Annotated in this window: 51 protein-coding genes (2 of these 51 cut by a window edge); 30 read left to right on the plus strand and 21 right to left on the minus strand. The window is 58.6% G+C overall.

Annotated elements, in window-relative coordinates; translation table 11 throughout:
• Positions 1–872: the 5' portion of a histidine--tRNA ligase gene (gene hisS, locus GS611_RS15240; protein ID WP_171637054.1), read on the minus strand. The gene continues 616 nt to the left of window position 1, outside the view; the window shows 872 of its 1,488 coding nt (coding positions 1–872); its start codon is at positions 870–872; its stop codon lies off the left edge, out of view.
• 129 nt (positions 873–1,001) lie between these two features.
• Here hisS and GS611_RS15245 point away from each other — a divergent pair, with 129 nt between their 5' ends.
• A complete protein-coding gene (locus GS611_RS15245) occupies positions 1,002–1,196 on the plus strand; it encodes a SlyX family protein (RefSeq protein ID WP_152460143.1) in 195 nt (64 codons plus the stop codon).
• Between the two features lie 293 nt (positions 1,197–1,489).
• Here GS611_RS15245 and GS611_RS15250 read toward each other — a convergent pair whose 3' ends face one another.
• The gene (locus GS611_RS15250) at positions 1,490–1,858 is read right to left on the minus strand and encodes a DoxX family protein (RefSeq protein ID WP_171637055.1); all 369 of its coding nucleotides are present in this window, start codon (positions 1,856–1,858) and stop codon (positions 1,490–1,492) included.
• Positions 1,855–2,886 carry an AraC family transcriptional regulator gene (locus GS611_RS15255; protein WP_171637056.1) on the minus strand — a complete coding sequence of 344 codons (1,032 nt, stop codon included), beginning with the start codon at positions 2,884–2,886 and terminating at the stop codon, positions 1,855–1,857. Before GS611_RS15255 ends, GS611_RS15250 begins: the two co-directional genes overlap by 4 nt.
• A 191-nt stretch (positions 2,887–3,077) precedes the next feature.
• Between GS611_RS15255 and GS611_RS15260 the strand changes: the two genes are divergently transcribed.
• The 4 genes from GS611_RS15260 (at position 3,078) to GS611_RS15275 (ending at position 8,262) form a co-directional block, all read left to right on the plus strand.
• The gene (locus tag GS611_RS15260; protein ID WP_171637057.1) at positions 3,078–4,589 is read left to right on the plus strand and encodes an amidohydrolase family protein; all 1,512 of its coding nucleotides are present in this window, start codon (positions 3,078–3,080) and stop codon (positions 4,587–4,589) included.
• 71 nt (positions 4,590–4,660) lie between these two features.
• Positions 4,661–6,019 (plus strand): amidohydrolase family protein, encoded by a 1,359-nt coding sequence (locus GS611_RS15265; protein ID WP_171637059.1) that lies wholly within the window; start codon positions 4,661–4,663, stop codon positions 6,017–6,019.
• A 90-nt stretch (positions 6,020–6,109) separates the two neighbouring features.
• Positions 6,110–6,940 carry an efflux RND transporter periplasmic adaptor subunit gene (locus tag GS611_RS15270; protein WP_171637061.1) on the plus strand — a complete coding sequence of 277 codons (831 nt, stop codon included), beginning with the start codon at positions 6,110–6,112 and terminating at the stop codon, positions 6,938–6,940.
• A 20-nt stretch (positions 6,941–6,960) separates the two neighbouring features.
• Entirely contained in the window at positions 6,961–8,262 is a 1,302-nt protein-coding gene (locus GS611_RS15275) for an alpha/beta hydrolase (protein ID WP_171637062.1), read from the plus strand.
• 307 nt (positions 8,263–8,569) lie between these two features.
• On the opposite strand, the gene GS611_RS15280 is transcribed toward GS611_RS15275, so the two are convergent.
• Positions 8,570–10,408, minus strand: a complete 1,839-nt coding sequence (locus tag GS611_RS15280; protein ID WP_171637064.1) for an amidohydrolase — start codon at positions 10,406–10,408, stop codon at positions 8,570–8,572.
• A 168-nt stretch (positions 10,409–10,576) separates the two neighbouring features.
• Complete coding sequence (gene dnaE / locus GS611_RS15285; RefSeq protein WP_171637066.1) at positions 10,577–14,077, minus strand: DNA polymerase III subunit alpha; 3,501 nt, start codon at positions 14,075–14,077, stop codon at positions 10,577–10,579.
• Between dnaE and GS611_RS15290 the strand changes: the two genes are divergently transcribed.
• From GS611_RS15290 to GS611_RS15325, 8 genes are all read left to right on the plus strand, one after another.
• Positions 14,076–14,240 carry a hypothetical protein gene (locus tag GS611_RS15290; protein ID WP_171637068.1) on the plus strand — a complete coding sequence of 55 codons (165 nt, stop codon included), beginning with the start codon at positions 14,076–14,078 and terminating at the stop codon, positions 14,238–14,240. The two genes, dnaE and GS611_RS15290, sit on opposite strands and share 2 nt — an antisense overlap.
• A 180-nt stretch (positions 14,241–14,420) precedes the next feature.
• Positions 14,421–15,782, plus strand: coding sequence for a xanthine dehydrogenase small subunit (xdhA, locus tag GS611_RS15295; protein WP_171637070.1), 1,362 nt, complete (start codon positions 14,421–14,423; stop codon positions 15,780–15,782).
• The gene (gene xdhB, locus GS611_RS15300; protein WP_171637072.1) at positions 15,779–18,181 is read left to right on the plus strand and encodes a xanthine dehydrogenase molybdopterin binding subunit; all 2,403 of its coding nucleotides are present in this window, start codon (positions 15,779–15,781) and stop codon (positions 18,179–18,181) included. The genes xdhA and xdhB overlap by 4 nt, the downstream gene beginning before the upstream one ends.
• On the plus strand, positions 18,181–19,116 hold the full coding sequence (xdhC, locus tag GS611_RS15305) for a xanthine dehydrogenase accessory protein XdhC (RefSeq protein WP_171637074.1): 936 nt from the start codon (positions 18,181–18,183) through the stop codon (positions 19,114–19,116). The genes xdhB and xdhC overlap by 1 nt, the downstream gene beginning before the upstream one ends.
• A complete protein-coding gene (locus GS611_RS15310; RefSeq protein ID WP_171637076.1) occupies positions 19,113–20,630 on the plus strand; it encodes an ATP-binding cassette domain-containing protein in 1,518 nt (505 codons plus the stop codon). Before xdhC ends, GS611_RS15310 begins: the two co-directional genes overlap by 4 nt.
• A gap of 63 nt (positions 20,631–20,693) precedes the next feature.
• Entirely contained in the window at positions 20,694–21,776 is a 1,083-nt protein-coding gene (locus GS611_RS15315; RefSeq protein WP_171637078.1) for an ABC transporter permease, read from the plus strand.
• Positions 21,777–21,779: 3 nt separating this feature from the next.
• Positions 21,780–22,700, plus strand: coding sequence for an ABC transporter permease (locus GS611_RS15320; RefSeq protein ID WP_171232333.1), 921 nt, complete (start codon positions 21,780–21,782; stop codon positions 22,698–22,700).
• Positions 22,701–22,731: 31 nt separating this feature from the next.
• Complete coding sequence (locus GS611_RS15325; RefSeq protein WP_171637080.1) at positions 22,732–23,805, plus strand: BMP family ABC transporter substrate-binding protein; 1,074 nt, start codon at positions 22,732–22,734, stop codon at positions 23,803–23,805.
• 124 nt (positions 23,806–23,929) lie between these two features.
• Here the strand turns inward: GS611_RS15325 and GS611_RS15330 are convergent, their stop codons facing one another.
• Genes GS611_RS15330 through GS611_RS15340 form a run of 3 tightly spaced genes read right to left on the minus strand, consistent with a single transcriptional unit; the run spans position 23,930 to position 25,982 of the window.
• Positions 23,930–24,727, minus strand: a complete 798-nt coding sequence (locus tag GS611_RS15330; protein WP_171637225.1) for a metal ABC transporter permease — start codon at positions 24,725–24,727, stop codon at positions 23,930–23,932.
• A complete protein-coding gene (locus tag GS611_RS15335) occupies positions 24,727–25,467 on the minus strand; it encodes a metal ABC transporter ATP-binding protein (RefSeq protein WP_171637082.1) in 741 nt (246 codons plus the stop codon). The genes GS611_RS15330 and GS611_RS15335 overlap by 1 nt, the downstream gene beginning before the upstream one ends.
• Before the next feature lie 2 nt (positions 25,468–25,469).
• Positions 25,470–25,982 (minus strand): Fur family transcriptional regulator, encoded by a 513-nt coding sequence (locus GS611_RS15340; protein WP_171119062.1) that lies wholly within the window; start codon positions 25,980–25,982, stop codon positions 25,470–25,472.
• 57 nt (positions 25,983–26,039) lie between these two features.
• On the opposite strand from GS611_RS15340, the gene GS611_RS15345 reads away from it, so the two are divergent.
• Positions 26,040–27,131, plus strand: coding sequence for a zinc ABC transporter substrate-binding protein (locus GS611_RS15345; protein WP_171637083.1), 1,092 nt, complete (start codon positions 26,040–26,042; stop codon positions 27,129–27,131).
• Positions 27,132–27,385: 254 nt separating this feature from the next.
• On the opposite strand, the gene GS611_RS15350 is transcribed toward GS611_RS15345, so the two are convergent.
• The 10 genes from GS611_RS15350 to GS611_RS15395 all read right to left on the minus strand — a co-directional run bounded on the left by GS611_RS15350 (position 27,386) and on the right by GS611_RS15395 (position 36,494).
• Positions 27,386–28,147, minus strand: coding sequence for a Phenylacetic acid catabolic protein (locus tag GS611_RS15350; RefSeq protein ID WP_171637085.1), 762 nt, complete (start codon positions 28,145–28,147; stop codon positions 27,386–27,388).
• 13 nt (positions 28,148–28,160) lie between these two features.
• The gene (locus GS611_RS15355) at positions 28,161–29,234 is read right to left on the minus strand and encodes a 2Fe-2S iron-sulfur cluster-binding protein (protein WP_171637087.1); all 1,074 of its coding nucleotides are present in this window, start codon (positions 29,232–29,234) and stop codon (positions 28,161–28,163) included.
• Between the two features lie 13 nt (positions 29,235–29,247).
• Entirely contained in the window at positions 29,248–29,706 is a 459-nt protein-coding gene (gene paaD / locus GS611_RS15360) for a 1,2-phenylacetyl-CoA epoxidase subunit PaaD (protein ID WP_171118426.1), read from the minus strand.
• A gap of 6 nt (positions 29,707–29,712) precedes the next feature.
• Entirely contained in the window at positions 29,713–30,471 is a 759-nt protein-coding gene (paaC, locus tag GS611_RS15365; RefSeq protein WP_171637089.1) for a 1,2-phenylacetyl-CoA epoxidase subunit PaaC, read from the minus strand.
• Complete coding sequence (paaB, locus tag GS611_RS15370; protein ID WP_171118424.1) at positions 30,471–30,755, minus strand: 1,2-phenylacetyl-CoA epoxidase subunit PaaB; 285 nt, start codon at positions 30,753–30,755, stop codon at positions 30,471–30,473. The genes paaC and paaB overlap by 1 nt, the downstream gene beginning before the upstream one ends.
• 23 nt (positions 30,756–30,778) lie before the next feature.
• Entirely contained in the window at positions 30,779–31,756 is a 978-nt protein-coding gene (gene paaA / locus GS611_RS15375) for a 1,2-phenylacetyl-CoA epoxidase subunit PaaA (protein ID WP_171118422.1), read from the minus strand.
• Positions 31,757–31,771: 15 nt separating this feature from the next.
• The gene (gene pcaF / locus GS611_RS15380; protein WP_171637091.1) at positions 31,772–32,974 is read right to left on the minus strand and encodes a 3-oxoadipyl-CoA thiolase; all 1,203 of its coding nucleotides are present in this window, start codon (positions 32,972–32,974) and stop codon (positions 31,772–31,774) included.
• A gap of 234 nt (positions 32,975–33,208) precedes the next feature.
• Positions 33,209–34,024 (minus strand): PaaX family transcriptional regulator C-terminal domain-containing protein, encoded by an 816-nt coding sequence (locus GS611_RS15385; RefSeq protein WP_171232340.1) that lies wholly within the window; start codon positions 34,022–34,024, stop codon positions 33,209–33,211.
• A 168-nt stretch (positions 34,025–34,192) separates the two neighbouring features.
• Entirely contained in the window at positions 34,193–35,224 is a 1,032-nt protein-coding gene (locus tag GS611_RS21330) for a sterol desaturase family protein (RefSeq protein ID WP_171637093.1), read from the minus strand.
• Between the two features lie 304 nt (positions 35,225–35,528).
• Complete coding sequence (locus GS611_RS15395) at positions 35,529–36,494, minus strand: NAD(P)-dependent oxidoreductase (protein ID WP_171637095.1); 966 nt, start codon at positions 36,492–36,494, stop codon at positions 35,529–35,531.
• 132 nt (positions 36,495–36,626) lie between these two features.
• Here GS611_RS15395 and GS611_RS15400 point away from each other — a divergent pair, with 132 nt between their 5' ends.
• Positions 36,627–37,502 carry a LysR family transcriptional regulator gene (locus tag GS611_RS15400; protein WP_171637097.1) on the plus strand — a complete coding sequence of 292 codons (876 nt, stop codon included), beginning with the start codon at positions 36,627–36,629 and terminating at the stop codon, positions 37,500–37,502.
• A 44-nt stretch (positions 37,503–37,546) separates the two neighbouring features.
• On the opposite strand, the gene GS611_RS15405 is transcribed toward GS611_RS15400, so the two are convergent.
• Complete coding sequence (locus GS611_RS15405) at positions 37,547–38,452, minus strand: LysR family transcriptional regulator (protein ID WP_245223519.1); 906 nt, start codon at positions 38,450–38,452, stop codon at positions 37,547–37,549.
• Positions 38,453–38,541: 89 nt separating this feature from the next.
• On the opposite strand from GS611_RS15405, the gene GS611_RS15410 reads away from it, so the two are divergent.
• The 4 genes from GS611_RS15410 to GS611_RS15425 are packed head-to-tail and all read left to right on the plus strand — an operon-like array spanning position 38,542 to position 44,151.
• Complete coding sequence (locus tag GS611_RS15410; RefSeq protein ID WP_171637099.1) at positions 38,542–39,717, plus strand: pyridoxal phosphate-dependent aminotransferase; 1,176 nt, start codon at positions 38,542–38,544, stop codon at positions 39,715–39,717.
• On the plus strand, positions 39,714–40,916 hold the full coding sequence (locus GS611_RS15415; protein WP_171170247.1) for an acyl-CoA dehydrogenase: 1,203 nt from the start codon (positions 39,714–39,716) through the stop codon (positions 40,914–40,916). Before GS611_RS15410 ends, GS611_RS15415 begins: the two co-directional genes overlap by 4 nt.
• A gap of 11 nt (positions 40,917–40,927) precedes the next feature.
• Positions 40,928–43,117: a thiamine pyrophosphate-dependent enzyme gene (locus tag GS611_RS15420; protein WP_171637101.1), complete on the plus strand. Its 2,190-nt coding sequence runs from the start codon at positions 40,928–40,930 to the stop codon at positions 43,115–43,117.
• Positions 43,114–44,151, plus strand: a complete 1,038-nt coding sequence (locus tag GS611_RS15425; protein WP_171637103.1) for an ACP S-malonyltransferase — start codon at positions 43,114–43,116, stop codon at positions 44,149–44,151. The genes GS611_RS15420 and GS611_RS15425 overlap by 4 nt, the downstream gene beginning before the upstream one ends.
• 98 nt (positions 44,152–44,249) lie before the next feature.
• Here the strand turns inward: GS611_RS15425 and GS611_RS15430 are convergent, their stop codons facing one another.
• On the minus strand, positions 44,250–45,122 hold the full coding sequence (locus GS611_RS15430) for an amidohydrolase (protein ID WP_171637105.1): 873 nt from the start codon (positions 45,120–45,122) through the stop codon (positions 44,250–44,252).
• The gene (locus tag GS611_RS15435) at positions 45,119–46,120 is read right to left on the minus strand and encodes an ester cyclase (RefSeq protein WP_171637107.1); all 1,002 of its coding nucleotides are present in this window, start codon (positions 46,118–46,120) and stop codon (positions 45,119–45,121) included. Before GS611_RS15435 ends, GS611_RS15430 begins: the two co-directional genes overlap by 4 nt.
• A gap of 164 nt (positions 46,121–46,284) precedes the next feature.
• Here GS611_RS15435 and GS611_RS15440 point away from each other — a divergent pair, with 164 nt between their 5' ends.
• The 11 genes from GS611_RS15440 to GS611_RS15490 all read left to right on the plus strand — a co-directional run.
• Positions 46,285–47,331, plus strand: coding sequence for an ABC transporter ATP-binding protein (locus GS611_RS15440; RefSeq protein ID WP_171637109.1), 1,047 nt, complete (start codon positions 46,285–46,287; stop codon positions 47,329–47,331).
• Positions 47,332–47,406: 75 nt separating this feature from the next.
• Positions 47,407–48,618: an ABC transporter substrate-binding protein gene (locus tag GS611_RS15445; RefSeq protein ID WP_171637111.1), complete on the plus strand. Its 1,212-nt coding sequence runs from the start codon at positions 47,407–47,409 to the stop codon at positions 48,616–48,618.
• Between the two features lie 66 nt (positions 48,619–48,684).
• Positions 48,685–49,707 (plus strand): carbohydrate ABC transporter permease, encoded by a 1,023-nt coding sequence (locus GS611_RS15450; protein ID WP_171637113.1) that lies wholly within the window; start codon positions 48,685–48,687, stop codon positions 49,705–49,707.
• Between the two features lies 1 nt (position 49,708).
• On the plus strand, positions 49,709–50,863 hold the full coding sequence (locus GS611_RS15455; protein WP_171637115.1) for a carbohydrate ABC transporter permease: 1,155 nt from the start codon (positions 49,709–49,711) through the stop codon (positions 50,861–50,863).
• 127 nt (positions 50,864–50,990) lie between these two features.
• Positions 50,991–51,521, plus strand: a complete 531-nt coding sequence (locus GS611_RS15460) for an ester cyclase (RefSeq protein WP_171637117.1) — start codon at positions 50,991–50,993, stop codon at positions 51,519–51,521.
• An 11-nt stretch (positions 51,522–51,532) separates the two neighbouring features.
• Positions 51,533–52,864 carry a histidinol dehydrogenase gene (gene hisD / locus GS611_RS15465; protein WP_171170235.1) on the plus strand — a complete coding sequence of 444 codons (1,332 nt, stop codon included), beginning with the start codon at positions 51,533–51,535 and terminating at the stop codon, positions 52,862–52,864.
• Positions 52,861–53,913 carry an ester cyclase gene (locus GS611_RS15470; RefSeq protein WP_171637119.1) on the plus strand — a complete coding sequence of 351 codons (1,053 nt, stop codon included), beginning with the start codon at positions 52,861–52,863 and terminating at the stop codon, positions 53,911–53,913. Before hisD ends, GS611_RS15470 begins: the two co-directional genes overlap by 4 nt.
• Positions 53,913–54,677: an SDR family NAD(P)-dependent oxidoreductase gene (locus GS611_RS15475; RefSeq protein ID WP_171637121.1), complete on the plus strand. Its 765-nt coding sequence runs from the start codon at positions 53,913–53,915 to the stop codon at positions 54,675–54,677. The genes GS611_RS15470 and GS611_RS15475 overlap by 1 nt, the downstream gene beginning before the upstream one ends.
• Positions 54,677–55,720: a LacI family DNA-binding transcriptional regulator gene (locus tag GS611_RS15480; RefSeq protein ID WP_209835380.1), complete on the plus strand. Its 1,044-nt coding sequence runs from the start codon at positions 54,677–54,679 to the stop codon at positions 55,718–55,720. Before GS611_RS15475 ends, GS611_RS15480 begins: the two co-directional genes overlap by 1 nt.
• Positions 55,717–56,706, plus strand: coding sequence for an ester cyclase (locus GS611_RS15485; protein ID WP_171637123.1), 990 nt, complete (start codon positions 55,717–55,719; stop codon positions 56,704–56,706). The genes GS611_RS15480 and GS611_RS15485 overlap by 4 nt, the downstream gene beginning before the upstream one ends.
• Positions 56,707–56,897: 191 nt before the next feature.
• Positions 56,898–57,671, plus strand: partial view of a cupin gene (locus tag GS611_RS15490; RefSeq protein WP_171637126.1) — the 5' portion only. The gene runs 192 nt beyond the window's last position; 774 of the gene's 966 nt are visible here — the first part of the coding sequence; it begins with the start codon at positions 56,898–56,900; the stop codon falls past the right edge of the window.

The following is a 57,671-nucleotide window of genomic DNA, read 5'->3' on the forward strand; positions in this document are numbered from 1 at the left end:
CCGCCCGCGGCCAGCAACTCGCCGATCTGTTCCAATTCCGAAATGCCTTCGGCGCCGATTTTGCTGTCACCCACGGCCGCTCGCAGGTTGGCCAGCGTTCCAGCGGCATCATTGGCTTTGGAGGTCAGGAAGGCGATCACCGGCTCGGCCTGATCGTCGGACAGGCCCACACCGTCGATGAACGCGCCCGAGGCATCCAGCCGGCCCTTGGTCAGCAACTCGCGCACGCCCTGCCCGCCAACTTTGTCGAATTTGTCGATAGTGCGCAGAACGTCGTCGCGCGCTGCCGTGTCTTCACCCAAACCCATCGCTTCGAGCACGCCGTTCAAAACCTTGCGGTTGTTGACCCGGACCAGATAATCGCCGCGTGGAATGCCCACGGTTTCCAGCGTATCCGACAGCATGGCGCAGATTTCGGCGTCCGCAGCCATGCTGGCCGTCCCCACCGTATCCGCATCACACTGATAGAATTGGCGATACCGCCCTGGCCCCGGCTTTTCGTTGCGCCAGACCGGACCCATCGCATAGCGGCGATAGGGCGTGGGCAAATCGTTGCGGTGCTGGGCATAGACCCGGGCCAAAGGTGCTGTCAGATCATAGCGCAGCGCCATCCAATCGCCGTTGCCGCCCTCGTCAAACTCCTGCCACGCAAAGACGCCCTCGTTCGGGCGGTCCACGTCGGGCAGGAACTTGCCCAGCGCCTCGACGGTCTCGACCGCACTGCTTTCAAGTGCGTCGAACCCGTAACGATGATACACGCCCGCAATCGTCCGCAGCATCTCGGTGCGCTGCGTGACTTCCTCGCCGAAATAGTCACGGAACCCTTTCGGCGTGACGGCCTTGGGGCGGGGCTGTTTCTTGGGCTTGGCCATGTGGGGCGTCCTTGGGAGTGTCCTTGTTCCGCGCGCGGTCTATCCCATGGTCCGCATCGGGGCAAGGCGCGCTTTCTCTGGCCTTGGGCCGACTGTGTCGCTATGACCAGCGCAAGACAGGAGTTCCCCATGCAGCATCTGGAAGAAGAGATCGCCCATCTGACCCGTACCGTGGACGAGCTGAACACGGTCGTCACCAGACAACAGTCGGAAATCGACCGGCTGACCCAACGGGTTGAAATGCTATTGCAGCGCGAAGCAGAACGGGCGCAGGAAGGATCAGGCGGCGTTGTCTTTGGTGACGAACGCCCGCCGCATTATTGAGTGGCCGGGAGGCCGTTTCTTCCGTTTTGTACAGGCGCTTGGGGCTTGGTAGTCCGTTTTGTACGAAACGTCTCAGGGCCGAACCGTCACACTCGGACAGAAACCGCGTTGGGTAACGGCGCCGGGTATGAGTCAGTTGTCAGTAGTGCGGACAAACCCGCCGCCCGGCCCAATGGCGTCAATTGGCGCTTCCGGCGCTTAATTGCTATTTCCATGGACATCCATGAACGGCAGCTTTCTGCATTAAAACCTTCCGAACAGTCTGCTTGGGACAACCAAATAGACCCTGCGGTTCACGTGAAGACCGAACTTATGCTGCTCCAACCGTGCCAAAGCACAGATGCAGAAACAGCAGCGGTTATCATTGCGGGGATTCCGTCTTTCCAGGAGTCAAATATCAGGTGACAGAAGATGGCTCCGACGGATGTTGCCAAAAGTGCTGCTGCTCCGAGCGGACCCAGCCAGGACTGTTGGAACCAGATTGTGACGGCTCCGAACAATTCAATGAGACCCACCAAGAACATGGCCTGCCGATTGAGGCCATAGCTTTCGAACATTGCGAGCTGTGTTTCGAAGATCTTCCTTTGCCAACCCGCAAGTTTGATTGAGCTCGCGAGCAGGAAGAACGCTGACAGGAGCGCAATGACTATCGTTAAGGTCATTCTTCTGGTTCCGTGTAAGAGCGCTTGAAAGCCTGTGGGGACTGACCAGTCCACCTCCGGAACGCCCGTGAGAATGCAGTCGGGTCGGAAAACCCGAGTTGCTGAGCGGTGTCAGTGACCGAGCAGGATTTCACACCCAACAGTTCAATCGCTTTCTCTCGTTTCATGCGTGCAATTACCTTGGATGTTGTCTCGCCACGTTCCGACAGACGCGCATTCAGGGTATTTGGATGCAAACCGACCGTGCGCGCGGCCTCTACCGCTGTAAACGCCGGATCAGCCAGTCGAGACCGGACGATGTCTTCGAACCCGGCCAAAAAATCGAGCGGGGCCGCAAGTTCCATGACTGATGGGTGATACTCGGGGTTGTTCTCCATCATGTCCTCTGAGAGGCGATGGTTCAGCCAGATGGATGGGAAGCGTATCGAAAACCCTCGATCGTCGCAGGGAATGCCAGTGACCCCGTAAAACTGTTTGGGCAAAACGTTAGGGTTGGCCAGTTGCAGTACGATCTCACGCGGATCCCAACGGAAATCGATCACTCGGTGCAGCAAAGAAATCCAGATCCCGATCATGAAGCCATCGGCTTGGGCAGGTGACACTGACGAGCGAAAATGCCGTCGGGCCGCAAAGTAAGCATATTCGTCTTCTACGACTAAGGACTGAGTGACTGCATTTGACTCCTTCGAAACAATCTGGGTGAAACGTGTGAACAAGTCACCCAGCGTATAGGCCTTTGCAAGCTCCTGCCCTTTTGGAAGGAAGCGCTTGAGATCAACAGACTGGCCAACCCGAGTGCAAAAATCTGCTCCTTCGGCTTCAGATGCGGCATTGAAGGCTGCATATACGGTTTCATGTGACAGAAATTGCTCAGGTGCGATCATAGTTGCCGCGTCAAAACTCAGATGTGCGAAGACATCATCAGCATCCTGCCCCCGCGCGCGTAACGCCGCGACGACCGGCGCCAGTACTGTTGCCCGCACCAATGGCAGATCAGAGTCTTTTGGTGTTTTGCGATTCCCGAACATATTTGCTCCCTCTACTGGGACTCGTGCCTGCGCCACGGCGTGCTTTCCAGAAAAAAGTTCAACAACCTGACCAAATTCTAACCGAAAAATCTCTAACCTTAGGATACGGTCAAGCATTTTCCAAATGAAGGTGTCATATTCATAAAATGAAATGAACTAGTCGACATCGATCACGCAACTAGGGATTTGACATGGCAAGATATTGCAAAAGAGTTTTCGCTGCCTTGACATTTGTAACGCTGACGCTGTCCACCTCGACTGCATTTGCTCAGCAGGAAGCGCCATCAGTCACCTTGTTCAAAAACGTGAAAGTTTTTGATGGGAACACCGATGGTCTTCTGGACCTGGATGTTCTTGTTGTCGGCAACAAGATCCACAAGGTCGCCGAAGACATTCCAGAGACCGGTACATGGGAAGTGCAAGCTGGTCCGAGTGGGCCATTGTATTCAGAAATTCATAGCGGCAGCAGTGGCTACACTTTCATCATCGAGGGCGAAGAAGGGACGCAGACAGTCGAACTGTCGCCCAATGTCATTGACGGCGGGGGACGCACCTTGATGCCGGGCATGATTGATAGCCATACGCATTTTAACCTTTCTATGGACGGCGGGCGTCCGGGCATGGAAATAGCCAGGTGGGACTATATGGCGGGACATGCCTCGTCTGCCGCATTGGAGTGGTTCTACGATGGCTTCACGACAGTGCGTGATATGGGGGGCATGGCCGACGGATTGCGACGTGTCATCGACAACGGCCTAATGGAAGGACCTCGCATCTACAGCGCTGCCGGGATGATCAGCCAAAGCGCTGGTCACGGTGATCTCTTGTTTGAAAGCCAGACAAGTCCCCAACAGAGTAGCACCTGGCGCAATGGCATATACCACATTGCAAACAGCCCTGATGAAGTTCGAGCAGCCGTTCGCAGGAACTTTAATGCGGGCGCCACCCATATGAAAATCATGATGGCCGGTGGTGTTGCCAGCAACAAAGGTCCCTTTGAGGCCTCTCAATACACCGACGCTGAAATTATCGCCGCAGTAGAAGAAGCTGCAACGCGTGGAACCTATGTTGCAGCGCACCTTTATCTTGATGAAGCCATTCGCCGTGCGCTCGTTTTGGGTGTCATGTCGATTGAACATGGACAGTTCCTACAGGAAGACACGGCCATGTTGATGAAGGAAAAAGGTGCCTTCATTTCTCCTTACATTGCAGCCGTCATGAGCGAAGACATCCTGACCCATCCGGTCTATGGCAATCCTTCAACATTTGAGTACGCCAGAACACTTATGATGAAAGAGGGAACAAAAAACTTCGCTGAAGTCATCAAAAAGGTGAAGCCGAACATTGTGTTCTCAATCGACATCGTGAGTACCAATGGCATGGCCGCAAGACACCACCGGGACCATGAGAAATGGATATTCGCAGATACATTTGGCAACTATGAAACACTGAAAGCAATGACGTCCACTGGCGGCAAGCTTGCCGCCTTGACCGGTGGCAGTAACCCTTACCCCGCACCTCTTGGTGTCATCGAGGAAGGCGCATACGCCGACATTCTGCTTGTCGATGGAAATCCGCTTGAGGACATCACTGTTCTGGGCGGAAACCCTTCATGGTTCAACGCAGAACCGCGTCCGCGTGGCATCAAGACCATCAACCTCATCATGAAGGATGGCGTGATCTACAAGAACACTCTGCAATAATCCCTCGGGAGGCGGGGCTTCGGCCCTGCCTTCCATTGTTAAGAGAAAGAGTTGTGATGAAGATCAAAACAATGACTTCCCTGAGAGCAGTACTGGCCTTGTCGCTGACCTGCTCTGCCGCTCTTGCGCAGGACGACGCGCCGCCACGGACCCTGTTCACCAATGTTCATGTCTTTGACGGCATGAACGAGGCGCGGATCGAGAATGCCAGCGTTCTGGTCGAGGCCAACCTTATCAAGCAGGTCTCGGCAGAGACCATCGACGCGCCGGATGCTACGGTTATTGACGGTGGCGGGCGCACACTGATGCCAGGTATGTTGGATATGCACGTTCATATCTCGACCTTCGGGCCCGTGCAAACGCAATCGCGCGACGGGCTGCATCCCTACGCTCATGGTGCGTTGGCCGCAGATCGTGCCGAAGGGATGCTGATGAACGGATTTACCACAGTACGGGATCTGGGTGGTCCGTCAAATTTCATGCGTCTAATCATCGACGAGGGCGTCATGGTGGGGCCTCGCATCTATCCCACGGAAAACTGGATCACCACAACATCCGGTCATGGAGATTTCCGTGAATTGAATGACTCCCACCCGAATATCGCTGGCGGACGGCAACATTTCTACGAAGATTATGTTACGATTATCGCTGACGGGCGGGCGGAAACCCTGCGCGCGGCGCGTGAAGCATTCCGTCGCGGTGCGGTACAGCTCAAACTGTTCACCGGAGGCGGTGTAACAAGTTTGTTTGATCCACTTCATTCGGGCCCTCTTGATGAAGAGGTCCAAGCAGTCGTTGAGGTGGCGGAGCGCTGGGATACCTATGTCGCGTCTCATGCACACACCGCTGCTGCGCTTCAGCAGGCTATCGACAATGGCGTGATGTCGATTGAGCACGCACCCTATCTGACCGATGAGCAGGCCAAGACGATGATTGAAAACGGCATGTTTCTGTCCACTGCGTTTTCGCCAGTGTTTTCAATCTCAGTGGAACAAGCTGAAAAGGCTTATCCACCAGAAAGCTTTGCAAAGTGGAGCGTTATTCGGGACGCATCGGCAAACTTGCTGGAAGTCATGAAAAACAACCCTGACCTGAAAGTGGTTCTTGCATCAGATCATATTCCCCAATGGAATACTGGTCGCGAATATGATGATCGCGCGCTAGATGAGTTCGAGTTTTTCTCAGAAGCTATTGGCAACTTCCGGACACTAAAGTCGTTTACCTCGACAGCCGGAGAACTGAATGCTCTGACCGGCCAGATGAATCCATACCCAGAAGGCCCGTTGGGCGTCATTCAAGAAGGCGCCTATGCAGACCTATTGCTGGTCGATGGCAATCCTCTGGAAAACATCGAGATCATGAAGGATCCGGACACAAATCTAAAAATCATCATGAAGGACGGCGTGATCTACAAGAACACGCTGAACTGAGCGATGGGCGGGATGGTTCACCTCGTCCATCCCGCCCGTTTGTAAAAACCATTAGAGGAACCAAAAAACGGACATAGGAGAAAGAGACCCGTGGCAAGAAAGCTTTTGCAAGCCACACTGATCACAACCTTGCTTTGCGCGGCCGTAGTGAACGCACAGAGCAGTGGTCCGGGGGTTTTCAGTGCGGAAGGAGAAGGAGTGGTTGTGCCAGCCAAAAGCTGGGATGTGTCGGCAGCCGCCGAAAACCAGATCGACACTGTCCACTTTATTGAAGGTCAATTCGTCAAAGAAGGTGATCTACTGGTGACTTTCGACCAGGTCTTCAAGCAATGGGATGCCAAAATCGGTGAGTTGGCTCACCAGCAGGCCGTGGCTGAACTGGAGTTGGCCCAGGCTGACCTGTCCAGAAAGAAGCGGTTGGGCACCAATTCTGTGTCTGAAGTTGAGATTGCGCAAGCTGAAGCGCGTGTCAAAATCGCCGAAGCGACCGTTGAGACAAAGAGGCTCAATGCGGAAAAGGCCAAGGCTATCTCAGATCTCCAGCTCATCCACGCACCGTTCGACGGCCAGATGAGTGCGCCGCGGTTTCGCGATAATGCAAACGTCGTCGCCGACTCGCCCGAAATCGGAACCCTGTATCAACTGGATCCGATCCACGTTCGCGTGGAGGGAACGTACGAGAAGCATCAGGAACTCATCCTCGCGGGCGAAAGCCACGACAGTGTAATGGGCAGCCTGACTCTGGTGCTGGAACTGCCGGGAGGGAGTGAATTTCCACATCACGGACGCCTTATCTCAACGCCGTTTGAATTCGATCCGGAGACAGGGATTGGCTACAGCATCGCCGAATTCCCCAATCCTGAATTCCTATTGCGCCCCGGCATGAAGGTATTGGTCACGTCTTATGAAAACTCGAAATGATCCAAAGAAAGGGATATCAAATGAAAACTTGGACATCTCCGTTTCTGGCTTCAGCTGCATTGGCGGGACTTGCTACGGTTGCCGCTTCTGAAGCAGCAGACCACGGATCGCACTGGAATTTGATGTCTGACGCTTATGCTCGCGTCGGCGAGATTCTGAAATCTGAGGAAGGCACCACTGCCGTCAAGCGCTTGAACGAAGAATTGTCCGCGCTGAAAGAGGCGTGCGATAAGTTGGAAGTGAAAAGTCAGAACGCGCCATGTCACGAAGATGTACGGCGTCTTCTTTCCATTGCGACCTTCAACGCTGACCCCAATGATCCAAATCGAAACAAGACATTTCCAACGCATATTCCCGATTTTGTCAGCCCGGAGATGCGTGAGGTGATGGTTAACTGGACGCCCAATTGGCTCACCAGCAGTTGGGAAGGCTACCCAGACCCAACGGACTACGGTGCATGGCAGTCGTTGCACGATGAATTGATCGATCCGATGGAGGCCGCCGGCAAACAACTTTTAAAGACTTACAACTTGTCGACCGAGGAACGTGAGATAGGTGGTGTTAGAACGGTCATTATCAGTCCGAGCGAAAACCGCCATCCGGGAAAGATACTCATTCATGCACATGGTGGTGCCTTTTACGGAAACACTCCGGAAACAACGTTTGACCGGACAGCACCACTTGCCAATCATATGGGCATCGACATTGCCTCCGTCGATTACAAATTGATGCCAGCCCCCGACTGGGACATTTTGGACCAGCGGGATCAGGTGATCGCCGTTTTTGATGCACTGACCGGAGAGGGCGGTGGCTATAAACCAGAGAACGTCGGAATTTACGGTTGTTCCGCGGGCGGTGGATTGGTGGCAATGGCGACAAATGCCATGTCGCATCGCGGAGGAGCGCTGCCTGGTGCGGCCGTAATGCAAAGCCCGCAGACTGATTTCTCGTTCAATAGCGATTCGACATGGACGCTGCGGTACGACGATCCACGCACTAACGTAGATCACTTGATCGACTCAGTCTGGCCGATGCTGGGAATTACTGAAGAGAAAGCACAAGATCCGCGCTACTCTACTGTGTACGACAATTTCGAGGGGCGAGATTTCCCTCCGACGATGGTACAGACTGGGTCTAAGGAAATTCAGATGAGCGACGGCATACGCATGTACGGAGTCCTGCGTAGTGCGGGCCACGAGGCAATTCTGGATGTTCACGACGCCATGCAACACTGCTTCCACGGTCATTCCGAGACACCGGAATCCGCTGAAGCTGTTCGCCGCGTCGCTGTGTTCCTAGAAGAGCATCTTGGTTCGGAATGAGAAAAATGGATCGCTGAAAGGAGGGGGCGAGTGGCTTGGAGAGACGCTTTGAAGCCGCTCGCCCATATTGAAAAACGTAAGAAAATGGACGTTGTCAAGTCTCAGCGGATCGAGGCCGTTTTCCGCATTCGGGACCTATGATCCGAACGCCGTGAACAGCCGATGTCCGCCCTTCGCGCTGATGCTGCACAAAATACGCATGCGCACAATGGGCTCATAGCTGCCATCCCGGCGATTGAAGGCAAAGCCCCCGCTTCTCGCTACGGATCCTCGACCGACTACACCCGGTCCAGCTCGATTCCCGAATTCATTCCAACCGGAACATCAGCTGCTGAAGCCACGGCCTCTCCACACCGGTTGCCTGATACATCGCGTGAAGAAAGTTGTGCGCTGACACCGGGTCGCTCATGAAGGGCGAAGAGCGGATTTCGCCCTTCTTCACCTCGTCGCGCGCCTCGTAGATCACCGTGTCTTCCTTGATCGTCGCCATGATCCTGACGGCGTCCAGCGTCTCAGGGTCGATGGCGGTGGGATCTTCGGAGAGGAGCACGAAATCGGCAAGCTTGCCCGCCTCGATCGACCCCTTGTCGTTCTCCTCGAAATGCTGCCAGGCGGGCCAGATCGTCAGCGCCTTGAGCGCGGTCGCGACGTCGACCCGGTGACGGGGGCCAAGAATGTCACCCGATCTCGTGCGCCGGGTCACGGTGGCATCCAGTATGCGCATACTGTCAGGCAAGGCGACCGGCGCGTCGTGATGCGAGCCGAATATCATGCCCCGCTCGAGCAGCCAACCAGTGGGCGAAATGTTCTCGGCATTGACCGGGCCCACGGTGTGGTCGCGGTGCCAGTCGCCCCAATAGAAGGTGTGCATCGGGAAAAGGGACATGAACACGCCCAGCCGCTTGTAGGCGTCGACCTGGTCCTCGCGCAGGAACTGGCCGTGTATCAGTGCGGGGCGGTTGCCCGGATCGCCATACTTGTCCTGCGCAGCCTGAAGCGCAGCAATGAGCATGTCCGACGCGCCTTCGCCATTGGAATGGGTGATGATCTGGATGCCATTCTCGTAACACCAGTTCACGGCATCCTGCACCTGCTCGATGGTCACCGCCGAGTACCCCTTGTAGCCTGCAGGATAGTCGCCAACCGGGTCATAGTAGGGACGGTCGCGGAGCGCGGTAAAGCCTTGCGGCGAGCCGTCGATCGTCAACTTGCAACCGCCCACGCGAATACCGTTTTCATATTCTTTCGAAACATTGTCGCCAATATAATCCCTGGCTTCCAACACATCGGGATAGGCCACGACGTCAATCGGTATCCTGCCGTCGGCCGCCATGGCCTTCAGCGACTCGACGGCAAACCCCGAGGACCGGCCGTCCTGCCCCGTGGTGTAGCCAAAACGCGCCCAGAGTTTGGACCCGGCAACCGCGAATTCCGCGAAGGCGTCCGGACCGAGTTGCTTCAGGACGGGGACGAGCGTCCCGAAAAACGCGTATTCCTCGAGAACCCCGTTCGGCGCGCCATCGGCTTCCCGCCGAATCTTGCCACCGGCCGGGTCCTGCGTCGATGCATCGTAGCCGACAATCTCAAGCGTCTTCGAGTTCGCCACGCCGAGATGGCCGGACTGGTGGACAATCACGATGGGAAGCTCCTGAGAGATCGCGTCAAGGTCTTCGCGGGTCGGGTGGCGCTTCTCGGCTAGCTGGGCATTGTCATAGCCGAAGCCGATGATCACTCCCGCCTTCTCGACCGCATCCCTGTTTGCATCGATCCAGTCGCGCAGCGCCTGTTGCAGGCTGGCAATGTCCGTGACCCCGCCGTCCGGCGGCGAAAGAAGGTTCGCCGACAAGGCTTGCAGGCCACCGAAAACCACGTGCCCGTGACTGTCGACAAAGCCCGGCAGCATCGCCCGGCCGTCAAGATCGAACAATTCCGTCGCGTCGCCCCGGTGCGCCATGATATCCGCAAGCGCGCCGACGGCGAGGATACGCCCGTTCTTAACCGCGACGGCCTCGGCGGTCGGCTGCACATCGTTGATCGTGAGGATCGGTCCGCCAGTATAGATCGTGTCGGCGGCCTCCTGCGCGGTCGCGGCGCTGGTTGACATGGCAAAACCCGCCAGCCAGACAAGATTCAGCAAACGTGACATCAGGAATACCCTCTCAAATACATCGGAAGACAAACGACTGAATAATGGTCGTGTCTATCGTGGCTAAAGCGTATTGCCCGACAGACACGCATTGCAAGATTTTTCGGCCAGCCAGAGGTGTCCGCAAGCCGCCATCCCGGCGACTGAATGCGAAGCCCCGGCTTCCTGCTACAGTTCCTCGACCGACAGCACCCCGTCCAGCGACTTGATCGCGCCCTTGATCTGCGGGTTGATCGGAAAGTCCTGGCCCAGATCCATCTCGACATCGCCCGGCAACCCCGGCGCCATCAGGCAGAGCTGGATCGGCCCCTTCGAGGCCCCGCGCGCCGCCCCGGCGGCGTCCTCGAGCACCTTGGCGACCGTTGGTACGACCTGCGCTTCGTCAACAAAGATGCGCAACCCGGTTGCTCCGGCTTCGGCCACAAGGGAATCCGCAGGGCCAACCGAGCGGCCCAGCAGCTTGAGCTGATCGGCTTCCATCGTCGCCTCGGCGGTCAGAACCACCTGCGCGCCGGTTTCCAGAAACTCGCGGCACTTCTCCAACGTGTCCGAAAACAGCGTGACCTCATAGGCGCCGGTGGGATCAGACATTTGAACGAAAGCAAAGCGGTTGCCCTTGGCCGATTTCCGCTCCTGCCGCCCGGCGACAACCCCGGCCATCTTGGCGATGAACGGACCAGACCGGGCCTTTTCCGTCACCTCGTCCAGCGTCATCACCTGTTTGCGCTTCAGCGCGGGCATGTAATCGTCCAGCGGATGCCCCGAGAGATAGAAGCCGATGGCCTTGAATTCTTCGCTGAGGCGTTCGGCCGGCAGCCAGTCCGGCGTCGGCGACAGGCGCGGTTCGGGCAGGTCGTCGCCTGCCTCGCCGAACAGAGACACCTGATTGGAGTTTTTCTGTTCATGGATCGCCGCCGAATACTGCACCAGACGGTCAAGGCTTTCGAACACGCGGCGACGGTTCTTGTCGAGCTCATCAAAAGCGCCGGCACGCGCCAGCATTTCCAGCGGACGTTTGCCGACCTTCTTCAGGTCGACCCGGCGGGCGAAGTCAAAGAGGTTGACGAACGGTTTGTCTCCCCTGCCCTGCACCACCAGATTCATCGCCTCGACGCCCACGTTTTTCAGCGCGCCCAGCGCATAGACCAGTTGGCCATTCACCACGTCGAAGGTCGCCAGCGAGCGGTTCACGCAGGGCGGCACGTAGGGCAGGCCCAGCCCCTTGCGGACCTCTTCGAAATACACCGCCAGCTTGTCGGTCAGGTGGATATCGCAGTTCATGACCCCGGCCATGAACTCGACCGGGTGGTTCGCCTTGAGCCAGCCGGTCTGATAGCTGACCACCGCATAGGCCGCCGCGTGGGACTTGTTGAAGCCGTAGTTGGCGAATTTCTCCAAGAGGTCGAACACCTCGGAGGCCTTCTTGGCGTCCACGCCGTTCTTGGCCGCGCCGGCCTCGAATTTCGGACGTTCGGCGTCCATCGCCTCTTTGATCTTCTTGCCCATCGCGCGGCGCAGCAGGTCGGCGCCGCCAAGGCTGTATCCCGCCATGACCTGCGCGATCTGCATCACCTGCTCCTGATAGACGATGATGCCCTGCGTTTCTTCCAGGATATGATCGATCAGCGGGTGGACCGAGGTGATCTCGCGCTGGCCGTTCTTGACCTCGCAATAGGTGGGGATGTTTTCCATCGGGCCGGGGCGGTAGAGCGCCACAAGCGCCACGATATCCTCGATGCAGGTGGGTTTCATGCGCTTGAGCGCGTCCATCATGCCCGAGCTTTCCACTTGGAACACCGCCACGGTCTTGGCCGCGGAATAAAGCTTGTACGTCGCCTCATCATCCAGCGGGATGGCGTTGATCTGGTTTTCAGCCCCCTCGGCGGGCTCATAAAGTTCGGTGCCATCGGCGGCGATGTGCAATGGGCGCCCGGATTTGAAAATCAGGTCCATCGCGTTCTGGATAACGGTCAGGGTCTTCAGACCCAGAAAGTCGAACTTTACCAGCCCGGCCTGTTCCACCCATTTCATGTTGAACTGGGTCGCGGGCATGTCCGAACGCGGGTCCTGATAGATCGGCACCAGCGCATCCAGAGGACGGTCGCCGATCACCACGCCTGCCGCGTGGGTCGAAGCATTCCGCAACAGCCCCTCGACCTGCTGGCCATAGGTCAGCAGGCGGTCGACCACCTCTTCCTCGCGCGCGGCCTCGCGCAGGCGGGGTTCGTCTTTCAGCGCCTTTTCGATGGAAACAGGTTTCACCCCCTCAACCGGGATCATCTTGGACAGGCGGTCCACCTGCCCATATGGCATTTGAAGCACCCGCCCGATGTCGCGCACTGCGGCCTTGGACAAGAGCGCGCCGAAGGTGATGATCTGACCCACTTTGTCGCGGCCGTATTTCTGCTGCACGTAACGGATCACTTCTTCGCGGCGATCCATGCAGAAGTCGATGTCGAAGTCGGGCATCGAGACCCGTTCGGGGTTCAGGAAGCGTTCGAACAGCAGGCTGTAGCGCAGCGGGTCAAGGTCGGTGATCGTCAGCGCATAGGCCACCAGCGAGCCCGCGCCCGAGCCCCGCCCCGGCCCGACCGGAATGTCGTGATCCTTGGCCCATTGGATGAAATCCGCGACGATCAGAAAGTAGCCGGGGAAACCCATGCTTTCGATGATGCCCAGTTCGAAATCCAGACGTTCCTGATATTCCTCGGGCGTCACCGCATGCGGGATCACGGCCAGACGTTTCTGCAAGCCCTCATTGGCGATGCGCCGCAGCTCGGCCACCTCGTCATCCGCGAATTTCGGCAGGATCGGGTCGCGTCGATAGGCCATGAACGCGCAGCGTCTGGCGATCTCGACGGTGTTTTCGATGGCCTCGGGCAAGTCGGCGAACAGGGTCGCCATCTCTTGTTGTGACTTGAAGTAGTGCTGCGCCGTCAGACGACGGCGGCCTTCCTGCTGGTCGACATAGGCCCCTTCCGATATGCAGATCAGCGCGTCATGCGCTTCGTACATGTCCGGCGTCGGGAAATAGACGTCATTCGTGGCGACCAGCGGCAGGTTCTTGGCATAGGCCATCTCGACATGGCCGCGTTCTGTCAGGCGTTCGGCCTCGGGTTGGCCATCTTCACCCGGATGGCGCTGAAGCTCGATATAAAACCGGTTGGGGAACATTGCCGCCAGCCGATCGACCAACGCTTCGGCCGCCGGGCGCTGACCCTGTTGCAGCAGCATTCCCACCGGGCCGTCAGGTCCACCGGACAGGCAGATCAACCCTTCAGATCGGTCGGCCAGTTCTTCCAAAGTGACCTGAGGCAGTTGCCCGCCCTTGTCCACGTAGAGACACGTGCTGAGTTTCATCAGGTTTTCGTACCCGGTCTCGGACTGCGCCAGCAGCACCAGAGGCGCGGGCATCTTCGGCTTCTCGCCCGGCTGGGCCTGGACATAGGTCAGATCGACCTGGCACCCCATGATCGGCTGTACCCCAGCGCCGCTTGCGGTGACCGCGAATTCCAGCGCCGAAAACATCGAATTGGTATCCGTCACGGCGACCGCCGGCATTTCCATCTTCTCGCACAGGCCCGGCAGCTTTTTCAGCCGCACGGCGCCTTCCAGAAGGGAATATTCAGTGTGAACGCGGAGGTGGATGAATCGTGGAGAACTGCTCATGACGCCCAAGCTACCCCAGCCGGCTGCGCGGCAAAAGACTGAACCGCGTTACGTTTGCCGCAAAAAAATCGCCGTTGATTATTCGGCTTTTTCAGAAGGTGCTTCGGGATTGACTGGGCGTCGCAATCAAAAACCGCTTTATTTACAAGTGGCTGCCCATTAATCAGAAAAGGCGGTCTCAGGCCGTATACGTCTAATGGCGTATAACAGAGGCGGTTTTTCTTGCCAGACAAGCCGCGCTGTTTCTAACATCTCATGGCAAGCAATTCGCCCGCCACTCTTTCTACGTCGCATCGAAGGAGGGCCACAAGGGCGCAACCGGGTAAGGCGACGGGTTTCTCGAATGAACATCACGTTTCTTCTGAACGGAGAGACAGTGGAGTTGGCTGATATCGATCCGACAGCCACCCTGCTGGATTGGCTGCGCGAAGATCGCGGCCTGACCGGCACCAAGGAAGGCTGCAACGAAGGCGATTGCGGGGCTTGCACCGTGATGGTGACGGATGACGAAGGCGCCAAGGCACTGAACTCGTGCATTCTGTTTCTGCCGCAGCTGCACGGCAAAGCGGTGCGCACGGTTGAAGGCGCCAGCGGCCCGAATGGCGAAGCGCACCCGGTTCAGCAGGCAATGGTTGATCTGCACGGTTCGCAATGCGGCTTCTGCACACCCGGTTTCGTCATGTCGATGGTGGCCGGGCACACGAACGGTGCAACGGACCATGACACTTTGCTAGCAGGCAACCTGTGCCGCTGCACCGGCTATGCGCCGATCATTCGCGCAGCGAAAGCGGCCGAGGAACAGCCCGTTCCGGTTTGGGTCAAAGATAAACCACCTGCAACGATTGCCGCTTCGCGCATGCTGCCAACCTCATCCGACGAATTGGCCGCCGTGTATGCCGAGAACCCGAATGCGACTCTGATCGCTGGTGCGACCGATGTGGGCCTTTGGGTCACCAAGCAACTGCGCGAACTGGACCCGGTGATCTTCCTTAACCGCTGTGATGATTTGAAGAAGATCACGCTCAGCGGTGAAGAAGTCCGCTTTGGCTCAATGGTCGACATGAATCGCATGGGCGCGGCGATGGCCGATCTGCATCCGTCCTATGCCGAGATGATCCGCCGCTATGCCAGCGTGCAAGTGCGCCATGCGGCCACCGTGGGCGGCAATATCGCAAACGGTTCGCCCATCGGGGACAACCCGCCCGCGCTGATCGCGCTGGGGGCGACGCTGCATCTGCGCAAGGGCGACGAGCGGCGGTCGATCCCGCTGGAAGAGTTCTTCATCGACTACGGCAAACAGGATCGGGTTCCGGGCGAGTTTGTGGAAGCCGTCAGCTTCCCCCGCCAGCCAGATCGCCTGAAGGCTTACAAGCTCAGCAAACGGTTCGATCAGGATATTTCGGCCGTCTGCGGCTGTTTCAACATAACCGTTTCGGAGGGCAGCGTCACACAGGCGCGCATCGCCTATGGTGGCATGGCTGCTATTCCGAAACGGGCAACCCATGTCGAGGCCGCTTTGGTCGGCAAACCGTGGACGCGCAAGACCGTTGACGCCGCGCTGCCATCCTTTGCCGACGACTTTTCGCCACTCACGGATATGCGCGCCTCGGCCCTGTATCGACTGGAAACCGCCAAGGCGATGCTGCAACGGTATTTCCTGGAAGATCAGGGCGAGATCACCAATGTGCTGGAGGTGTCAGCATGAGTGTGACGCAAGCCCTGCCCCACGACGCCGCCCCTTTGCACGTTTCGGGCGCGGCGCGGTACGTGGATGACATCCCGACACCCAAGGGCACGCTGCACCTGGCCTTTGGCCTGAGCCCGATCGCCAAGGGCAAGATCACCGCAATGGATCTGTCGGCTGTCAAAAACGCCGAGGGTGTCGTGATGGTTATGACGGCAGAGGACCTGCCTTTCGCCAACGATGTCTCGCCCTCGATCCACGATGAGCCGCTGCTGTCGGACGGCACGGTGCACTATATAGGCCAGCCCGTGTTCCTGGTTGTCGCCACCAGCCATCTGGCCGCCCGCAAAGCGGCGCGATTGGGCAAGGTCGACTATGCCGAGGAAACGCCGATCCTGACGATCGCGGACGCCTTGGCCGCCGACAGCCGGTTTGAAGACGGTCCACGCATCTATGCCAAGGGTGATACGGATGCGGCCATTGCCAGTGCGCCGCATGTGATCGAAGGTTCGTTCGAATTGGGCGGGCAGGAGCATTTCTATCTGGAAGGTCAGGCCGCGCTGGCCGTTCCGAATGAAGGTGCGGATATGCTGGTGCATTCCTCGACCCAGCACCCGACCGAGATTCAGCACAAGGTGGCCGACGCACTGGGTGTTCCGATGCACGCCGTCCGGGTCGAGACCCGCCGCATGGGCGGAGGGTTTGGCGGCAAGGAAAGTCAGGGCAACGCTTTGGCAGTGGCCTGCGCCGTGGCCGCCCGCGCAACCGGCAAGGCCTGCAAGATGCGCTATGACCGTGACGATGACATGATCATCACCGGCAAGCGCCACGCTTTCCGCATTTCGTACAAGGCCGGGTTCGATGAGCATGGCCATATTCAGGGCGTCTCATTCCACCACTATGCGATCTGCGGCTGGGCGCAGGACCTGTCGTTGCCCGTGGCCGACCGGGCGATGCTGCACTCGGACAACGCCTACCTTTTGCCGAACGCCCGGATCGAAAGCCACCGCTTGAAGACCAACACCCAATCTGCCACCGCCTATCGCGGGTTCGGCGGCCCGCAAGGCATGGTCGGCATCGAACGGGTCATGGACCATGCCGCGCATACGCTGGGTTTAGATCCCGTCGAGCTGCGCCGCCGGAATTACTATGCACCCGCGCACGCCATGGCCGAGAGCACACCGACAGAAAAACCACTGGGGCATCCCGATCCGCACGAAGACCTGACCAGCCGCGGCGCCGTTGAAATGGGTGACGCACCGGTGCGTCCTCTGCCCGCCGGCGGCAACACCACACCCTATGGGATGGAGGTCAGCGATTTCGAACTGCACGGCATGACCGAGGCGTTGCTGAAATCCAGCGACTATGCCGCGCGCAAGGCCGCTGTCGCGAAATGGAATGCCGAGAACAGTGTAATCAAAAAGGGCATCGCCTTTTCCCCGGTCAAGTTTGGTATCTCGTTCACGCTGACCCACCTCAATCAGGCGGGTGCGCTGGTGCATGTCTATCAGGACGGATCAGTCCACCTGAATCACGGTGGCACCGAGATGGGCCAGGGCCTGTTCCAGAAGGTCGCACAGGTCGCAGCGTCGCGCTTTGGCATACCGTTGGAGATGGTGAAAATCACCGCAACCGACACGGCGAAAGTACCGAACACGTCTGCGACGGCGGCATCTTCGGGAAGTGACCTGAACGGTATGGCGGTGAAGGCCGCATGCGACACGATCCGCGACCGGATGGCCGCCTATCTTGCGGAACGTCATCAGGCCGATCCATCAACGGTCACGTTCTCGGATGGGCATGTCTCGGTCTCAGAAGAACGCTACACCTTCGCCGAAGCCACCGCACTGGCCTATCAGGGGCGCGTCAGCCTGTCGACGACCGGGTTCTACAAGACGCCCAAGATCGAATGGGACAGGATCGCCGGGCGCGGTCGCCCTTTCTTTTACTTTGCCTACGGCGCTTCCGTTACCGAGGTGGCGGTGGACACTCTGACCGGTGAAAACCGAATTCTGCGAACGGATATCCTGCATGACGCGGGCGCGTCGCTGAATCCGGCTTTGGACATAGGTCAGGTTGAGGGCGGCTATGTACAGGGTGCAGGGTGGCTGACGACCGAAGAGCTGGTCTGGGATGACACGGGCAACCTGCGCACGCACGCGCCTTCGACCTACAAGATTCCGGCCTGCTCGGACCGGCCGGACATCTTCAACGTCAGGCTTTGGGATGGCGAAAACCGCGAGGACACCATCTATCGTTCGAAAGCTGTGGGCGAGCCGCCTTTCATGCTGGGGATCTCGGCCTGGCTGGCGCTGTCGAACGCGGTTGCCGCCTGCGGAGACAGATACCCGGCCCTGAACGCTCCGGCCACGGCCGAAGAGGTTTGGCGCGGGGTCCAGAGGATGAAGGGAGGCACCTGATGGGATTTGACCTTGAGGCTTTGAGGGAGGCGGTCAAAACCCACGGGAAAGTGGTTCGGGTGGTCATCGCCGGGATCAAAGGGTCGTCCCCGCGCGAGGTGGGTGCTGCGATGCTGGTCTGGAAGGACGGGCAAAGCGGAACCATCGGTGGTGGTACGCTGGAATACCAGGCCGCAGAGGCCGCACGATCGCAAACAGTCGCCACGCGCCTGACGCATCACACGCTGGGACCGGACATGGGCCAATGTTGCGGCGGAGCGGTCTCGTTGTTCAGCGAAGTCTATGATCTCAAGAAGGTTGAAACGCTGGATGATACGATCATTGCACGATCAGCATCCGGTGGTGCCGTGCCTCTTTCGGTCAAGCGAGTGCTGGCGGCAGCACGCAGTCAGGGTATTACACCCGAAACACGCCTGATCGACGGCTGGATGATCGAACCGGTGCATAAACCGGCGCGAAACCTGTGGATCTGGGGCGCAGGTCACGTCGGACGGGCGCTGGTGGATGTTCTGTCCCCCCTGCCCGATCTTGCGATCACTTGGGTCGATACCGGCCCCGAGCGCTTTCCGGACGTGATTCCTGCAGGCGTGACCGATCTGCCAGCGACGAAACCGGTCGAACTTGTGCGACATGCACCGCCCAATGCCGAGCACCTTGTGCTGACTTATTCACACAATCTGGATTTAGAATTGTGCAACAGGCTGCTTTTGCACGATTTCCGCTTTGCGGGACTGATCGGCTCGGCTACCAAATGGGCGCGGTTCAGATCGCGGCTGGCGGCTCTTGGGCATCCGCCCGACCGGATAAGCCGGATTACCTGCCCGATTGGTGACCCGTCGCTGGGCAAACACCCGCAGATGATCGCCGTGGGCGTCGCAGCGCAACTGCTGCGCCCGGCCCGGCAGAATGAGTTGAAGAAGGACCTGAGCGCGTGACCACTCCATTGCTGAGCCTGCAAGGGTTGACCAAAGCCTATCCCGGTGTCGTGGCCAATGACCAGGTGTCCTTTGATATCGGTGAGGGCGAAGTTCACGCCTTGTTGGGGGAAAACGGGGCCGGGAAATCCACGTTGGTCAAGATGATCTATGGGCTGGTGAAACCTGACAGTGGCACCATGCTGTTACGCGGTCAGCCCTTTGCGCCGCCTGAACCCCGCGCCGCGCGGGCTGACGGAATTGCGATGGTGTTCCAGCATTTTTCACTGTTTGACGCGCTGAACGTGGCGGAGAACATCGCCTTGGGGATGGAAAACCCGCCGGCCATGGGTGATCTGGCCTCGCGCATCCGCGAAGTGTCCGAAACCTATGGCCTGCCGCTGGATCCGTTCCGCACTGTCGGCGATCTGTCCGCCGGGGAACGCCAGCGTGTTGAAATTATCCGTTGCCTCCTGCAAGACCCGAAACTGCTGATCATGGACGAACCGACCTCGGTGTTGACCCCGCAGGAGGTCGAGATCCTGTTCGAGACGCTGAACAAGTTGCGGTCCGAGGGCACATCGATCCTGTATATCTCGCACAAGCTGGAAGAGATACGGACCCTGTGTGATCACGCCACGATCCTGCGTCTGGGCAAGAATGTGGGCGAGTGTGTCCCCTCTGAGACCTCGGCCCGCGACATGGCCGAGCTGATGGTGGGAACGGCCCTGCAAACCCCGGAACGTTCGGGGCGTGAATTTGGCGCAGTGACGCTGGATGTCAGCGGGCTGTCGGTGCCTTCTCCGTCAGAATTCGGGACCGCATTGCGCAACGTTCATTTGACCGTCCGCAAGGGCGAGGTTCTTGGCATTGGCGGCGTTGCGGGCAACGGGCAGGATGAATTGCTGGGCGTTCTGTCCGGCGAAATCCTGACATCTGCCGACGCGATCAAGTTCAACGGTCAGGCGATCGGCAAGCTGGGTCCGACCGCGCGACGCAAACTTGGCGTGTTGACCGCGCCCGAAGAGCGGCTGGGCCATGCCGCCGCCCCGAATATGAGCCTGACCGAAAACGCCCTGTTGACCGGGTCGGTTCGAGAGGGTCTGGAAAGCAACGGCTTTCTGAAATGGGCCGAGACCAAGAGCTTTGCGGAGAAGATCATCGAGATTTTTGACGTCCGGACACCCGGCCCGGACAACGCGGCGCGGTCCTTGTCCGGGGGGAACCTGCAGAAATTCGTGATCGGACGCGAAGTGCTGCAAAACCCGGATGTGCTGGTGGTGAACCAGCCAACCTGGGGCGTGGATGCCGCAGCGGCGGCGGCCATCCGGCAAGCCATTCTCGACCTGGCGGCAAAGGGAACGGCGGTTGTCTGCATCTCTCAGGATCTGGATGAGTTGATGGAAATCTCGGACAGCTTTGCTGCGCTGAACGAGGGCCGCCTGAGTGCACCACGTCCGACAACCGGACTGACAGTGGACGAAATCGGGCTGATGATGGGCGGTGCCCACGGAATGGAGGTGGCGCATGTGTGATCTGTTGGGCCGCCTTCGGCGAGAGTATTTGAGAAAAGATGAAGAAGTCAGGGGAACGAGCTGATGATTGTGCTGGAGAAACGTCCTCAGCCTTCCAGGGTCTGGTCTTATGCGACGCCGTTGATTGCAGTTTTGGCGACGATGTTTTTTGGCGGAGTACTGTTCGCCATACTGGGCAAGAATCCGGTTGAAGCCATCGGCACCATCTTCTGGGAACCTCTTTTTGGTGAATTCGCCTTTTATTACCGCCCGCAGCTGCTGGTGAAAGGCGCTCCGCTGGTGCTTATCGCCATCGGTCTGTCGCTGGGCTTTCGTGCAGGCATCTGGAACATCGGGGCCGAGGGACAGTATATCATGGGCGCCATCTTCGGGGCGGGTGCCGGGCTGGCCTTTTACCCTTTGGACGCCTTCTATATCTTTCCGATCATGGTGATTGCCGGCGCCTTCGGCGGCTGGTTGTGGGCGATGATCCCCGCCTTCCTGAAGGTGCGTTTCGGCACCAACGAAATTCTCGTCTCGTTGATGCTGGTCTACGTGGCCGAGCAGATGCTGGCCTCGGTTTCTCTGGGTTTGCTGAAGAACCCCGAAGGGTTCGGCTTTCCGGGGTCCCGCAATCTGCAATCCTATGACAGTGCGCACAATGCAGAACTGATCGCTGGATCCGGCATGCACTGGGGTGTTGTGACCGCGTTGATCGCAGTGATCTTTGCCTATGTCCTGCTGAACCGGCACATGCTGGGCTTTCACATCCGCCTGACCGGCGAAGCACCGCGCGCCGCGAAATTTGCGGGTGTGAACCCGGCCCGGTTGATCCTGTTCTGTCTGGGTTTGTCCGGCGCGCTTGCAGGACTTGCAGGCATGTTCGAGGTTTCCGGCCCTTCAGGCGTGGTCAGCATCGATTTCAACGTGGGCTACGGTTTCACTGCCATCATCGTGGCTTTTTTGGGCCGTCTGCACCCAGTGGGCATTCTGCTGGCCGGTGGACTGATGGCGCTGACCTATATCGGTGGTGAAATCGCGCAGTCTCAGCTGGGCCTGCCTGCCGCTGCCATTCAGGTGTTCCAGGGCATGCTGCTGTTCTTCCTGCTGGCCTTCGACCTATTGACCAACTACCGCATCCGTGCGGCCCGTAACGAGGTGGCGTGACCCATGGACCTTGGTGAAATCAATCCCGTACTTCTGGTCGCTTCACTGATGGTGGCCGCGACCCCCTTGCTGCTTGCCGCGATCGGAGAGCTGGTCGTTGAGAAAGCAGGCGTTCTGAACCTCGGCGTCGAAGGCATGATGATTGTTGGTGCGATCAGCGGCTTCGCGATTTCGGTCGAGACCGGCTCGCCCTGGCTGGGCTTTGTTGCTGCTGCGATCGGCGGCGCTGTTCTATCGCTGCTGTTCGTCTTGCTCACGCAGTTTGCGCTGGCCAATCAGGTGGCCAGTGGTCTGGCACTGACCCTGTTTGGTCTGGGGTTCAGCGCGTTGATGGGGCAAAGCTATGTGGGGATCAAACCCCCCAGTATGGGCGACATCCATATTCCGCTGATCAGCGATATTCCGGTTGTCGGTCCGATCCTGTTTCAACATGACCCGATCCTGTACGTGGGCATCGCAATCACGGCAGCCGTCTGGGCGGTGCTGAAATACACCCGTCTTGGCCTGATCCTGCGGGCAGTCGGTGAAAACCACGATGCCGCGCATGCGCTGGGCTACAAGGTGATCAAGATCCGCATTCTGGCCATCATGTTTGGCGGCGCCTGCGCTGGTCTGGGCGGGGCCTATATCAGCCTGATCCGCGTGCCGCAGTGGACCGAGGGCATGACCGCCGGTGTCGGCTGGATCGCATTGGCCCTTGTTGTCTTTGCAAGCTGGAAGCCGTGGCGTGTCCTGCTGGGTGCCTATTTGTTCGGCGGCATTACCGTGTTGCAGCTTAATTTGCAGGCGGCAGGCGTTGCCATTCCCGTCGAGTATCTGGCAATGTCGCCCTATATCATCACGATCCTTGTGCTTGTGATCCTTTCGGCCGACAAGAGCAGCGCACCTGCCTCGCTGGGCCGGACCTTCCATGCCTCACACTAGGGGCCAACAGTACCAACTTGGGGAGTAACACATGAAATTCACTGCACTTCTGACGAGCGCCGCCATGGCGCTGGGTCTGGCCTCGGGGGCCATGGCCGAAGACAAGACCAAGGTCGGTTTCGTCTATGTCGGCCCGGTCGGCGATGGCGGCTGGACCTATGAACATGACAAGGGCCGGCAGGCCGTTGAAAAAGAGTTCGGCGACAAGGTTGAAACCGTATTCGTTGAATCCGTTCCCGAAGGCCCGGATGCCGAGCGTGTGATGACCCAGATGGCGCTGGAAGGCGCGGATCTGATCTTTACCACCTCGTTTGGCTACATGGACCCGACCATCAACGTGGCCAAGAAATTCCCGGACGTGAAGTTCGAGCACGCAACCGGCTATAAAACCGCCGACAACGTCTCGGTCTACTCGGCCCGTTTCTACGAAGGTCGCGCGGTTCAGGGCCACATCGCCGGTAAAATGACCAAGTCGAACATCATCGGCTATATCGGCTCCTACCCGATCCCCGAGGTGATCCGCGGCATCAACTCGGCCTATATCCACGCCAAGAAGGTGAACCCGGATGTCGAGTTCAAGATCGTCTGGGCCTACACGTGGTTCGACCCGGCGAAAGAAGCTGACGCCGCCACTGTTTTGATCGAACAGGGCGCGGACGTAATCCTGCAACACACCGATTCGACAGCGCCGCAGGCAGCAGCGCAAGAAGCCGGCAATGTGATCACCTTCGGTCAGGCGTCGGACATGAGCGAGTACGCACCGCTTCCGCGTGTGTCATCGATCATCGACAACTGGGCCCCCTATTACATCGCGCGGACAAAAGCGGTAATGGACGGGACCTGGACGTCTTCCAACACCTGGGACGGTATCGGAGCAGGAATGGTTGAAATTGGTGAGATTTCGGACGCGGTTCCCGCAGATGTCAAGGAAGAGGCGCTGGCCCTGAAGGCGGCGCTTGCAGATGGCAGCTATCACGCGTTCACCGGTCCGCTGAAGAAGCAGGACGGCAGCGACTGGTTGGCTGAAGGCGAAACCGCTGACGACGGCACGCTGGCAGGCATGAACTTCTATGTCGAAGGGCTGGAAGGCGAAATTCCGCAGTAAGCTGTATCGTTAAGGAACGGAAAGGGCCCGCAATCCGTGTGCGGGCCCTTTTTTGTGCTGTGCGCACCTGAAGTGCCGAACAACGAATGAGTTTACCTCGTCAGCGCAATCGAGCTCAGATCCATCACGCCCTGCCCTGCCTTCGCCACCCCACCACGCTGAGACAGGCAAACAAGACTGCGGCGACGCAGACAATCGATGGCCCCGCCGGAGTATCGAACACATAAGCTGCCCGTAACCCCGCAACTGAGGAAATCGCGCCTATTGCTGCTGCTATCAACGCCATTGATTCGGGCGATCGGGCCAGATTTCGTGCCGCTCCCGCGGGAATGATCAGCATCGCCGCAATCAGCAATACCCCCACGACCTTGATCGCAACAGCCACGGTTACCGCCAGAGACAGAGTCAGAATCAACTGTTCCCGCCTCGGGTCGAACCCACTGGCATAGGCCAGTTCCTCATTCAATGTGGCCGTCAAAAGCTGAGCCCATCGCCAAGCGATCAGCGCCACGACAAGCGCCGCGCCGCCCCAGATCACAAGCAGATCCGAACGGGATACCGCAAGAATATCGCCGAACAGATATGCCATCAAATCAATACGGACGCCGGACAAAAACGAAACGGCGACCAGACCGAAAGCCAAGGCGGAATGCGCCATAACCCCCAGCAGCGTGTCCATCGCATAGCCACGACCCGCCAACAAAGTGACCGTCAGCGCCATAATCAACGCAACAGCCAGCGCACCGGTGAAGATCGACATCTGAAAGGTCAGTGACAGGGCCACGCCCAGAATCGCGGCATGTGCGGTTGCATCACCGAAATACGCCATGCGGCGCCACACTACGAAACATCCAAGAGGTGCCGCCGCAAACGCAACGCCAATACCTGCAAGCGTTGCACGCATCATGAAATCGTCAAGCATCATTCCGCCGCTTCCTGAGGATCTGCATCATGGTCGTGGTGGTGATCATGCTCGTGCCGGTACAGGGCAAGCGCACCGCCTGTTCCCGTTCCGAACAAGGCCCGGTATTCGGGTGCCGAAGCGACCACCGCCGGCGATCCTTCACAGCACACATGGCCGTTCAGACAAATCACCCGGTCCGAGGCGCTCATGACCACGTGCAATTCGTGACTGATCATCAGGATTGCACATCCGGTTTCGCGGCGCACGGCCTCAATCTGCTGATAGAAACTCGCCGATCCGCGCTGGTCCAGCCCCTGGGTTGCCTCATCCAGCAGCAGGAGGTCAGGCTGGTTGATCAACGCCCGCGCCAGCAACACACGCTGAAACTGCCCGCCGGACAGTTGCGACATCTGACGTTTCAACAGATCCGGGACGCCCGCTTTTTCCAATGCCTCGACGCACTGACGGCCGGAGACACGGTCGGTCAGTCGCATGAATCTCTCGACCGAGATTGGCAACGTGGGATCCACGTGCAGTTTCTGCGGCACGTACCCGATCTTCAATCCGGGTTTCAGCGATACATGCCCGGCACTTGGCCTGGTCGCACCGATGATGGCGCGCAACAGGCTGGTTTTGCCCGACCCGTTCGGCCCGACGATGGTGACGATCTCGCCGGGTTCGACAGCCATGTCCACATGGCTGAGAACAATGTTTGAACCATAGCGAACACTGAGATTCTCGACTGAGACGAGCGTCATTTTCAGGCCTTTTCGGTGCAGTCGGGGCAAAGTCCCTCGGCTTCTACAACCGTTCGCTCGATCTCGAAACCCGCTGCGCGCGCAGCGGCACCCAGAACACCTTTGGCCGGCGTGGACTGCGCCTCGGCAACAGCATCGCATTTTCTGCAAATCATGAATGCCGGCGAATGCGACGCGCCGGGATGAGAGCAGGCAACAAATGCATTCAGCCGCTCGATCTTGTGAACGAACCCGTTTTGAACAAGGAAATCAAGCGCCCGATAGGCGACCGGAGGTTGAGACCCGAACCCTTCCTCTCGCAGGCGGTCAAGAATTGCATAGGCACCAAGGGCCCGATGCTCTTGCAGCAGCATTTCCAAGACCTTGCGGCGAACCGGCGTCAGGCGCAGCCCCTCGCCCTTGCAGCGCGCCTCGGCGGATACCAACGCAGTTTTGACGCAACTCTGATGGTCATGTTCCTGAAACCCGACCGGGGCCGCCTCATCGACAGAGACAGGATTCGTATCGCTTGTCATGTTATTTCATATCATGTATTGCCACTCGTAACGTTATAAAATCACACAGAGGGTCTGATGTCCAGAAAGCTTCTTCCAGTTTCGATCACGGTTGCATTGATGGGAGGAACGGCCATCGCGGACGTTCCGAACGTCGCGGTTGATATCGCACCGATCCACTCGCTCGTTTCCCGGGTTATGGACGGCGTCGGAACACCGGCCCTGATCGTCGCACCCGGTGCCTCGCCCCATGAATACAACCTGCGCCCGTCCGAGGCGGCCGCATTGCAGGATGCCGATCTGGTGTTCTGGGTAGGAGAAGACCTGACACCTTGGATGGAAAGTGCCATCGAAACCCTTGCCGACAGTGCGACGGTCACGTCCCTTCTTGACGCGGATGGTACGGTTCTTCTGGAGTTCCGCGAAAGCGCTGTTTTCGAGGCACACGATCATGGCAGCGAAGACGAACATGATCATGATGATGAGCACATCGAAGACGACGGCCACGATCACGATGATCATGAACATGGTCACGACGACCATGCAAAGGATGATGACCACGAGCATGATCACGACGACCACGCCAAGGATGATGATCACGGTCACGAAGAACATGCAGATCACGAAAAGCACGATGAGCATCATGATCACGCGCATGGCGCGCACGACCCACATGCGTGGCTTTCACCGGCGAATGCAGAAACCTGGCTGAACCTGATCGCCGCGCAGCTGTCGTCTGCCGACCCGGACAATGCTGGTGCATATTTTTCCAATGCCACAGCCGCGCGCGCTGAAATGGCCGCGCTGTCTGAACAAGTGGCCGAGACGCTTGGACCGGTTCGCGGAGGAAGCTTCGTCGTATTCCACGACGCCTACCAGTATTTCGAGGATGCATTTGACTTTCCGGCCGCAGGTGCGATTTCCATCGCCGACGCCGCGGACCCGAGCCCGGCTCGTATCGCCGAGATTCAAAGCCGTATCCGCGAAGAAGGTATCAAATGCGTTCTCGCCGAGCCGCAGTTCAACCCCGGCATCGTCAAAACCGTGCTGGACGGGACCGAGGCCAAAACGGGCGTAATCGATCCGCTGGGCTCTGATCTGGAACCCGGAGCCGATCTCTACCCGCAAGTCATTCTTAACATGGCGAGAACCTTGGCCGAGTGTCTCTAGCCCTGTTGCAAACCCGGCTCAGGTTGAGAAACTGGCCGGGTTCAACCTTTCAGGAGACGGGGCGGATCAACTCGGCGACCGAAAAAAACGGCAACCTCTTCATGCTCAACGGCGGTGCCAAGGAAACCGGGCACTGCCGCCTCTCCGACCAAGCGTGTTGCAACCAAACAAACCTTCAGGAACACGTCGCAATCACCAACGTGCTTGTCGGATCGCCTCGGAAACTGATTGGTCTCGCGCCTTGAGAAGTTCTTTCAGGAAGGTGATTTCAAACCCAACCTTTTCAGGGCTGCCTCCGCGGCCCGCGTCCACCGTTCCCGTAGGGCAGCGTTGGTGCTGTGGCGCAGGCCAAGTGATCTCAGATGCTCAAATCGTTTCGGGTCATCCTTCCCGAAAGACACCGCTACGCGTGGCCACCAATAGTCCGCTGCGTCTTGCATGTCTTGCGACTCTCCGTTTTCAGCCAGCTTCACGGCACCTTCCAACGCCAGTTCTCCGTGATGCGCCTCGATCGGTGCAATCCGCCGGAAAGCCTCGGCCAGTGGCTGGTAAGAGACCGTCGAGAACTCGGCCAGTTGCTCTGCCACGGCACGGCTCATCAGCAGGTTCATGACGACGGCATCAGTCCAACCGGAAATCGGATAATTGAACACCGCAAGCCGCATGTCATGTTCGCTGCGGGTTGCGCCGATATCCGCTTTTCGATCCAACCGGGCAGTCCACGGGTGATGCGTGGCATAACGATCCGTGTCGGCGCCGAACTCACCCATGATTTTCAGAACCCGGTCCGCATGGTCCGTCTTTTCCAGCACGATCTTCGCCGCCGCGATGCGTTCCTTTATGCCGGGGCCCTGGTTGATGACATCAGCAAAGCCTGCGGCACCTGCGAGTTCGCTGTCCACAAACGTAGCCATCAGTTTCATCAGCTCGGCGCGGTAACGCGGGGGTACGTTGGTCGGATTGGTCAGCACTCCGCCTGCGGCCAGATAGCTGTCAAGTGTCATGGCGTCGGTCATTGATCCTCTCCCTTTACTGGTCGTAGTCCACGACCACGCGGTCGGTCACCGGATAAGCCTGACAACTCAGCACGTAACCTTTTTCGACCTCGTAATCTTCCAGCGCGTGGTTGGCGAGCATCTCGACTTCGCCCTCAAGAACACGGCAGCGGCAGGTTGAACAGACCCCGGCCTTGCAGGCGTAAGGTGCGTCCATGGCATTTTCCAGGGCGGCATCCAGAATGGACTGATCCTTCGGCAAGGTGACGGTCTGCGTCGCGCCGTCCAGTGTGATCGAAGCACTGGTCTGGTTTGCCTGCGTGCCTGCGTCGGCCGCGTCTGCCTTGCGTCTGGCCCGACCCGGCTGGGCGCTGGCGAAGAGTTCGAACTTGATCTGGCTGTCCTCAAGACCGTGTTCCCGCAGAGCGGCGGCAATACCCAGCATCATCGGCTCTGGTCCGCAGATGAATGCGGTGTCTGCATTCTTGACATCGATCCAGTGCTTGAACAGCTCGCGGCATTTTTCCTGCGTCACCAGACCGGTGAACAGATCAATCTCCTGCGCGTCGGTTTCCAGAATGTGGATGACGTTCAGCCGGCCCATATAGAGGTTTTTCAGATCCTCCAGTTCCTCGCGGAACATGATCGTGTTGATGCCCTTGTTGGCATAGATCAGCGTAAATCGGGATTTGGGTTCGCGTGCCAACGTGGTTTTGAGGATCGACAAAACAGGCGTGATCCCCGATCCGCCGGCTAAGCCAACGTATTGTTTTTCCGCATCCGCATCGATGGGCACGTAAAAATTGCCCATGGGCGGCATCGCCTGCACGACGTCACCTATGTTGAGCTCTTCATTTGCCCAGCTTGAGAACGCGCCACCCTCGACGCGTTTTATGCCAACCTGAAGAACACCGTCATCCTTGCCGGCACAGATGGAGTAGGAGCGGCGCAGTTCTTCACCGTCGAATTCGCGCCGGAACGTCAGGTACTGGCCGGCGGCGAAGTCGAACTGTTCCGCTGCGCCGTTAACAGGTTCAAGCGTAACGACAACCGCATCGCGGATGGTTTTGTGGATGTCGGTGACTTTCAAGTCGTGAAAACGTGCCATCCGGTGCTCCTCCTCAGATGCACTTGAAATAGTCAAAGGGTTCCAGACAGTCCGCGCAGCGCCAATGGGCCTTGCACGGGGTCGAGCCGAACTGGCTGACCTTTTCGACTGCTTTACTGCCGCAATGGGGGCAGCGATCCGGGCCGCCCGCGGGTTGCGGCGGCGCAATTCCATAATCTTCCAGCTTGGCGCGGCCTTTTTCGCTGAGCCAATCGGTGGTCCAGGCGGGTGAAATGCTGGTTTCTATGCGCAGATCCCCGATGCCGTGATCGCGCAGGGCGGTTTCGATATCCATACTGATGATGGATGTCGCCGGGCAACCGGAATACGTTGGCGTGACGGTTACGACCAGCGTATCAGCGTCCCAGCGCACATCGCGCACAATGCCCAAATCCACGACGGAAATCACCGGGATTTCGGGATCGGGCACGGCATCCAGCCAGCTCCATATCTGGTCAGTCGAGACCCGCATCCGCTTTTACCACTTTGCTCCGGGATAGGCGCGTTGCAGCCATTGCATCTGCGTCAGCAGATGGCCCAGATGTTCGGTATGCATGCGCCCGTTGCGGCCGCCTTTATGGGCAAAACGGCTTTCCGGAATGGTCAGCGTCGCCTGATTGAGGACCCGCTCAACCAGAGCGTCGTATTCCTCTCGCAAATCCGCCGGGTTCGGCGCGATCCCTGCGGCGACCATCTGGGCGTCCACCTCGTCGCCGGCAAACATCTCGCCCACATAGGGCCACAGGTAATCCAGTGCGTCCTGCATCCGTGCATGACTTTCCTCGGTTCCGTCGCCAAGCCCGACAACCGTGTCGCCCGAACGTTCCAGATGGTAGGTCACTTCCTTGCTGGCCTTGGCGGCGATTGCCGCGACCCGCTCGTCCGAGGAAGCCATCAGCCGCCCCAGCATGATCGAGTGCCACGCATCGAACAGGAATTGACGCATCAGCGTACGGCCGAAATCGCCGTTCGGCACCTCGACCAGCAACACGTTGCGGAAATCCCAGGCGTCGCGCAGGAAGGCCAGATCGTCGGCGCTTTTGCCACCATCGGCCTCTCCGGCAAGGCCCAGCCACATCTGGGTCTGACCAATCAGATCCAGCGCGGTGTTGGCCAGCGCTATGTCTTCTTCCAGAACCGGCGCATGGCCGCACCACTCACTGACACGATGGCCGAGGATCAGGGTGTTGTCCCCAATCCGCAGCAGGAATTGCAGAAATGCCTCGTCCCGGGTCATCACATTGCCCCCACTTCATCGGGAATGTCGAAGAAAGTCGGGTGGCGGTACACTTTGCTTTGGCTTGGTTCGTACAGCGGGCCTTTGTCGCTGGGCGACGAAGCCGAGATGTTGTTGGCTTCGACCACCCAGATCGAGACGCCTTCGTTACGGCGGGTGTAAACATCGCGCGCGTTCTTGATTGCCATTTCCGCGTCAGGGGCATGTAGCGAACCGACATGTCGGTGGCTCATCCCATGCTGACCGCGGATGAAGATTTCCCACAGGGGCCATTCGGTATTCATCGGGTATCCTCCTCAGGGTAAGCTTATTCAGCAGCCAGATTGCCGGCCTGTTTCTTGCGGGCGTGGGCCAACAGCCCGTCACGGACCCACTTGCCGTCGTCCCATGCCTTGTTGCGCGCGGCCAGCCGATCCACGTTGCACGGGCCGTTGCCCTTGATCACGTCAAAGAATTCCGACCAGTCGGGTTCCGTAAAGTCGTAATGCCCCCGCTCTTCGTTCCACTTCAGATCCGGATCAGGGATTGTCAGACCCAGATATTCAGCCTGCGGCACGGTCTGGTCGACGAATTTCTGGCGCAGCTCGTCATTGGTGTTGATCTTGATCTTCCACGCCATCGACTGGGCCGAATGCACCGAGTCCTTGTCGGACGGACCGAACATCATCAGTGACGGGTACCAGAAGCGGTTCATCGCATCCTGCGCCATCTTGCGTTGCTCGGGCGTACCTTCGGCCATCTTGCGAATGGCATCGTAACCCTGACGCTGGTGAAAGCTCTCTTCCTTGCAGATGCGGATCATAGCTCGCGAATACGGCCCGTAGGACGTTCTTTGCAGCGGCACCTGGTTCATGATCGCCGCCCCGTCAACCAGCCACCCGACGGCACCGATATCGGCCCAGTTCAAGGTCGGGTAATTGAAAATCGACGAATATTTCATGCGGCCATCCAGCAGCATCTCGGTCAGTTCATCGCGGCTGACACCCAACGTTTCGGCGGCACAATACAGGTAAAGACCGTGCCCGGCCTCGTCCTGCACCTTGGCGAGAAGGATCGCCTTCCGCTCCAGCGTCGGCGCGCGCGTGATCCAGTTGCCTTCCGGCAATTGGCCCACAATCTCGGAATGAGCGTGCTGTCCAATCTGACGGATCAGCGTCTTGCGATACCCGTGCGGCATCCAGTCCTTTGGCTCGATCTTGATGTCCGCGTCGATCCGCGCCTGGAATTCAGCAAGCTTGTCCGGATCTTCATTCGACGCTTCGGATTCTACCATCTGAGCATACATGTCCCGTCTCCTCCGTTACACGCGTTCAAGTATAAGGGCCGCACCCTGCCCGACACCCACACACATGGTGCACAGGGCATAGCGCCCGCCGGTACGTTTCAATTGATAGGCCGCGGTCAGCACAAGACGCGCACCGCTCATGCCAAGGGGATGGCCCAGCGCTATTGCGCCACCGTTGGGGTTCACGTGGGGCGCGTCGTCGGGAAGACCCAGCTCGCGCAAGGTGGCAAGGCCCTGAGACGCAAACGCCTCGTTCAGTTCGATCACGTCCATCTGATCCACGCTCAGTCCTGCGCGGGCCAACACCTTGCGGCTGGCCGGCACCGGGCCGATGCCCATCACACGTGGTGCAACACCCGCAACCGACATGCCAACCACACGGGCCATCGGGGTCAGGCCGTTCTTGGCTGCTGCGGCCTCATTCGCCATCAGGATCGCCGCCGCGCCATCATTCACACCGGACGCATTTCCCGCCGTCACGGTTTTGTCGGGCCCGTTCACACCTTTCAGACCCGCGAGTTTTTCTGCCGTAGTTCCCGGGCGCGGGTGCTCGTCCGTATCAACGACAATCGGATCACCCTTGCGCTGGGGAACCGAAACTGGGGTGATTTCGTCCTTGAACACCCCAGCCGCATGCGCGGCGGCCCAGCGGGACTGGCTGCGCGCGGCAAAGGCATCCTGGTCTTCCCGGCTGATACCATAATCTTCGGCGACATTGTCGGCCGTTTGCGGCATGGAATCGACGCCGTATGCCTGCTTCATCTTCGGGTTCACGAAACGCCATCCGATCGTGGTATCGTACACCGCGTTGCTGCGGGTGAACGCCGAACTTGCCTTGGGCATCACGAACGGCGCACGGGACATGCTTTCCACGCCACCCGCAATGGCCAAATCATAGTCGCCCGCCTTGATGCCGCGCGCCGCCATTCCCACGGCATCCATGCCACTGGCACACAGACGGTTCACCGTCGTTCCCGGCACATCAATCGGCAAACCCGCCAACAGCGCCGCCATACGCGCAACGTTTCGGTTGCTCTCGCCCGCCTGATTGGCATCGCCATAGATCACGTCGTCAACACTGGCCCAGTCGACCTGAGGGTTGCGCGCCTTCAATGCCGCCAACGGCAAAGCAGCCAGATCATCTGTGCGGACCGTCGAAAGCGCTCCTCCGTAGCGTCCGATCGGAGTGCGCGTCGCGTCACAAATGAAAGCGTCCATCTTAGAGTACTCCTGTTCCCATGGAACAATATCTACCGTCTGGTCGGTTAATAAATCTTCCCCTGATTCGATGCAAGTCTTATGTTACTCAATCTTCTCATGTGTCGCACATCTTGTAACATTAAAGTTGACTGCTGGCCAAAGTGGTTTTCTAGACTGCTAAAAAGACGACGCAGCCACTCTTAACAATGGCAGGAAATCCGACAGCTCGCCCGAACTTTGCCCGGCTGTGGGTCAGTCCATCAGCTCGGCTTCCAAGCTCGATAGCGAAGGGCGCGGTAGCCTGTCCAACAAGTGCGAGACAGCTTCTCTGCATGCGGCGCCTTTCCAGTCGTCCGGCAGGAAAACCGGTGGCAGGCTTGGGTGGCGCAGAACGATACGTCGCCAGGCGTGCACCACCAGTACGCGCAGAACCGCCGAACGCATCGGGTCACCCGCCCCCTCTGCGGGCAAAAGCCGCTCAACAACCTGAATGGCATCCCAGAATTGATCATAGGCGGTTTTCAATGGCTCCGGCCCGCACAGGTCGCGAAGCCAGTTCGGGACGGACATCGTGTCGCTCTCGAAACCCAGAAGCTCTTCAAGATCATCCGGCATCGGCCCGGGCGCCATGGCCGTGGACGCATTCAGCGAGAAGTAATCCCCCGTCAGCATCAGGTCCGACAATTCCTTTCGGGAACTTTCCGAGTTGCTGGCGATGAGGACATGCCAGATATCCGGCATGTTCGGGTCGCGGGAATAGATACGCGGTGCGGCTGCAACGCTTTGACGGCGGCCAAAGCTGGTCAGCCTGTGCACACTGTTCCGACCAACCCGCGTGCTTTCAATCCAGCCTTCCTTGCGCAACCGATGCAGGGCAACACGCGTGGCCTCGGCCCTGATCCCCGCCAGACGCGTAAGCGCGGTGATCAGTGATCCACTGATCTGATCTGATCCATCCTGCGCCAGATCGCCGAAAATCGTGACCAGAACAGACCACACCCGCTGGGTGCTTGTCGTGGTCAGCCGGCTGACACAGGTTTCAAACCAGTCTGGAGCGGTATCTTTCATTTGGACAGTATAATCAGGCCCGAGGGAATTGCCATCCGGCCCCGCGCGCCCGGTTTCGTACAGGGCCAGGATTTCGGCAACGGGATCGGTTCAGTCAAGCGTTATCGGGCAAGACAAATGATCGGCCGAGGCAGCGCCAGCTGCGCGCGGCCCGCGTTGCGTGCCGCTCTATTTGGAATACATGTCACGTTTGCGGTTGCGAGTCCGTTTCGTGGCCTCGTCCGAGCCATCATGATAGGTTCCGAACCACTTGTCCCAGGGCATTTCTGCGTTGCCGTAATTGCATTCGTAATACCGGTGATGCAACTGGTGGAAAAACGCCCCGATCAACAACGCCTGACGGTCTCGCGCCCAGATGGCCTCGTACCCGGAATGAGACGAGGCGGCGCCCAACATCAGCCAATACCCCAGAAAGATCATGTGCACCGGGTTGCTGGGCAGTACCAGCACGATCAGGATGGCACTGAGATACCCCAAGGCCTCGACCGGATGCATCGACATGCCCGACCATGGGCCGGTGTTGACGTTGCGGTGATGTACGGCGTGAACATGTCTGTAGATGAATGGCTGGTGCAGAAACAGATGCACGACGTAGAAATGAAAGCTCTGCCAGATCGCCAGGATCGGAAACAGCAGCACGAACCAGACCGGATGCGCCGTGAAGCTGAGCGTGGCGATATAATTGTTGGCGTACATCCAGCGCAGAAAACACTCCAGCATCGACAGGAACGTCGCGCCAAAGACCATCGAATGGTAGATGTTGTCCCAGGTCTGAAAGCCGAACTTATACAAAGCATTCTTGCGCTTCATGTAAGGCCGTGGGTCGTATTTCAGCAGCTTTCCCTGCCCGTCGACCCCGTAAAACCACATGTGCAGACCACCGGCGACGATCAACAGCAGCACCCAGTTCCGAATGAACACCCATGACATCCAGCCCGGGGCAAACGAAGCCTGCCCGGCATCTACGGGTTGTACCAAGAAGGCCACAAGGAAGGCCAAGGCCAGAAAGATCGAGCGGTCCGAAAACTGAAGCCAGTTCTGCCAAACCCATTTCGCCAGGACGCCGATTTTCGGCGGCCAGTTCCAGTACGGGGCGTATTTCACCGGCAAGTCCGGGTGCCAATGCCATTCGCGGCTCATGGGGCCGGGCTCGGGCGGTGCGTTGGTGGTGTCCTGAGGGTTCGCATCTTGGATCGTCACGTGATTGTCCTTTCCTGATTAAAGTCACCTTTTTCAGGACCAGGCCGGTGGCGGCTCGTAAGGATATTTGCGGGACGGCCGACGATACATGATGTGACCTATTCGTGGAACGGGCGGTGGTTACCGAGCGCCTTGCGCGACCTGCCCCGCCGATCTGGTTTCTTGGGGCCACGAAAAACGGCCAGACGTTTCAGCCGATTTGCTTCAGGCGTGATGCAGGATCCGCCCTAGTCGGTGAATGCAACGGCGCAAGAATGATGATCCGCCATACTGTAGATCCGTTTCCTGCCCGCCGCGCACCGCCCTATTCGGCGGCCTTCAGGTCAGATCCTTGCGGGATCACTTCGTAACCTGGCTCTTCGGGTTCATCGTCCAGCATTTCCGATGGGAACCCCGGCGCGCGGATATCCAGCCCGGTTTTGTCTTCGAGCCGGCGGATGATGTTGGGGGAAAACTCACGAGGGCCATATTTCTCGATCCCGTCCTTGAAAATCTCGATCATCAGCGGATTGATCTCCAGCGGCACCCCGGCGCGATCCGCCACCTCCTGAAACAGGCCGATATCCTTCAACACCAGGTCCATCGTGAACGAGATATCACGAGATCCGTTTAGGATGACCTGACTTTCGGTTTCATGCACGAAGGATGTTCCCGAACTGATCTTCATTGCCTCATACGCCGTATTCAAATCCATTCCAGCGGCCTTGGCGACCACAAGCGCCTCTGAACAGGTGATCAGGTTTGCAGTGGCCAGATAGTTGGTCAGCACTTTCAGTACCGAAGCAGATCCCAGTTCACCGGTATGAAGGATGCGACGCCCCATCGTGGTCAGAAAGGGCAGAATACGTTCGAACGTGGCGCGATCACATCCGGCAAAAATCGAAATGTTGCCGGTATCCGCCCGATGACACCCGCCCGAGACCGGACAATCGACGGCAGCGCCACCGCGTTCCTTCACCATCGCACCTAGACGCTTGACCTCAGCTTCATCCGTGGTGGACATCTCCATCCAGATTTTGCCCTCGGTCACTTCGGGCAGCATGTCCTGCATCACAGCGTCCGAAGCCGCCGGAGAAGGCAGGCAGGTGATCACCGCATCACAATCCCGCATCAGTTGTGCCGGATTCTCGGCGGCCTTTGCCCCGCGGTCGACGAAACCTGACACCAGGTCAGAGTTCAGATCATGTACGGTCAGATCAACGCCATTGCGCAGCAAACTGCCGCTGAGTTTCCCGCCGACATTTCCAAGGCCGATAAATCCAACTTTCATACCTGCGTTCCCTTTCCGGTGGCCAATCAGAGGACCAGCGCTGTTTTTCCCTGATGAAATCTACGGGCGTTGAATGCAGCGTGTAAAACGAATAAATATCGCCGGTATCCATTAAATTTTTTGGTGCTGGAAATGTCAAAATCGCCCAATCTGGTCTGGCTGCGGTCTTTTGACTGTGCCGCACGGCATATGAGCTTTACTGCTGCGGCAGAAGAGCTTGGCATCACCCAGACGGCCTTGAGCCTGCACGTCCGCTCATTGGAAGCACAGCTGGGCTGCCCTTTGTTCTTTCGTGCCGCGCGCAACCTCAGCTTGACAGAGGTCGGGCAGGCGTATGCGTTTTCAGTTCGGCGCGCCTTGGGCGACATCGACCTGTCGACCGCAAGCCTGTTTGGCTCCAGCCACAAGCACGAGCTGGTCGTGCGTGTGCCGATTTCCACGGCCAGCTTGTTCCTTGCCGGCAGATTGCCTGAGTTTTCACGCGCGCACCCGGGTGTATCGATCAGGTTGGTTTCAAATATCTGGGCAGAATCCGCAGGCAGGGAAAACGTCGATGTCGAGCTGCGTTTGGGAAACGGGGAATGGAACGACGGGCCGTTCAGCAAGATCTCGGACGAACGTATCGTTCCGGTTGCAGCCGGATCACGAGATCGGAAATGGCCTTCGACGGAACAACTGCTGGTCAAACCCCAGATACAGATTTTGGGATTTCAGGACATGTGGCACCGGTATTTTTCCGCTTTCGGCACAGAGTATTCTCCTGCGGCGTCTTGCTTCACCGTGGACACGACAATTGCCGCCGTGGACATCGTGGCGGAAGGGGGAGGTTACTCAGTAATCCTTGAGCGCTTTGCCAGAACCGCAATCAAGGCCGGAAGGTCCATCGCGATAGTCGGGGACGCCATTCCAATCGAACAAAGCCATTTCCTTGTCGATGGCCAGGGATCGAACGCGAACTCTGCTGCCAAACAGATGTTTGAAACCTGGCTCAAACAGATTTTCGCCTGAGATGTGCCTGTGGGCGATGAATTCGATCTTCTGTATTTGACCAGTTACGCGCGTGCCCGCGTCTGCTTGCTGATCCAGTTTGCAAAAACTTGAACGGCGTCGTTCTTCTGACCTGTTGGCGTCGCGATGTAATAGGCGCTGTTCGACGTGTTGGCGATCTGGCCGATTTCGGTCAGAACGCCGGACGCCAGCTCTTCTTCAATCAAATACGAGGGCAGAATGGCGGCACCCAAACCGACGACGGCGGCCTCGATCAGCATCGAGAACTGGTCAAACCGCATCCCCGGAAAAACCGCCCCCGGATCCAGCCCGAGTTGAGAGTGATAGGTAGACCACAGCTCGGGGCGCGAGGTCAGATGCAAAAGCGGCAGTTCAAAGGTTTGCGCACGGGTGTCCAGCCTGTGACGTCTCAGCAGCGCGGGTGCTGCCGTGACCACCAGATGCTCGGGGAACAACCTGCGCAATTGCGCGCCCGGCCAATCCTCCTGCCCGAAATGGATGGCCAGATCCATACGTCGTTCTTCAAGGCTGAAAGGCGTCGTGTAAGAGTGCAGATCCAGTTCGATTCCGGGATGGCGCGTTTTGAAATCCGGCAGGCGCGGCACCAGCCACCGTGTCGCAAAGGTGGGCAGGACGGCCAATGTCAAAAGCGACGCACCGTCTCCGGCTGCAATCGCACGGCTGATCGTGCCACTGAGACGTTCAAGATCACCTGCCAGCTCGTCCCGCAAGGCCCGCCCCGCTTTGGAAAGGCGCACTGCGCGTCCAACCCGCCGAAACAACGTAACGCCAATCGCGGCCTCAAGCTCTCGGACCTGACGGCTGATCGCGCTTTGCGTCACGCCAAGCTCTTCGGCCGCCATGGTATAGCTTTCATGGCGCGCGGCGGCTTCGAAACTGCGCATTAGGGCCAGAGATGGCAGTGAGTTGATCCGGGGCATGGAACTCATGAGTTTTAGTCACTGAAAAGATACTCATTGGCGTATTTTTCTCAAGTAACTTTGTGGCTAAAACCGAACTTGATTGCAGAGGAAGGTTCATGGTGTTCCAGCGCGCTGACCGGTTGAACGGTATCGAATTGTCGGAAATCGTCCAGATCTCAGAGGCCGCCGCCCGCCTGCGCGCCCAAGGGCGTAATATTCTGGCGCTGTCAACCGGCGAACCGGACCTGCCGACGCCGCCCCGTGTGGTCGAAGCTGCGCATTCAGCGGCACTGGAGGGCAAAACCAAGTACCCGCCCACTGCCGGTGTGCCTGAACTACGCGCGGAAATCGCCCGACAAGCAGGTGCCGAGATGACCCAGGTCATCGTATCAACAGGCGCGAAACAGGTGATCGCAAATGCGATGCTGGCCAGCCTGAACCCCGGCGACGAGGTCATCATGCCCGCCCCCTATTGGACCAGCTATTCCGATATTGTCCGGATGGCAGGTGGGGTGCCGGTTGTTCTGCCCTGCCCGATGGAACAGGGCTTCAAACTGCTGCCTGAACAATTGCAGGCCGCCATCACACCGCGCACGCGCTGGCTGATGCTGAATTCACCCTCGAACCCGTCGGGCGCGATTTACGCTAAGGCAGAACTTGCGGGGCTGGCAGAAGTGCTGGAGCGCCACCCGCAGGTCTGGGTTCTGGCCGATGAGATTTATCGCCATCTCAGCTTTGCACCTTTCACGTCCGCGGCCGAGGCCGCCCCGGCGCTGACCCATCGCATGTTGATCGTCAACGGTGTGGCCAAGGCGTGGTCGATGACCGGATGGCGCATCGGCTGGGGGATCGGACCGTCCGATCTGATAAGCGCCATGGTCGCTGTTCAGGGTCAGGTCACATCGGGGGCATGCTCGATCTCGCAATGGGCGTCGCTGGCCGCGATCACTTGCGACCCCGAGTTGCTGGAGGTGCGTCGCGCCCTCTTTGCCGCGCGCCGCGATCTGGTCGTCGACGGGTTGAACGCAGTACCCGGGCTGCACTGTTCCACCCCGGACGGGGCGTTTTATGCCTTTCCGTCCTGCACTGGCCTGCTGAAAGAACAAGGCGGGCCATTTGACAGTGACGCGGAATTCTGCACGTGGTTGCTGGAAGATGCCGGCGTTGCCCTGGTGCCCGGCCGCGCCTTTGGGATGCCGGGCCATCTTCGCCTGTCGTTCGCTTATGCTGAAGATACAATTGCAGCGGGCCTTGCGCGTCTGAAAACCGCTGTGGAAAGGAAACTTGCATGAAACCTCAATCCGCCCCGCACCTTGGCCCCTTCACCTGGGACGATCCGTTCCTGCTGGAAGACCAGCTGGCCGAAGACGAACGCATGGTTCGTGATGCCGCACATGCCTACGCGCAGGACAAACTGCTGTCTCGGGTAACTGCCGCGTTTGCCAATGAAGAAACCGACCCGGCCATCTTTCGCGAGATGGGTGAGATGGGTTTGCTGGGAACAACCATTCCCGAGGAATACGGCGGTATTGGGTCCAGCTATGTGACCTATGGTCTGGTCGCGCGCGAGGTCGAGCGTGTGGACAGCGGCTATCGTTCGATGATGTCGGTGCAGTCCAGCCTGGTGATGTATCCGATCTACGCATACGGCACCGAAGAGCAGCGCCAGAAATACCTGCCCAAACTGGCAACCGGCGAATTTATCGGCTGCTTCGGGCTGACGGAACCCGATGCCGGTTCGGACCCCGGCTCGATGAAGACTGTCGCGAAGAAAACCGAGGGCGGCTATGTGCTGAACGGGTCGAAAATGTGGATCTCGAACGCCCCGATCGCCGATGTGTTCGTCGTTTGGGCCAAATCCGAAGCGCATGGCGGCAAGATCAAGGGCTTTGTCCTGGACAAGGGAACGGCTGGACTGTCGGCCCCCAAGATCGAAGGCAAGCTGTCTCTGCGCGCCTCGATCACCGGTGAGATCGTGATGAACAATGTCGAGGTCGGCGAGGACGCCCTGCTGCCCAATGTCGAAGGTTTGAAAGGCCCGTTCGGCTGTCTGAACCGTGCGCGTTACGGCATTGCCTGGGGATCGATGGGCGCCGCCGAGGCGTGCTGGCACGCGGCCCGGCAATATGGGCTGGACCGCAAACAGTTTGGTCGTCCGCTGGCGCAGACACAACTGTTCCAGCTGAAGCTTGCCAACATGCAGACCGAAATCACGCTGGGCCTGCAAGCCGCGCTGCGCGTGGGTCGCCTGATGGACGAAGCCCGCGCCGCGCCCGAGATGGTCAGCCTGATCAAACGGAACAATTGCGGCAAGGCGCTTGAGATCGCCCGCCATGCCCGCGACATGCATGGTGGCAACGGGATCAGTCAGGACTTCCACGTGATCCGGCACATGGTGAACCTTGAAACCGTCAACACCTATGAAGGCACCCATGATGTGCATGCCCTGATCCTGGGCCGTGCGCAGACAGGCCTGCAAGCCTTCGCCTAAGGACATCTGAAATGGATCGCGCCGCAATCGTGCATGACAATTTCCTGCGCCGTGTTGCGGCGCGGGACTTTCCCGAAGGGCCCGCACCGGCCGGACCGCTGAGCGGTCATGAAGCCGTCGCACTTTACAGGGCGCAATGCCTGAGCCGGGCGCTGGACCGGCAAAGCCGCGCGATGCAGAAGGCGGGTCAGGGGTTCTATACGATCGGGTCATCCGGACATGAGGGCATGGCGGCCGTTGCCGCGGCCCTGCGCCCGACCGATCCGGCGTTTCTGCACTACCGCGATGCGGCCTTTCAGATTGCCCGCTCGGATCAGGTGCCGGGCCAACGCCCGACATGGGATATTCTGCTGTCCTTTGCCTCGTCTTCCGAGGACCCAATCAGTGGCGGGCGTCACAAGGTTCTGGGATCGAAAGCGCTGTGCATTCCGCCGCAGACCTCGACCATCGCCAGCCATCTGCCGAAGGCGGTCGGCGCGGCATATGCCGTCGCCGCTGCACGGCGTCATCGCCCTGAACATGCAGACATGCCCGAGGATGCCATCGTCTATTGCTCGTTCGGGGATGCCTCGGCCAACCATTCCACCGCACAGGGCGCTTTCAACACGGCGCAGTGGACGTCCTTTCAATCTGTGCCTCTGCCCCTTCTGTTCTGCTGCGAAGACAACGGGATCGGTATCTCGACCAAAACGCCGAAAGGCTGGATCGCGGCCACTTTCGCCAACCGTCCGGGCCTGAAGTATTTCTCGTGCGACGGGTTGGATCTGTTCGACACCTATCGCGTTGCGCAACAGGCGGCCGACTATGTGCGCAGCCGAAGGAAACCTGCTTTCCTACATGTTCGGACTGTTCGCCTGTACGGTCACGCCGGGGCCGATATGCCAACCACCTATATGCCAAAAGCCGAGGTTGAGGCCGAAGAAGCCAACGACCCGCTGCTGCATTCCGTGCGCCTGTTGGATCAGTGCGGCGCGATGAGCCCGGAACATGCGCTGAGCGTCTACAATGATACCTGCGCCCGGGTCGCCCGCGTGGCCGAACAGGCCATCACGCGCCCTCGCCTGCAAAACGCAACAGAGGTGATGGCCAGCCTGATCCCGCCCGCACGCCCCTGCGCGCCGACCAATGGCCCAACACCCGAGCGTCGGGCCGAGATTTTCGGCGGCGATCTCAAGGCCCATTCCGAACCGCAGATCATGTCGCGATTGATCAACTGGGCACTGACCGATCTGATGCTGGAACACGGCGAGATCGTCATGATGGGCGAAGATGTCGGGCGCAAAGGTGGCGTTTACGGCGTGACCCAAAAGCTGCAAACACGGTTTGGCCCTGACCGGATGATCGACACGTTGCTGGACGAACAGTCGATCCTGGGCCTGGCGATCGGCATGGCCCAGAACGGGTTCACGCCAATGCCGGAAATCCAGTTTCTGGCCTATCTTCACAATGCCGAGGACCAGCTGCGAGGTGAGGCCGCCACCCTGCCCTTTTTCTCGAACGGTCAATACACCAACCCGATGGTCGTGCGCATTGCCGGACTGGGGTATCAAAAAGGGTTTGGCGGACACTTCCACAATGACAACTCGGTTGCTGTATTGCGCGACATTCCGGGCCTAATCCTGGCCTGCCCGTCGAACGGTGCCGACGCCGCGCGGATGCTGCGTGAATGCGTGCGCCTCGCGCGTGAAGAACAGCGGCTGGTCGTTTTCCTCGAACCGATCGCCCTCTACCCGATGCGGGACCTGCACGAGGCCGGAGACGGCGGCTGGATGCAAACCTATCCCGACCCTTCTGAAAAGATCGGCTTCGGCGAGGTGGGCGTGGACGGTGACGGCGACGATCTGGCCATCGTCACCTTTGGAAATGGCGTCTATCTCAGCCATCAGGCGCGCACGGCCTTGCAGGCCTACGGGATCAGGACACGGATCATCGATATGCGCTGGTTGTCCCCTTTGCCCAAAGCGGCACTGACACAGGCCGTGACCGGGGCCAAACGCATCCTGATCGTCGACGAAACCCGCCACCATGGCGGCGTGGCCGAAGCTCTGATGGCGCATTTTCATGAAACATGCGATGTGCCGCTGGCCCGTATCACCGCAGAAGACAGCTTTATCGCCACGGGCCCGGCCTATGCTGCGACCATGCCATCGAAGGACAGTATCGAAGCCGCCGCGCGATCCTTGATGGAGGCCGGCACATGAGTTCCGCCAAACAGACTGCCGTCGTCATCTGCCCTGGCCGCGGTACTTACAACAAACCCGAACTGGGTGTCCTGGGCCGGCAATTCAGCGACAAGGCCGTGTTGCGACGCTTTGATGACATGCGGCGCGCCCAGGGGCAAGAAACGCTCAGCGAACTGGACGGTGCGGCCCGATATTCCATTGCCAAGCACACCCGCGGCGACAATGCATCTGCTTTGATCTATGCAGCGACTTTGGGTGATTTCCGCGCCATCAATCCTGACAAAATCGAAGTGGTTGCGGTGACGGGAAATTCGATGGGCTGGTATTCGGCGCTGGCCTGCGGCGGTGCGCTTTCCGCCGAAGGAGGGTTCGAGGTGGTCAACACTATGGGCACTCTGATGCAGGAAAACATGATCGGTGGACAACTGATTTATCCTTTCATGGATTCCGACTGGCATCCTGACCAGACCCGCAAGGCAGAGCTGCTTGCCTTGGTGGATGACATTGACCGAACCGATGCAACGTTGACCCTGTCGATTGATCTGGGTGGCATGTTGGTGCTTGCAGGCGACGACGCCGGTTTGGCCGCGTTCGAAAAGGCAGTACCGGTGGTTCAGGAACGTTTTCCCATGCGATTGGCCAACCATGCCGGGTTCCATTCGCATCTTCAGGCTCCGGTCTCGGCGCAGGGCCGCACGAAACTGAGCGCTGGCCTGTTTCGACAACCGGACCTGCCCCTGATCGACGGGCGTGGCCGGATATGGTGGCCCGGAGCTTGCGACCCGAATGCACTTTGGGATTACACCCTTGGCCATCAAGTGACCGAAACTTATGATTTCACCCATGCCATCGCACAGGCCGCGCATGAGTTCGCACCGGATTTTTTCATTGTTACGGGTCCCGGCACCACGCTGGGCGGTGCCGTCGCGCAAAGCCTGATCCTGACCAATTGGTCCGGGCTGTCGGACAAGTCGACATTTCAGTCTCGCCAAAGAAACAGCCCGATTCTGTGTTCGATGGGAATGGTTGATCAAAGGAAACAGGTGACATGAACCTGTGCGCCCACCGGTCAGCCTCAGAGCCGGCGCGCCGAGGTTGCCAAGCCGTTTCAGAAAACCGGTGCAGGTAGTCCGGTTTGTCGTGTCCGGCGCTATTCAATGCGATAGAAACGTTCTGACGTGCCGCGAAAGACGTCGTCCAGCATCGACCCCGGGATGAGCGTCTCATGCCGGGAAACGGTTTCCTTGTAGGTCGAGGTAAGGCTGTCGACCGGGAAATTCGACCCGAACATGCAGCGATCGGCACCAAAATGCGACAGGCAGGTTGAAACGATCGGCGAGACTTTTTCAGCATTCCAATCGTGGTCGAACATTCCCAGGCCGGAGAGTTTGCAAAAGACATGTGGCAGGTTTGACAAGGCCGTCAATTCATCTGCCCACCGTCGCAACCCTTGCGGGGTCCGGTCGTATGGCGAACCTGCGTGGCAAAGAGCGATCCGGGTCTCCGGCGCCTGTGCAAGGACATTCGCGGTTTGACCCATCAGCTCTGGCAGCAGCTGAAGATCAAAGGAAAGACCACGCGCGCCCAGTTGCTTCAGACCAGCCAAGAACTTTGGGTCTTCAAGTAACGCGTTCGTGCCAGTTGAGGCGTCTTCACCCGGAGCGCGGCCAATAATCTGACGAACGCCGCGCACCGAAGGCAGGGTTTGAAGACGGTCGAGCTGTGCATCCAGATCATCCGAGGTCAGATCGCAGAATGCCACCTGCACCAACGGCCAGTCAGGGAACTGGTCGGCAACGGAGTGTACCCACCGCGCCTCGGCCCAGGGGTCAGCGGCGCCGACCTGAATGTGAACCGAAGCGCCGAACCCCATGGCTTCGGCGTCCGCGCGAAACTCCGGGAGCAAATAGTCCCGCTGGATGGAAGACGGATCGCCGAAAAACCGAACGATACCTTTCTCTGTAAGCCAGGGGTAGTGCACGGCCGAAAGGTCCCACAGGTGGTGATGCGCATCTATCCTCATGATGCTTCAATCCCGGTGGTGCGCGCCAGAATATCCACACCCTGTCCTTTCCAGAAATGCAGCAAGTCGATGAAGATCCAGTTTTCGGCCAGCTTGTCTTCGACGCGGCGATAGATATCGATCACCCTGAATTCGCCGGGTTTTCCGGTGGCTGGCATCCCCATAAAACCCCCTGTGGGCGTGGCAGTAAAGTTGGGCCATCCAAAGAAGCCACCGTAATGCCCTTCGGCCAGACGGCAGACATGATTGGTCTTTGACCGGTCCGTGAAGGCAGCGCGAAACGGTCCGGAGTGTTGCCTGGCATAGCGTTCGATCGTGTAGGTCGCGCCAATTCCTTCGGGGCCCCACCAGATCATGTCCTGGTGCCACGTGCGCGCCAATTCTTCTTCCAGCGACAACCCGCTGTCCCAACGGCCCAGATCCGCGATCATCGCATTGATGACCGCCAGCGTTTTTTCGCCTTCGTGTGCGGGCTGCTCATCATGCAGCAATCCATCATGAGACCTTGGTCCGGGCTGCACCAGATGTGCCGCAGTCTGCGGGGGGAACGGATTCTGGCCAGCCTGAACCATCAGGTGCGGGATGTCGAAATACATCGCCGTTTCGACAATTCTGTCACCGGCCACCTTGTAGAACGCGCAATATCGCAGGAACGCCATCTTGCCGGTCGGGCGAATACCCAACCACGGTCGGTCGAACAGCCCCATCAGATGGCCCATGGCGACAACCCAAACGTCGGTTTCTTTCTGCAACGCGTTTTGCCCCGCAAACAGAATATCCACTCGGTTCTGCAAATGAGCAAGGCTGCCCTTCAGCGGCTGCCAGAATTGCCGGGCAACCTGTTCGGCGCCGTTGATTTCGTTGAACGGATGAAAGCCGCGCCACCTCGATTCCGAAGCGCAGAATTGGCTCATCACCTTCGGAGTTTCCGTCACTGCGGCGGAGTCCAATGCGGTGTGAAACGCAGAGACCAGTTTTTTTTCTGTCTGAAAGTTCATGGTATTTACCATTGTAGTCAAAGTTTTGCGAGCGGCGCGAAGCCAGGTTGAGTCGGATTTCTCCGCAATTTTTGCATACGTATGCAAAAAAGTCTTGCCTGATTTGATACATGCGAATTACAGTTTTGCAAACGTATGCAAAACGATTCCTTGCAGGGGGCACCATGGCGGAAATTCAATTGCGGAACGTCGGCAAGCGATGGGGCTCATTCGTTGGGGTTCACAATTTTGACCTGACGATTGCAGATCGTGAGTTTCTGGTGCTGCTCGGCCCATCAGGCTGCGGCAAGACAACCACCATGCGCATGATCGCCGGCCTCGAAGACGTGACGGAAGGCGAAATCCTTGTCGACGGCAAAGTGGTCAATGATCTGGAACCCAAGGACCGCGACGTGGCGATGGTGTTCCAGAGCTACGCTCTGTATCCCAACATGAACGTTTACGAGAACATCCGCTTTCCGCTGAAAGTGCGCGGTATCGACCCGGCAACCCACGACGACAAAGTGCGTCGCGCCAGCGCCATGGTGGAACTGGACGATTTCCTGCATCGCAAGCCAGCCGAGTTGTCGGGTGGTCAGAGACAGCGTGTGGCACTGGCACGTGCCATCGTGCGCGAACCCAACGTGTTCCTGATGGACGAGCCGTTGTCCAATCTTGACGCCAAGCTGCGGGTTTCCACCCGGGCCCAGATCAAGAACCTGAGCCATGAGCTGGCCGTCACCACCATTTACGTCACACACGACCAGATCGAGGCCATGACCCTTGCCGACCGCGTTGTCGTGATGAAACAGGGCGTGGTTCAGCAGGTCGGAAGCCCGACCGAAATTTATGACCGTCCCGCGAATACTTTTGTCGCCAGTTTCATCGGTTCACCTGCCATGAATTTGATGGACGGCGACGTGGCGAGCGGAATATTCCGCGCCGAACATGTCGAAATTGCGGTGGATGCACCGGATGGCCCAATGACACTGGGTTTCAGGGCCGAAGATGCCAGCCTTGCCGATGGCAAAGGTCAGATCACCGCTCCGATCTATACGCTGGAACTACTGGGCGACGCGACCATGATCTCGGTTCGGGTCGGCGGAGCTCTGGTGTCGGTGAAAGCAGACAAAGCATTCCGCGCCGAGATTGGCGAAATGGTCTCGTTCTCGGTGCCGACGGAAATCTGTCACCTCTTCGAAGCTGGAAGCGGTGCGCGGATCGGGGGCTAACCCCACAAACGGCCCGCAAGGGCATAACACCGGTCCGGACGTCGACGACGGACCGATCCTGACAGGGAGAAACCTATGAAACTCAAGACGATCCTCATGGCCGGTGCCATGTCCATCGCCGCCACCGGCGCGTGGGCAGATTGCGCCTTTGAAAACGAAGTGCCGCTAAAATCGCTGTCCGCCGGTTTTGAAGCCTGGAAGGCGGTCACCGATGCGATGGCAGAATGCGGCAATTTCAGCGCATCGCTGGATCAGGAATTCCGCGAAAAGCAGCCCGAAGCATTTGCTGCGGATCCCGCGCTTTATCAGATCGGCGGTGTTTCAAACGCGACCCTGGTGCCGTTGCTGAACGCAGGCACGATCCGTCCGCTGGATGATCTGGTCGAAAAATACGGCCAGGACCTGCTGCCCAACCAGTTGATCAAGGTTGATGGCAAGACCATGGCCATTGCGATGATGGTGAATGCGCAGCACCTGATGTATCGCGATGATGTTCTGGCTGAACTGGGCATCGAAGAACCAAAAACCTATGATGACGTCCTGGCAGCGGCCGCCAAGATCAAAGAAGCCGGTGTCATGGATTATCCGATCGGGGGAACGTTCAAGACCGGTTGGAACCTCGGCCAGGAATTCGTCAACATGTACCTTGGCGAAGGCGGCTCGTTCTTTGGCGACGGCAACGTTCCAACGATCAACAACGAGCAGGGCGTCGCTGCGCTGGAAACACTGAAAGCCATGACCGATTACATGGATCCGGAATATCTGGTTTCCGACTCGACATACGTTCAGCAACAATTCCAGCAGGGCAAGATCGCCATGGCAAACCTTTGGGCCAGCCGTGCCGCCGCGATGAATGATGAGGCCGAAAGCCAGGTCGTCGGCAAAGTCACCATGGCAGCCGCTCCTATGGGTTCGGCAGCACCGGCAACCACTATCTGGTGGGATGGCATCGTTCTTGCTTCGAACATGAGCGACGAAGAGGCCGACGCCGCATTCCGTGTCGCGCTTGAGGGCATGGACGGCGAAATGGTCAGCGCAAACAACGACGTCGCTGTTTGGCTGAGCCCTGCCTATTCAGCGGGTGCTTTGGCGGCAGGAGCAGCCGCTTCGGCTGAAGCGGGCGCAAAGGCGTACCCGGCATCTGGTCCGATGGGCATCATGCACACCGCCCTGGGCAACGGTCTGGCCGACTACCTGACCGGCGCCAAGGATGCTCAGACGACGCTGGCGGATATCGAGGCAGATTACATCACTGCCGCGAAAGAAGCCGGTCTGATCAGCAACTGATCCTCCCGTGGGAGGGCTACGGCCCTCCCGCCCCTTCCCTTCGAGAGTCATGAGAAAGGCAGAGCCATGAATTTCCGGACATTTGCCGCATTTGTCGGCCCCTCTGTCTTTATGATGCTTCTCTTTATCGCGTTTCCTCTGGTCAGCGTGTTCAAGCAGAGTTTTTACGTGACACAGCCGATCTATGAGACGGTCGAAAAGGAAACCTGCACGCCCGGTTTCCTGACACAGACCTGCGTGACCGAGATGGTTTCGCAGCCAAGGCTCGACGAACATGGCGAGGTCATTACCCAAACCCAATATGTCGGCTTGCAAAGCTATCGCAACGTATTGGAGCCTGAACGCGCATGGCGCGCCATAAGCGACGGCAGTTGGCATGTGCTGTCTACGATCAACTTCTGGAAGGCGCTTCGGTTCACCCTGACCTTCACATTGATCACTCTGCCGCTTGTGGTCGGGTGCGGGCTTGGGATCGCAATACTGATCAACAACGCGGCGCGGTCCATCCGCGGCCCGGTGATCTTTGTGTCCCTGCTGCCCTTCATCATCACACCGGTGATCGGAGTACTGTCGATCAACTGGCTGTTCCGGGGCGACGGCATCCTGACCGCAATGATGGAATGGTGGCTGAACCGGGACATCGCCCTGTTCGCCCAAGCCTGGACCATCGAAATACTGATGATGCTCTACCGCGTCTGGCACGTGGCACCCTTTGCCGCAATCGTCTTCTACGCCGGGCTGCAAACGGTCAATCAGGACAGTCTTGAAAGTGCCGTGATTGACGGTGCGACCCGTTGGCAGCGCCTGAAATACATCGTCATTCCACACCTGATGCCGCTGATCATTTTCGTGTCGATGATCCACCTGATGGACAGCTACCGCGTGTTCGAAGAGATCGTTGGTTTTTCGAGCCAGGGCTACGTCATCTCGCTACAGTGGCTGACCTTCGATTATCTGACGCCTGATCAGGCCGGCAACCGGTCGATCAGCCGGGCGTCCGCCAACTCGATGCTGACCATGATCGGTGTCGTCATCCTGCTTATCCTGCCGCTGCGCCGTACGTGGCGCGACCATAAAGGAGGTCACTGACATGTCCTCGCGTGCGCTTCGCCAGCCCTTCAGCCTGCGGTTGACCTCGAACATCTTCCTTGCGCTCTGGTGCCTGATCGCGGCCTTTCCGATCTTCTGGATCGTGGTCATGAGCTTCAAGTCACCCGTCGATGCGTTCGACAGCAATGCGCTGAACGTGATCTTCGGGCCGGCCACGCTGAGCGTCGGAAAGGGCTTGTCGCTGCTGGATATCATTCTGGGCATCGCGGTTATCTGGGGCACGATCTTCGCTGCCACCAAAACACTGCCATCGATGATAAAGTCCTACACCAAGCCCGGTCAGGAATGGTTCGGCTGGCTGATCGGTGTTCTGGTCTTGCTGGTGGGTTTCCTGCTGGTGTTCTTCGTGGTCCTGCCTGCAATCCTGAACGTGTTGAACCCGCTGTTTGGCCCACTGGGACGGGATGTGCTTGGTCTGACGACCGAGCATTACAAAACCGTCTGGATCGACCGGGGCTTTTCAAACAACTTCAAGAACTCGCTGATCGTAACGACGGGCGTGGTGACGGTGTCGCTGACCGTGGGCACATTGGCGGGCTACGGTCTGGCGCGGTCAGGATCAACTTTGGCCTTCTGGATCCTGATCGTCGCACTGGTGTTCCGGGCATTGCCCCATTCGGTTCTGGTAGCAGGCTATCTGCCGGTGTTCATCAACTCGGCCGAATGGCTCAGCCCGATCTTGGGTGAAAACGCACCAACCTTGTACGGCAAGCCTTTTGCGGTGATCGCTGTTCTGGTTGCGATCAATCAACCCTTCACGATCTGGATGTTGCGCTCGTTCTTCCAGAACATCCCGGCCGAGCTGGATGAGGCCGCCCGCGTGGATGGGTGTAGCCACTTTCAGGCCTTCCGCCGTGTCATCATGCCGGTGATGTGGCCAGGTGTGATCACTACGGGGCTGTTCAGCTTCTTGCTGGCGTACAACGATTTTCTGGTCACCGCGCTGCTGCTTGATGCGCAGAACCAGACCATGGTTCCCGCCATCGTCGGCATGTTCAATCGCGAGACGACGACAACCGATCAGGTCGTTGCGGTTGCCGCTGCCGTGTCGATCACCGCGCCTCTGATCTTCCTTGTGCTGATTTTCCAGCGCCAGATTGTCAGCGGTCTGACAGCCGGGGCAGTGAAAGGCTGATGAGCAAGAACGCCCGACATAACGCCATGTCGCGCCACCCGGCGCTGAACAGGATGCCGAGGGACTTTCTGAGCATTGGGGCCGCACGTCCCAATCCCTCCCTTCGGCAACCTCAAAGGATAGAAAAATGAAAGGTTCCCGTCCCGAACAAGCGGTTCTGACCCGCGAAACGGACATGAGCAAGACGGAAGACACGCGCCGCGTGATCGAAACGATGGTTGATGGTCTGAATGATCACCGCATTGATGACATCGGTGAATTCTTCGCCGAAGGTTTTCGCTGGATGGGCAATCAGGGCTGCGGCACCAAGACCGGCCTGCAGGAATTTCAGGATAACTGGCAGCGCCCGTTTCAAGCCGCGTTTTCGGATAAGGTCTGCGTTGACGAAGCGCGCCTTTACATGGGTGAATGGGCCGCCGCCTTCGGCCGCCAGGAAGCCACGCATTCCGGCGAATTTCTGGGCATTGCCCCCACAGGCAAGCGTGTCGAAATCAGGTACATGGACTTCTGGAAAGTGGTCGACGGCAAAATTGTCGACAACTGGGTGAATGTCGACTTTGCCCACGTTGCGGCTCAGCTGGGCGTGGACCTGTTCAACGGCGAAGGCTGGGAAGCATTTGACCGCGGCGAGAAGACTCCGCCACGGCCGGAAAACTGAGGATTGGAAAGATGGCAATCGAGTATCTTAAACGCGGCAAATCCGATGCGGATCGGGCGGAAGATGATGCCAAGACCCGCGCCGTGGTTGAAGCGACGCTGAAAGACATCGAAACCCGTGGGGATGCCGCGGTGCGAGAGTTGAGTGAGAAGTTCGACAACTACTCACCTGCCTCGTTCCGCCTGAGCCAGCAGGAAATTGATGACCTGATCGGGCAATTGTCCGATCGTGAGCTGGCCGATATCAAATTCGCGCAGGAACAGGTGCGCAACTTTGCGCAGGCGCAGCGGGATTCAATGCTGGACATCGAGGTCGAAACCCTGCCCGGTGTCATCCTGGGGCATAAGAACATCCCGGTGCAATCCGTGGGTTGCTATGTTCCGGGCGGCAAATTCCCGATGGTCGCCTCGGCGCATATGTCGGTGGCGACCGCTTCGGTCGCCGGTGTTCCGCGCATCATCGCCTGCACGCCCCCGTTTCAGGGCAAACCCAATGCAGCGGTAATTGCCGCCATGCACTTGGGTGGCGCGCATGAGATCTATGTCATGGGCGGCATTCAGGCCATCGGGGCCATGGCATTGGGCACCGAAACAATCGATCCGGTTCACATGCTTGTTGGCCCCGGAAACGCCTTTGTCGCGGAAGCCAAACGTCAGTTGTTCGGTCGTGTCGGGATCGATCTTTTTGCAGGGCCGACCGAAACGATGGTCATTGCCGACGAGACCGCCGCAGATGCGGAGCTGTGCGCAACCGATCTGCTGGGGCAGGCCGAGCATGGATACAACAGCCCCTGCGTTCTGCTGACCAACTCACGCAATCTGGCCAATGACACCCTGGCCGAGGTCGACCGGCTGCTGGGCATCCTGCCAACCGCGGATACCGCGAAGGTGTCGTGGGACGAATATGGTGAGGTGATCGTTTGCGACACCTATGACGAGATGTTGCAGGTTGCCGATGACATTGCCTCGGAACATGTGCAGGTGATGACTGACCGCGACGACTGGTTCCTTGAGAACATGACCTGCTATGGGGCGTTGTTCCTTGGGCCGCGCACCAATGTTTCGAACGGGGACAAGGTGATTGGCACAAACCACACGCTGCCCACCAAGAAGGCCGGGCGTTACACAGGTGGTCTTTGGGTTGGTAAATACCTGAAGACGCACAGCTATCAAAAAGTTCTGACGGATGAGGCCGCGACGCTGATCGGCGAGTATGGCTCGCGCCTGTGCATGCTCGAAGGGTTCGTTGGCCACGCGGAACAGTGCAACGTTCGCGTGCGCCGATATGGCGGAATCAATGTGCCCTACGGTGCGCCCGCCCCTTACCGGGACGCTGCTGAATGAGTGACAAACACACACATCACAAGGCCCTGATCGAACCGCTCAGGGCTGCGATGTACGATTTCAATGAGGCAGGCGTACGCCGGGCTTTGGCGGAGGTCACGTCACCGGATGCCGTGTTCCGTCTGTGTCATCCCTTTGGGGACAGCGTCGGCAGCGATGCTTTCTATGACACTGGCTACAAAGACTTGCTGGCGGCCTGGCCCGATCTTGAACGGCGGGACTATATCGTCATGGCCGGCCCGGATGAGTTCGGCGCAGATTGGGTCGGATGTGGTGGCTATTACACCGGTGTTTTCACCGGCCCCTGGCTGGACATCCCGCCGACGGGTCATCAGGTCACGATGCGGTTTCATGAATTCTTCCGCATCGAAAACGGCAAGATCGTCGAGATGCAGGCCCTGTGGGACATCCCCGAAGTCATGATGCAGGCGAATGCCTGGCCGATGGCGCCAAGTCTGGGCCGAGAATGGCACGTCCCAGGCCCCGCCACCCAGGACGGGTTTGTCCCCGGCCCTTATGATGAAACCAAGGGAAAACAGACCTGCCAGCACATCATCGACATGCTGGAGCATCTCAAGAAACACCCGTCTCAAGGCGGCCCCGAAGTGATGGAGATGGAACGGTTCTGGCACCCGCGCATGAACTGGTACGGTCCTTCGGGCATCGGCACCGGGCGCGGGTTTGCGGGGTTCCGCAACTGGCATCAGATCCCGTTCCTGAACGGTATGCCGGATCGCGGGCAGTTCGTGGACGACATCACCTATCACTTCTTCGGTGACGGGGAATATGCAGCTGTGACGGGCTGGCCCAACATGATCCAGACCGTCACAGACGATGGTTGGATGGGCATCGCTCCGTCAGGCAAGAAGATCACCATGCGCAGCCTCGATTTCTGGCGTTTGGAAAACGGCAGAATCCGGGAAAACTGGGTGCTCGTTGATTTGCTGGATGCGTACCGGCAGCTTGGCGTTGACGTCTTTGCCCGTCTGCGTGAATTCAATAAAGCCCGAAATATGGGTCGTATTGAAATACCGGATGGAATGAGCTGATGACTAAACTGCCGCGCACCCCTTCATTTTCTCTGAGTGGAAAAACCGCCCTTGTGACCGGAGCCTCCTCTGGTATCGGGCAAGGATGCGCGGTAGCGCTGGCCGAGGCGGGTGCACATGTAGTTTGCGCGGCCAGAGGAGCGGATCGGTTGAATGAGACAGTTTCCGCTCTGAAAGAGAAGGGATGGTCAGCCGAAGCGCTTGTGATGGATCAGGGTGATTTGGACGCCCTGAAACAGCTTTTCGATCACCGCGCCTTCGATATCGTGGTGAATTCGGCGGGCGTGGCGCGCCACAGCCCGGCTATCGAGACAACACCCGATGACTTTGATGTTGTCACCAACGTCAATTTGCGTTCGGCCTACTTCTTGTCGGCCTACGCCGCCCGCGCTTTGATCAAGGCAGGAAAGCCGGGTTCGATCATCCATATATCCAGCCAGATGGGGCATGTTGGCGGGGTTGATCGGGCGCTTTATTGCGCGACCAAGCATGGGTTGGAAGGCATGGTCAAATCCATGGCCATCGAATGGGGCAAACAGGGCATTCGGATCAATACGGTCTGTCCGACTTTCATCCGAACGCCGTTGACCCAGTCCACATTCGACAATCCTGAACGTGCCGCGTGGATCATGGAGAAGATCAAACTGGATCGCGTGGGCGAAGTCGAAGACATCATGGGCGCGGTACGCTATCTCGCCTCGGACGCCTCGGCACTGGTTACCGGCACCTCAATGTTGATTGACGGAGGTTGGACGGCAGACTGATGGCTGAGAAAGTAACATCCCTCCAGGTTGCCCAATTGGCCGGCGTTAGCCAGTCTGCCGTTAGCCGCGTCTTCACGCCCGGTGCCTCGGTCAGCAAAAAGACCGAAGAAAAAGTGCGCAAGGCTGCGTCTGAACTGGGCTATCGCCCCAACGTGCTGGCACGCGCGATGGTGTCCGGCAAAAGCAGGATCATCGGTTTGGTGGTCGCCTATCTGGACAATTACTTCTACCCCGAGGCGCTCGAGAAACTGTCCAATGCCTTGCAGGAACAGGGCTATCACGTTCTGATTTTCATGGCCTCCAGAACCGCTGGAAACATAGACGACGTGATGGAGGAAATCCTTGATTATCAAGTCGATGGCGTCGTTCTGGCATCCGTTGCGATGTCTTCAGACATTGCCACCCGGTGCCAGCAGGCGGGTGTGCCGGTGGTTTTGTTCAACCGCAGCCAGGACCTCGACGGGATCACATCTGTTACTTCTGACAACTATGCCGGTGGTCGCAAAGTTGCGGAATTTCTGATCACCGCCGGGCACAGTCGTATCGCCTACATTGCCGGTTGGCCGGGTGCCTCAACCCAGCGGGACCGCGAGGCCGGATTCCGCGCCGCGCTCAACGATGCGGGCCAGGAATTGTATGCGCACGACATCGGAGATTTTCACACCGAGAAAGCGCGTTTAGCTGCCCGCCGGATGTTTGATGTCGAACCGCAGAAACGACCTGACGCCGTGTTTGTCGCCAATGATCACATGGCGCTTGCGGTCATGGACGTCATTCGGTTCGAGTTGGGATTGCGCGTGCCCGAAGACGTGTCTGTCGTTGGTTACGATGACGTCCCTCAGGCCGGATGGCTTGCCTACAACCTTACGACCATTCGCCAGCGGGCAAATTTGATGGTTGCTGAGACCGTTGATGCCCTGCTGGATCATATCGAAAACCCGACAGCTGCTTCGGCACGCAAAGTCGCCATTGATGGGCCGCTGATCGTGCGCACATCGGCACGTCTGCCCAAAGGCTGGACACCTCAAAGGATGAATTCATGAAAGGTTTCGATCCCAAGTTCCGGGATTTCCCCGACTATATCATCGGCATCACCAAAGAGATCTGGGAAGATCGGGGTATCGCCACGCTGCATGAGTATTACAGCGAAGACATTGTGGTACGCTCACCCGGTTCGGTGGTGTTGGGCAATCAGAATGTGATCGGCGCTACCATGGCAACGCTGGCCGAGTTTCCGGACCGGCAGCTGCTAGGCGAAGACGTGATCTGGTCCGGCACGCCGGAAAAGGGCATGCTGAGCTCTCACCGCATCATTTCAACGGCCACGCATTTGGCCGAGGGCGTCTATGGCAAGCCCACCGGCACCAAGCTGCGTTACCGGATTCTTGCGGATTGCCACGCCCTCGACAATCAGATCAACGATGAATGGCTGATCCGCGATCAGGGCGCGATTGTGCGCCAGATGGGCTGGGACCCCAAGGAATACGCCGCCGATCTGATTGCCCGGGAAGGCGGCAAGGAAAACTGCGTCAAACCCCTGACCCCCGAAATCGATCAGCCTGGTCCCTACAAGGGTCGCGGCAACGAGAATGAATGGGGGCAGCGCTACGCCGACATTCTGACGCGGATCATGAACGCAGATATGGGCGTGATCGGTTCAGAATATGACCGCGCTGTTCAGTCAGAATATGTGGGCGGCGTAACAGGGCATGGCCGGGATGCCGTCGACCGTTTCTGGATGGGTCTGCGGGCGAGTTTTCCGAATGCAGAATTCAAGATCGAGCATCAGATCGGGCGAGATGACCCTGATATGCCTCCGCGCGCGGCCATTCGCTGGAGCCTTTGGGGCAAGCATGACGGCTGGGGTGTGTTCGGGGCGCCGACTGGTGCACAGGTTTATGTCCTCGGGATCAGCCACGCTGAATTCGGCGCGCTTATAACGGGGCAGCCGCAGTTGCGCCGTGAATACGCCCTGTTCGATGAAACCTCGGTCTGGAAGCAGATCCTGTTGCAGAACGGCGAGGTCTGAGTGGGCCGCCCGGTCTCATATCGCATCCTGTCGGGCGGTCTGTCCGAGCCGCGGGCCATTCGGCGTTTCCATATGTACCGTCAAAGCCTGAGGGCGCGGCGACTGAACCTGCGCCCGCCCGGAAAGCAAGGGCGTGTCCTGTTTGGGCACACGAGCTTTCTTTCCAAAAACGTAATATCGGATCCTACGTCATGACAAAATCACCCATCCCTTCCCGCATCGTCCGCTATGGCGAGCTTCAACCCTGTAAAACCGCTTTCATCGATGCCCATACTCCCGGCAGCGATCAGAAAGAGAATTTCACGATAATCGGCGGCGGCGTCTCGGAATCTCCGGACCAGCATGTCCACATCACCGACAAGATCGGCTTCAACATCGGAGCGGCCGGGCAGCCGCCGAAATGCCGCAACTCACTGCACAGCCACACCACGGCCGAGGTCTTTTTCGTTGCCAAGGGTCGTTGGCGGTTTTTCTGGGGCCGCTATGGCACGGCCGGGGAATTCATCGCCGAGGAAGGAGACATCTTCAACATTCCAACCGGGATTTTCCGGGGCTTTGAGAATGTCGGACAGGATTACGGAATGATCATGTCGATCCTAGGCGGAGACGATGCGGGCGGCGGCGTCACATGGGCGCCTCAGGTGATCGAAGATGCGCAGGCACATGGTCTGATGCTGGGCGACAATGGCGTTCTGTACGACTCCAAACTGGGCCAGGACCTGCCCCATAATGTCCGCCCGATGCCTGTGCTGACCGAAGAACAACTGAAAAGCTATCCCGAAGTTCCTGTCGAGGACGTGGTTGGCAAATACGTTGCGCGGTATTGGGATCTGATGGCGTTGTCGGCCAATAAGCCCGCGAAGGTGATTGGCGAAAACGCGTTGATCAAGGACAAACCCGGATTCGAGGTCGATTTTCTGGGGCGCGGGTCCGCGGTGACCCAACCGATCGCTGCCGAGAAACCA

Source organism: Ruegeria sp. HKCCD6119, from assembly GCF_013110585.1.
Lineage (GTDB): Bacteria > Pseudomonadota > Alphaproteobacteria > Rhodobacterales > Rhodobacteraceae > Ruegeria.

What these genes read in the sequence shown, in the direction of transcription:
- GS611_RS15245 (WP_152460143.1), top strand. Translation starts at nt 1,002, where the DNA reads ATGCAGCATCTGGAAGAAGAGATCGCCCATCTGACCCGTACCGTGGAC.
- GS611_RS15250 (WP_171637055.1), bottom strand. Translation starts at nt 1,858, where the DNA reads ATGACCTTAACGATAGTCATTGCGCTCCTGTCAGCGTTCTTCCTGCTC.
- GS611_RS15255 (WP_171637056.1), bottom strand. Translation starts at nt 2,886, where the DNA reads ATGTTCGGGAATCGCAAAACACCAAAAGACTCTGATCTGCCATTGGTG.
- GS611_RS15260 (WP_171637057.1), top strand. Translation starts at nt 3,078, where the DNA reads ATGGCAAGATATTGCAAAAGAGTTTTCGCTGCCTTGACATTTGTAACG.
- GS611_RS15265 (WP_171637059.1), top strand. Translation starts at nt 4,661, where the DNA reads ATGACTTCCCTGAGAGCAGTACTGGCCTTGTCGCTGACCTGCTCTGCC.
- GS611_RS15275 (WP_171637062.1), top strand. Translation starts at nt 6,961, where the DNA reads ATGAAAACTTGGACATCTCCGTTTCTGGCTTCAGCTGCATTGGCGGGA.
- GS611_RS15280 (WP_171637064.1), bottom strand. Translation starts at nt 10,408, where the DNA reads ATGTCACGTTTGCTGAATCTTGTCTGGCTGGCGGGTTTTGCCATGTCA.
- GS611_RS15290 (WP_171637068.1), top strand. Translation starts at nt 14,076, where the DNA reads ATGACGCCCAAGCTACCCCAGCCGGCTGCGCGGCAAAAGACTGAACCG.
- dnaE (WP_171637066.1), bottom strand. Translation starts at nt 14,077, where the DNA reads ATGAGCAGTTCTCCACGATTCATCCACCTCCGCGTTCACACTGAATAT.
- xdhA (WP_171637070.1), top strand. Translation starts at nt 14,421, where the DNA reads ATGAACATCACGTTTCTTCTGAACGGAGAGACAGTGGAGTTGGCTGAT.
- xdhB (WP_171637072.1), top strand. Translation starts at nt 15,779, where the DNA reads ATGAGTGTGACGCAAGCCCTGCCCCACGACGCCGCCCCTTTGCACGTT.
- xdhC (WP_171637074.1), top strand. Translation starts at nt 18,181, where the DNA reads ATGGGATTTGACCTTGAGGCTTTGAGGGAGGCGGTCAAAACCCACGGG.
- GS611_RS15315 (WP_171637078.1), top strand. Translation starts at nt 20,694, where the DNA reads ATGATTGTGCTGGAGAAACGTCCTCAGCCTTCCAGGGTCTGGTCTTAT.
- GS611_RS15320 (WP_171232333.1), top strand. Translation starts at nt 21,780, where the DNA reads ATGGACCTTGGTGAAATCAATCCCGTACTTCTGGTCGCTTCACTGATG.
- GS611_RS15325 (WP_171637080.1), top strand. Translation starts at nt 22,732, where the DNA reads ATGAAATTCACTGCACTTCTGACGAGCGCCGCCATGGCGCTGGGTCTG.
- GS611_RS15330 (WP_171637225.1), bottom strand. Translation starts at nt 24,727, where the DNA reads ATGCTTGACGATTTCATGATGCGTGCAACGCTTGCAGGTATTGGCGTT.
- GS611_RS15335 (WP_171637082.1), bottom strand. Translation starts at nt 25,467, where the DNA reads ATGACGCTCGTCTCAGTCGAGAATCTCAGTGTTCGCTATGGTTCAAAC.
- GS611_RS15340 (WP_171119062.1), bottom strand. Translation starts at nt 25,982, where the DNA reads ATGACAAGCGATACGAATCCTGTCTCTGTCGATGAGGCGGCCCCGGTC.
- GS611_RS15345 (WP_171637083.1), top strand. Translation starts at nt 26,040, where the DNA reads ATGTCCAGAAAGCTTCTTCCAGTTTCGATCACGGTTGCATTGATGGGA.
- GS611_RS15350 (WP_171637085.1), bottom strand. Translation starts at nt 28,147, where the DNA reads ATGACCGACGCCATGACACTTGACAGCTATCTGGCCGCAGGCGGAGTG.
- GS611_RS15355 (WP_171637087.1), bottom strand. Translation starts at nt 29,234, where the DNA reads ATGGCACGTTTTCACGACTTGAAAGTCACCGACATCCACAAAACCATC.
- paaD (WP_171118426.1), bottom strand. Translation starts at nt 29,706, where the DNA reads ATGCGGGTCTCGACTGACCAGATATGGAGCTGGCTGGATGCCGTGCCC.
- paaC (WP_171637089.1), bottom strand. Translation starts at nt 30,471, where the DNA reads ATGACCCGGGACGAGGCATTTCTGCAATTCCTGCTGCGGATTGGGGAC.
- paaB (WP_171118424.1), bottom strand. Translation starts at nt 30,755, where the DNA reads ATGAATACCGAATGGCCCCTGTGGGAAATCTTCATCCGCGGTCAGCAT.
- paaA (WP_171118422.1), bottom strand. Translation starts at nt 31,756, where the DNA reads ATGTATGCTCAGATGGTAGAATCCGAAGCGTCGAATGAAGATCCGGAC.
- pcaF (WP_171637091.1), bottom strand. Translation starts at nt 32,974, where the DNA reads ATGGACGCTTTCATTTGTGACGCGACGCGCACTCCGATCGGACGCTAC.
- GS611_RS15385 (WP_171232340.1), bottom strand. Translation starts at nt 34,024, where the DNA reads ATGAAAGATACCGCTCCAGACTGGTTTGAAACCTGTGTCAGCCGGCTG.
- GS611_RS15395 (WP_171637095.1), bottom strand. Translation starts at nt 36,494, where the DNA reads ATGAAAGTTGGATTTATCGGCCTTGGAAATGTCGGCGGGAAACTCAGC.
- GS611_RS15400 (WP_171637097.1), top strand. Translation starts at nt 36,627, where the DNA reads ATGTCAAAATCGCCCAATCTGGTCTGGCTGCGGTCTTTTGACTGTGCC.
- GS611_RS15405 (WP_245223519.1), bottom strand. Translation starts at nt 38,452, where the DNA reads ATGAGTTCCATGCCCCGGATCAACTCACTGCCATCTCTGGCCCTAATG.
- GS611_RS15410 (WP_171637099.1), top strand. Translation starts at nt 38,542, where the DNA reads ATGGTGTTCCAGCGCGCTGACCGGTTGAACGGTATCGAATTGTCGGAA.
- GS611_RS15415 (WP_171170247.1), top strand. Translation starts at nt 39,714, where the DNA reads ATGAAACCTCAATCCGCCCCGCACCTTGGCCCCTTCACCTGGGACGAT.
- GS611_RS15420 (WP_171637101.1), top strand. Translation starts at nt 40,928, where the DNA reads ATGGATCGCGCCGCAATCGTGCATGACAATTTCCTGCGCCGTGTTGCG.
- GS611_RS15425 (WP_171637103.1), top strand. Translation starts at nt 43,114, where the DNA reads ATGAGTTCCGCCAAACAGACTGCCGTCGTCATCTGCCCTGGCCGCGGT.
- GS611_RS15430 (WP_171637105.1), bottom strand. Translation starts at nt 45,122, where the DNA reads ATGAGGATAGATGCGCATCACCACCTGTGGGACCTTTCGGCCGTGCAC.
- GS611_RS15435 (WP_171637107.1), bottom strand. Translation starts at nt 46,120, where the DNA reads ATGAACTTTCAGACAGAAAAAAAACTGGTCTCTGCGTTTCACACCGCA.
- GS611_RS15440 (WP_171637109.1), top strand. Translation starts at nt 46,285, where the DNA reads ATGGCGGAAATTCAATTGCGGAACGTCGGCAAGCGATGGGGCTCATTC.
- GS611_RS15445 (WP_171637111.1), top strand. Translation starts at nt 47,407, where the DNA reads ATGAAACTCAAGACGATCCTCATGGCCGGTGCCATGTCCATCGCCGCC.
- GS611_RS15450 (WP_171637113.1), top strand. Translation starts at nt 48,685, where the DNA reads ATGAATTTCCGGACATTTGCCGCATTTGTCGGCCCCTCTGTCTTTATG.
- GS611_RS15455 (WP_171637115.1), top strand. Translation starts at nt 49,709, where the DNA reads ATGTCCTCGCGTGCGCTTCGCCAGCCCTTCAGCCTGCGGTTGACCTCG.
- GS611_RS15460 (WP_171637117.1), top strand. Translation starts at nt 50,991, where the DNA reads ATGAAAGGTTCCCGTCCCGAACAAGCGGTTCTGACCCGCGAAACGGAC.
- hisD (WP_171170235.1), top strand. Translation starts at nt 51,533, where the DNA reads ATGGCAATCGAGTATCTTAAACGCGGCAAATCCGATGCGGATCGGGCG.
- GS611_RS15470 (WP_171637119.1), top strand. Translation starts at nt 52,861, where the DNA reads ATGAGTGACAAACACACACATCACAAGGCCCTGATCGAACCGCTCAGG.
- GS611_RS15475 (WP_171637121.1), top strand. Translation starts at nt 53,913, where the DNA reads ATGACTAAACTGCCGCGCACCCCTTCATTTTCTCTGAGTGGAAAAACC.
- GS611_RS15480 (WP_209835380.1), top strand. Translation starts at nt 54,677, where the DNA reads ATGGCTGAGAAAGTAACATCCCTCCAGGTTGCCCAATTGGCCGGCGTT.
- GS611_RS15485 (WP_171637123.1), top strand. Translation starts at nt 55,717, where the DNA reads ATGAAAGGTTTCGATCCCAAGTTCCGGGATTTCCCCGACTATATCATC.